This window comes from Neorhizobium descurainiae (genome assembly GCF_051400715.1).
In the GTDB taxonomy this organism is placed as follows: domain Bacteria; phylum Pseudomonadota; class Alphaproteobacteria; order Rhizobiales; family Rhizobiaceae; genus Neorhizobium.
Genome location: NZ_JBLFFK010000009.1, coordinates 1 through 56,971, shown reverse-complemented (window position 1 = coordinate 56,971; position 56,971 = coordinate 1). Strand labels below are relative to the sequence as shown.

The window sequence follows — 56,971 nt, the reverse complement described above, 5'->3', positions numbered from 1 at the left end:
ATTCGTCCGCCATGTATTGCAACGTGGCGACGAGCAGCTTCTCCTTGCTTTCGAAATGGAAGTTGACGATGCCGCGCGACAACCCCGCGCCATCGGCCACATCCGCCATGGTCGTTTCGGCATAGCCGCGTTTGGCAAGCGAATCGATCGTTGCCTCGATGAGCTGCTGCCGGCGGATTTCCTTGGAGGCCTTGCGGCTGCGCCTTTCCGCTTCACCGGCCCGGGTTTCATTGACCGGCGTGTCCTCCGGGACGACTTTCATGTTCCCCACCCCTTCATCGTTCCTAAGGTCGAGAAGCATGCGATTCACTCCCGCGGACCCGGTTTGTAGCCGCGAAGATGAGTGGGATTATGCTCTCCGCTGTCAAGGACCTTCTGCATGGCGGCCCAGGTGCGGATGTTCTTCTTCACATAGGCCTCGCCGACGGCCGCGGTCGCCGCTTGGTAAAGCGGGCCTTTCAGCCTTTCGAGCTCGCCGCGCGCCACCTCGCGATACCAGCCGTTGCGGTTGGCGGCGCAAGCGTTTTCGAACCCCGCCGCGCGCATGGCGGAGAGATAGCGGGCGGACGAGGCCATGCCGAAGCTCAGGCCCTCGGCATCGAGATAATCGAGCATCTCTGCGGAAGGGGGATCGTCATGGCCGATCAGCCAGTCGGAGGCGGCTAAGACGCCGCCCGGCCTCAGCACCCGGAAGATTTCGGAGAATATCCGTTCCTTGTCCGGCACATGCACGAGCGCGTCCTTGGAGAAGACGAAATCGAAGCTCTCGTCCGCGAAGGGCAAAGGACTGCCGGGCGGCGCCTGCACGAAGCCGACCCGATCGCCAAACCCGCCGGCTTCCGCCGCCTGCCGGGCCTTTTCGATCACGGGTTTTTCCATGTCGAAACCGGTCAAGCGAGCTGGTGAATAGGTCCTGGCGATATGGAGCGTAATGCCGCCCGCGCCGCAGCCGATATCGAGCCCCGTCTTGCCCTCGAGGTCGAGGTCCGCGAGCACGCGGTCGACCTCTTCGGGTCCGCCTGGAGAAAGATAACCCTCTCCCCAGATCACCTCCAGGAAGCGGATCGCCTTCTCGTCATATTCCGGTTCGCGGACCTCGGCTTCCACTATTCCGTCCTATCCATCCGACATGGAAATGTTAGCGCGAAATCAGCGGATTGCAATATACTTGCTGAATGTTCATTCAAAATATCTGGACAGATTTCCGCTTTCCATGCGAATTTCATGCGAGCATGCATGGGGGGCCGCATGAAAAGATATGATGTGGTGATGATCGGGGGAGGGCATAACGGCCTCGTTGCCGCCTGTTATCTACAGCGGGCCGGTCTCGACGTCGTCGTGCTCGAAAAGAACGACTGGGTCGGCGGCGCAGCCACCAGCCGCGAGATGACGCCCGGCTTTACCTATTCCAACTGTTCCTATGTCTGCTCGCTTTTCCGGCCGGAGATCATGCGCGATCTCGAACTGCCGAAACACGGCCTGCAGGTGATCTCCTACGAAGGCGGGGCGGTCTTCACCCGGGACGGCGATTATCTTGCCTCCTATCGCGACCACGACAGCCACCGCCGGGAATTCGCCCGCTGGTCGAAGCGCGACGCGGAAGCCTATGACCGCTACGCCCGCGACGTGACGAAGCAGTGCCGCTTCATCCAGCCGCTTTTGATGCGCACCGCACCCGATCCGTTCTCCTTCCGGCCACGAGACATTTCCGAGCTCCTTTATCTCGCAAAGAAGTTCGGAGAATTCACGCCTTCGGAAATGGCACAGACCCTGCGCTTCTGGACCATGTCTATTTCCGATTTCCTTAACGAATATTTCGAGACGGACGTCATCAAGGCCTCTCTGGCTCTGTCCGGCATTATCGGCACGGCGCTCGGGCCGATGTCGCCCGGCACGGCCTATGTGCTGCTGCACCACTACATGGGGGAGGTGGATGGTTCGGTCGGTGCCTGGGGTTATGCACGTGGCGGCATGGGCGCCATTTCCAAAGCGCTCGCCTCTTCTTTCCAGGCTTGGGGCGGCACGATCCGCATCGGTGCGGATGTCGAAAAGGTGCTGACCCGGAATGGCGAAGCGACAGGCGTCGTGCTTTGCGGCGGCGAAGAAGTGGCTGGTAAACTCGTCGTCTCCAACGCCGACGTCAAACGCACGTTCCTAAAGCTCGTCGATCAACACGACCTCCCGGCTGCGTTTCTCCACCGGGTGAAACATTTCAAGATGCGCGGCTCGTCCGGCAAGCTCAACATCGCGCTCGACAGCCTGCCGGACTTCCCCGCGTTGCCGGCAGGCTCCTCCTGCATCCGCGGCGACCTGCATTTCACGGATTCGGTCGAGCGCATGGAGCGTGCCTACGACGACTGGAAGGCCGGGCGCTGGTCCGCCGATCCGTTCGTGGACATGATGATCCCCACTCAGCTCGACCCCACGATGGCTCCGCCTGGCAAGCACTTCATGAGCTGCTTCGTGCAATATTGCCCGCCGAAAGTCGAAGGCCTTGACTGGACCGATGCCGACCGGGACGCCTTTGCCAAAACCGTGGTCAGCCAGATCGCCGGCTATTCACCCGGTTTCCGCGAGCGGATCGTGCATATGGAAGTGCGCACGCCGCGCGAGATCGAGGAGGAAGTCGGCCTCACCGAAGGCAATATCTTCCAGGGAGAGCTCACCTTCGACCAGCTGCTCTTCAACCGGCCGATACCTGGATACGCGCAACATCGCAGCCCTGTGAGGGGCCTTTATCTCTGCGGCTCCTCCACCCATCCAGGCGGCGGCGTGATGGGCGCGCCGGGCCGCAATGCGGCGGCCGAAATCCTGCGCGACCTGAGACTTGGCACGAAACATATGAGCCCGGCCCATGACGTCATTTGACGCAATCGTCGTCGGCGGCGGCCATAACGGGCTGACCGCAGCCACGCTTCTCGGGAGAAGCGGCCGCAAGGTGCTGCTGCTGGAAGCGGCGGACAATGTCGGCGGAGCTTTGCGTGGCTATGAATTTCATCCCGGTTTCCGCTCGGGCGGCCTCGCGCATATCATCAACCGGCTCGATCCCGACGTCGCGAAGCTGATCGGACTGGAAGCCGAGCCTGCCGAGATGTTGCCGACCGTGACGCTTTCCGAGATCGGCACACCGGCCGTGCTGCGCGGCGCCTATGGCGAGCGGATCGACGGCGTGACGGCGGCAGAAGCCGTCCGCTTCTGCGAACTTCGCGAAAAGCTGCTCTTCCAGGCAGGCATATTGAAGCGATTCCTGAAACGGAGGCCGCCCAGGATCGGTACCGTCACGACGGACGACATCGCGTCCTTTGCCTCGGCCGGCTGGAGCGTGATCCGCAAGGGCCGCGAAGAAGGGCGCGATTTCCTGCGCATGCTTTTGATGAACATCGCGGATGTCGCCGACGAATACCTTACCGACGACCGATTGAAAGGGCTCGTCGCTTTCGACGCGACGCTTGGCATCCATCTCGGTCCCCGTTCGCCCACCTCGCTGCTCGGGCTCCATTACCGATTGACCGGCGAGGCAGGTGGCGCCGCCGGCGCGCAATTCATGCCTCGGGGGGGCATGGGCGCGCTGGCGGCTGCTTTCGAAAAGGCAGCCGTGAAGGCAGGCGTCACGATCCGTACCGGCGCGTCCGTCGCTCGTATCCTCACGGATCGCAGCGAAGCAAAGGGTATTGCGCTGGCCGACGGCGAGGAGATTTTCGCGCCGGTCGTCGTCTCCGCCATCCATCCGCAAACGACCTTCCTTGCCCTCCTCGATGTGGCCGAACTGGGCACCGGCTTCGTGCGCGCGGTGCGGAACATCCGCTCGAAGGGCAATGTCGCGCGGCTCGACCTGGCACTTGACCGGGTGCCGCAATTCACCGGCCTCTCTCTGGAGGACCTTCGGGGAAGGTTGGTGATCGCCCGCTCCATCGACCACGTGGAAAACGCCTTCAACCCGGCGAAATACGGCGAATTTTCCGAGGATCCGGTAATGGAGATCATGCTTCCCAGCCGCACTGATCCGTCGCTTGCACCTGCCGGCGCCGCTACGCTTTCAGCACTTGTGCAGTTCGCCCCCTATCAGCTCAAGGCAGGGTGGGAGGCCGGCAAGCCTCGTTTGGTGAAGGTCGTGCTCGATCTGCTGGAACTCTATGCGCCGGGCATCGGCAGTTCCCTCGTCGGTTCGAGCCTGATGACGCCCACCGATATAGAAGCCCGCTATCACATGCCCGGCGGGCATTGGCATCATGGCGAGCTGCAGGCCGATCAGCTGTTCGTCAACCGGCCGGTCAATGCGGCTTCCGGATATTCGACGCCGCTGAAGGGGTTTTATCTCGCGAGTGCCGGTTCCCATCCCGGCGGCGGCATTTCCTGCCTGCCGGGATTTCTGGCCGCGCAAAGCATCCTTGCGGGAGAACGCAGATGACGCCGGAGCTTGCAATCCGCCTTGCCGGCCAGAAGCACATTGCCACGCCGCGGCTCGAAACGCCTTTCCATCCGCGGCTTAAGGAGCTCTCGGAAACCAACGACTGGTACACCTGGGCTGGCTACAAGGCGCCGCATTCGATCTTCGACACAGAGCTCGAGTATTTCTGCATCCGTTCGCAGGCCGCCCTGTTCGACATCTCGCCCATGGTGAAATACCGCATCACCGGCCCGGATGCGGAACGCTATCTCAACCGGCTGACGCTGCGGGACGTGCGCAAGCTCGCCGCCGGGCGCGTGCAGTACACGGCCTGGTGCGACGACCACGGCCATGTGCTGGACGACGGTACGCTTTTCCGACTGGGTACCGAGGATTTCCGCCTGTGCTGCCAAGAGCGGCATCTGCCGTGGCTGCTCGACAGCGCCGTTGGTTTTTCGGTGAAGGTGGAAGAGGAGACCGAGGCCGTTGCTGGCCTTGCACTACAGGGACCGACGAGTTTCTCGGTATTGCAGGCAGCCGGTTTTGCCGGCGTGGAGGCGCTCAAACCCTTCCAACTCGCACGCTTTCCGCATGAAGACGCAGAGGGGACTATCTCGCGCACCGGCTTCACCGGCGATCTCGGCTACGAGCTGTTCGTGCCGACTGGCAAGGCCTTGTCGCTCTGGGACCGGTTGTGGGCAGCAGGCCAGATCCATGGTTTGAAGGCGGTCGGCTACGACGCGCTCAACCGCGCTCGGATCGAAGCGGGCTTCATCGTCGCGAATGCCGATTTTGTCACCGCCGAAGGCGCGCTTCGGGCAAACCGCAAGCGGATGCCCGACGAGATCGGCCTCGGCTGGCTGGTGGATACGGAAAAGCCTTTTTTCAACGGACGCGATGCGATCCTCGGGGCACGGGAAAAGAGGACGTTGAAACACATCCTCGTCGGGCTGGAGATCGAGGGCAATATCCCCGCCGAGCACGCGATCGTCTATCACCGGGGCAAGCGCGAAGTGGGGCTGGTGACGGCGGCGATCTGGTCGCCGCTCGCCAAGCGCAACATCGCCATCGCCAGTTTTGAACGGCCGTTCGGCGAACGCATCGCCGACGATTTCTGGGTGGAGATCTACGCGATACGCGAGCTGCAATATCAGAAGCTGATGAAGCGGGCGAAGATCGTGCCCCGGCCTTTCGTCAGGCTCGATCGCCGGGCGGTCACGCCGCCGGGGCGGTTTTGAGGCATGTCATGGATCCCGAAACCCGCCGCCAATGGCAACTGATCAACTTGGCCCCGGGTGTCGAGTGGTCCGGACGGGCGCGATATGCCGCGGCCATGTATTTCTACCACTGCGGCGAGATGGACGCCGAGACGCTGGAAATCTATCGGCTCTGTTCGCGGCTTGACGACGAGGATCCGATCGATGCGCTGAAACAATATCGCATCGGCGCTGCCTGGGTGGCGCGGATCGAAGCCGGGCGCAAACCTGCCTGAGCAGGCAGCCTACCTCAGGAGTCCCTGACCGCCATCGACATAGATCGGGGTACCCGTCACATGCCGGGAGCGATCGGAGGCGAGGAACAGGATAACCTCCGCCACATCTTCGCTTTCGCCCGCCCTGCCGCCGGTGATAGGGATGTCGCCTTTCGGGAATTTCACCGGAACGGCCGTATCCCTCTCTCCCCGCAGGGTGGTATTGTCATTGATGCTCGTGTCGATCGCCCCGGGGCAGACCGCATTCACCCGGATCTTGTGCCTGCCGAGCTCCAGCGCGAGCTGCTGGACGATCGCCACCTGCGCCGCCTTGCTCGCCACATAGGCCGTCGCGCCTGGGGTATTGAAGGTACGGTTGCCGTTGATCGAGGAAACCACGATCACAGAGCCGCCCTGCTTCTTCAGATGCGGCACTGCGGCATGGAAGGTGAGATAGGTACCGCGCAGGTTGACCGCGATCGTCTTGTCGAACTCTTCCGGCTTCAGGTCGTCGATCGGCGCCCAGACGCCGTTGATGCCGGCATTTGCAACAACGATATCGAGTCGCCCGAATTTCTCGGCGAGCCGGCCGACGGCCTCGCGCATCTGTGCCTCGTCGGAGACATCCGTTTCCAACACCAAGGCCTCGCCACCGGCCTCCCTTATCTCCATCGCGGTCTTGTCGATCTCGTCTTTCGTATGGCCGAGCACGCCCACTTTGGCGCCTTCGCCCGCGAGCCTCAACGCCGCCGCCTTGCCGATGCCCGAACCTGCGCCGGTTACCAGAGCAACCCGAGATTTGAGTTCCATAAGCCCATCCTGTCGTCTGACGCAGCTCTCTGCTGCGCGGAACCGAACGGAGGAGCAGGCTACAGGGTTCCGGCTCAGCCGGGATATTCCTGATCGAGGATGCGCAGGCCTTCGGCGAATTTCGAAAAGTCACCACCCATCTGACGCATCTGAGCAAGATTGTCGGTCAGATCGGCGCGCTTCACCGGCCGGGCGAGGGGGTTCCTGATCGAGCGGCGGACGAAATCGAAATAGTCTTCGCCGTCGCGCTTGCTCATCGCATCGACAGCCTCGACGGCCGCTTCCGGAAAACCTTCCTCCCGCAGCCGGTCGAGGGTCCAGCCGGGGCCCTTCTCGACCACGTCATGCAGCCAGGCGACCAGCTTCTCGTCCTCGCCGGATACGTTCTCCGCCACGCGCCGCACATGGTCGATGAACGGTCCACCGGTCTTCGACGACTGTCCCTCATGCGCCAGCGTGGCGATGGCGATCGCTTTTTCGAGCAAATCCATGGCATGAATCTCCTAGAATATCGAAGGCACCTTATACCGGCGGCACTGAACGGCAATGCTTCACGTCCGATCCTCCTCAAACTGCGGCACGGGCAGCGGGCGCAGCCAGTTTTCCCGTCGCTTCACCCAGATCTCATAGATGGGCTCAAGATCGGTCGGAGCCATGTCGAGCGAGCCGACGCGGATTTCCATCTCGTCGCCCTCGCTCTCGTTGAAGACACGTGATCCGCATTCCGGGCAGAACCCGCGGCCGTGGAAATATTTGACCTCACCGCTGCTTTCGAACGCGTGGCGTGGCCATATGCCGAATGTGGTGAAGCTCGAGCCGCTCTCCTTGCGGCAGTCGGCGCAATGGCAGAGCCCTATCCTCAACGGCGCGTCCTTCACGCTGTATTTGACCTTGCCGCAGAGGCAGCTTCCGGACCGGATGATCATGATCTCTCCTCCTTGCCCGCCCGCGACAGGCAGTTAGGGCGGAGGAAGCGGCTGCCAAGACCTACTGTACCCGCTCCACCGGTGGGTCGTCCGCGAGAAGCACGAAGGCGTCGGGATCGTAAGCCAGACGGATGTCTGCGCCGATCGGCAAGTCATCGGCTCCGTGCGTATTGGTCTCGATCATCGAGAGCGGCTTTTCCAACCCCTCGACACCGACTAGCAGATGGGTCGTCTCGCCGAAATAGGCCCGGTTCACCACCTTGCCGGTCAGCTCGTGCGGCGCACGCTCGTCGTCCCAGAGCAGCCGCAGCCGTTCCGGCCTGATACCAACCGTCGCCCGCGCACCGATCTCGATCCGCTCCTCCGGCATGGTCAACGTCAATGTGCCGAACTTTTCCGTCTCGACGGCCAATCCGGCACCTGTCTGCGCGATCGTCCGGCCGCTGAGGAAATTCATGCCCCCGAGGAAATCGGCGACGAGCCTGGTGCGCGGATGCTGGTAGATCTCCTTCGGGGTCGCGACCTGCGCGATCCGTCCGCCGAACATCACCGCGATCCGGTCGGAGAGCGCCAGCGCCTCGTACTGGTCGTGGGTGACGAGCACGAAGGTGATGCCGACCGCCTTCTGCAGCGAGCGCAGCTCCACCTGCATTTCCTCGCGCAGCTTCTTGTCGAGGGCGGACAAGGGTTCGTCCAGCAGCAGCACTTTCGGACGCAGGACAAGAGCCCGGGCGAGCGCCACGCGCTGCCGCTGGCCGCCGGAGAGCTCATGGCCGCGCCTTTTGCCGAGATGACCGAGCCGCACCTGCTCGAGCGCGGCGCCGACCCGCCGGCGCTCCTCCTCCGCTCCAAGCCTAAGCCGCTTCAGCCCATAGGCGACATTCTCCTCGACATTCAGATGCGGGAAGATCGCATAGCTCTGGAAAACCATGTTGGTCGGGCGGAGGTTGGGTGGCACGCCGATGGCAGAATGCCCATCGATGCGGATATCGCCGGAACTGGGATTGTCAAAGCCGGCGATGGAGCGCAGCAGCGTGGTCTTGCCACAGCCGGAGGGGCCAAGAAGCGCGAAGAATTCACCGGGACCGATATTGAGCGAGACATCCGACAGCGCCTTGTAGATGCCGTAGAATTTGTTGACCCGGTCGATTTCGATCATCGGCGTGTCAGGCATGCGCATAGCCTCCGGTGGCATAACGGCGTTCGGCGCGGCGGCGCACGGTTTCGGCAATGGTCAGCAACAGGATCGAGATGACCAGCATGATCGTGCCGAGCGCCAGGACGCCGGGCAGTTTCGCGGCGAAGCGGAGCTGACCCCAGATATAGACCGGCAGCGTCGGCTCGGTGCCGGAGAGAAAGAAGGCGAGGATGAATTCGTCGAGAGAGATGGTGAAGGAAACGAGCAGGCTCGACAGGATCGCCGGCGCCACGACCGGCAGCGTGACGCGCCGGAACGTGCCGAAGGCGGTCTCGCCGAGGTCGAGCGAGGCCTCCTCGAGACTGCGGTCGAAGCCCTCGAAACCGGCGGTCAGTACCGACATGCAATAGGGCAGGCAGAAGACCGTCTGGCCGAGAATGACGGTCGCCAGCGACAAGTCCATGCCGGCCGCCAGCACGACCATCAGCAGCGACACGGCGACGATGATTTCCGGCAGGAAGAGCGGCGCCATGATGAGCCCGTTCGCTGCCCGCCGGCCGCGGAAGCGATAGCGGGTGATGGCACGCGCCGCGCAGATGCCGAGCAATGTGGAAAGCACCGAGACGCAGACCCCGACGATGAGGCTGTTCATCGCCGCCCTTAGCATTTCGCCATTGCCCCAGAGCGACACGTACCATTTGGTCGTGAAGCCCGCGAGCGGGAAGGTGGTCGCCGCCGCATTGTTGAACGAGAAGACCGGCAGCAGCAGGATCGGCAGGTAGAGGAACAGGAAGTAGAGAGCCACGTAGCCGGGCAACAGGCGGGATTTTCCAGAGCCGCCGGTGTTCATCGGATTTTCCTCACGACGAGTTTCAGCGCCAGCACGGTCAGTCCTGCCATGGCCGAGACCACGACCATGGTGGTTACGGATAGCGCCGCGCCGAGCGGCCAGTTGGCGCCCTTGCCGAACTGCGCCTGGATGGCGGTCGCGATCATCACGCCGTCCTTGCCGCCGACGAGTTTCGGCGTGACGTAATCGCCGACGGTGGGGATCATGACGATCAGCAGCGCCGAGATGACGCCGGGCAGCGACAGCGGCAACACCACCCGCACGAAGCTCATCAGCCTGGTGTCGCCGAGATCGCGCGCCGCCTCGATCAGCGAACGATCGATCTTTTCGAGCGAGACGAAAATGGGCAGGATGGCGAAGGCCGCCCAGCTATGCACCAGCGTGATCACCACCGCATTGGAATTGTAAAGCAGCGAAGCGATCGGTTGGTCGGTGATGCCGGCCGACATGAGGCCGGTGTTCAAGACGCCCTGATAACCGAGGATCACCTTCCAGGACATGACGCGCAAGAGATAGCTCGTCCAGCAGGGCACGGTGATCAAGAAGAGCCAGAGGTTCTTGTGCCGCCCGCCGTGGAAGGAAATGAACCAGGCGATCGGGTAGGAGATCGCCACGGTCACCAGGCTGACGACAAGCGAGATGACCAGCGAACGGCCGAGCAGGTCCTGGTACATCGGCTCGAAAAGTGCTGTGCGGTAGTTTTCGAGCGTCAGGGCACGATCGATCGTGAGATAGTCCTGCGACCAGAAGCTATAGGCGAAGACGATAAGGATGGGCAGGGCCAGCAGGGAGACAGCGTAGAGCAGCGTCGGTGAGATCAGCGCCAGTCCGCTCGCCTCCTCGCTGGCCCACCATCGTGGTCGCGGGGGCTCTGGCGGGGCCAGCTCGGCCGGCGCGTGGCTTGCTGCGATCGCCATCAGCAGGCCTCCGCGCAAAACGCGCTACGGCGACAATCATATTGAAGCAGCCGTCTCATCCCAGTTTTCCTCGGGGCGTTTGGCCCTTTGTCGTTCCCTCAAGGAGATGAGCGCAAAAACGGATTGAACGCAAGGAGTATTTCTGCCATATTGATTGAACGGACATTCAAAATAATTGAATTATAGAATTTATATCATGTGCTTAATGAATTCATCGAAATTTTTGTGAGGAGCAGGAAATGGCGGCGAAACGTGATCCGGCGAAAATCGCGGCTCTGGAAGAGGACGCGTTGACCGCAACCGCCAGAGCTCATCTGGTGCAGCCCTGGCCGGTCGCGGGATCGATCGGTGCGGAAGTGCGTGGCGGTATTGCCGCCGGTGACGGCATCTATGTCACAGATCAGGAGGGGAGGCGGCTGATCGACGGCCCGGCCGGTATGTGGTGCACCAATGTCGGCCATCGCTCCGAACCCATCGCCCGCGTGCTTTACGAACAGGCGATGGCGCTCTCCTACAATTCGCCCTGGTATACGACGAGCGAACCTTCGGTAAGGCTGGCGGAACGGCTGGCGGCCCATGCTCCGGGCGACCTCAAGCACGTCTTCTATACGACCGGCGGCTCTTCCGCAGTCGAGACGGCGTTGCGCTTCATGCAGTTTTCCAACAATGTCCGCGGCCGGCCGGAGAAGAAGCTGATCGTGTCACGCCAGGGCGGTTATCACGGCTCTACCTATCTTTCCGCCTCGCTCAATGGCCGCCCCCGCGACCACGACTGGATGGACAATGCCTCGGATCAGGTCGTGAGGCTGTCCTGTCCCAACCCCTTCCGCCGGCCGACCGGCATGAACGTGCCGCAGTTCTGCGATTTCCTGGTGGACGAGTTCAAGAAAGCGATCGAAAGGCATGGAGCAGATCGTATCGGCGCCTTCATCGCCGAGCCGGTCATGGCATCGGGCGGTGTGATTGTCCCCCCGGACGGTTACCTCAAACGCATGCGAAAACTCTGCGCCGAAAATGACATCCTGTTCATCGCCGACGAGGTGGTGACCGCCTTCGGCAGGCTGGGTCATGTTTTCGCTTCCAAGGACGTGTTCGACATCGAGCCGGACATGATCACCTTCGCCAAGGGCGTGACCTCGGGTTACTTTCCGCTCGGCGGCGTGATGATCTCCTCGCGGCTCCTCGAACAGCTCCGTGCTTCGAACCACTCGGAAGCGATGTTCGCGCATGGGCTCACCTATTCGAGCCATCCGATCGGCTGCGCGGTAGCGCTGAAGAATCTCGACCTGCTGGAAGATGGGCTGCTCGCCCATACCCGGGAGATCGCCCCCTATTTCCAGGCGCAGTTGAAGACGCTGGAGGACCTGCCGCTGGTCGGCGAGGTGCGCGGGCTCGGGCTGATGGCCTGCGTCGAATGCGTCGCGGACCGCGAAAGCAACAATCCGCTGGCACTCGACATTGAAGTGGGCAAGCGCATCGACGCCCACTGCCAACGCCTTGGCCTGCTGGTTCGCCCGCTCATCCACATGTGCGTCATGTCTCCGCCGCTGACGATTACGCGCAGTCAGATCGACGACCTCGTCTCGATCCTCAGGCAGGGGATCAGGCTGACGATGGACGAGCTGGTGCGGGAGAGGCTGTGGCGGGGGTAAGGAGCAATCTCGCAAGCGACGATAATTCGGTTCACGCAAGGGCGAAGACAACCCGATGCCGCTGCGGCAGAACTGCTCACCTGATGTTCAACGCCGCCTTGATGGCCGGATCACTTTCGGTCTGCTGGACTACCACGCCGTGCCAGCCGAGCCCGTCGTAATCCTCGTAGCCCAGGGTTTTCGCGAAGGCGACGATGCAGCCATTGTTGTCGTAATAGCTGCCGCAAGCCTCGCTTCCCTGCTTTGCGAGCATGAAATGGGTAAAGAGCCGCGCCGGGTCGGTGGAGGCGATGACCCGGCTGTTGCCGTCGAGCAGCATCACGGTCGTCCTGTCGGCCACCTGCGGCGGCAGGTTGGCTTCCTTTTCGACGATCGCGTGGCCTTGGTTCTGCCAATCGAAATAGACGCCGAGCGTCCCCAGTAGCCTGCCGTCGAGCTTGCCGCCCTCGCGGATGCCGGTTGCATAGACGAGCGCATGATGGTTGTCGTGCGGCGGGCTCGGCTTCACCTCGTCGACAATGTATTCGTCGCCGGACTGGCAGCGGCCGGCGGCGGTGAACCACGGATCGCCGGCAAGCGACGTGCCGATCAGCTTGCGCTGGAAGCGCGGATTGGCCGACGCGATCACCTTGCCGGAAAGATCGGTCATGACGAGGTCGAGATAGACCGTGTAGAAGCGGTTGATGACGCCAAGCCGCTCGGCAGCGAAGGCGGCCCTTTCCGCGCTCGGCTCTTCAAGAGCCTGCCAAAGGGCAGTGTCGGTCGCCCACCAGCGGACGTCGGCGGTGCGTTCGAAAAGATTGCGGACGATGAGCTGCACCAGGGTCTGGGCGAGATCGGTCAGCCGCACGCCTTCCATTTCGGTCATCAGCGAATCCGCCATGGCACGGCTGAGACCGATGCGGCCCAGCACATTGCTTTCGAACTTTCCGGCGATATCGCCGGCAATCTGGGCCAGACGCTGCACCTCATTGGCGACAACGGCGAATCCCTTGCCCATCTCGCCGGCCCGGGCCGCCTCAATCAGCGCATTGATGGCCAGAAGCCTGATCTGCTTCACGACCAGCGTGTTGTCCAAGCTGAAACGTTCGAGATCCTTCCCGATCGCTTCCGTCAGAATGCGCATGGATCGGGGAGTGGCGGCCTGCTGCTGTTTTTCTGCCTCGACGGGAATCATGTTTAAATTGTCCTGAAGGAATCGGCCACATCAGAAATTGGTCGCCAATAAAACAGGATAAGCTAAGCATTATTTGGTTTTCAGCCGGTTAACGTCTCAGCACTTCGGCGGGAAACCTTGAATTTCATCAAGGCCTAATTTTCTCATGACTTGGCCTACCTCGGCACCGCACGAGAGATTACTTGTGCCCCGTCATATGTGCATTCGTCGCCGCCATATCCTTCTCCTCCGGGGGCTCATCGAGCGTCATGACCGGCAACGCGGCCCTGAGATGATCATGATGGGTGCGCACACCATATTCGAGGTCGGAGAGATAGAAGCCATTGAAGGCTTTCGATGTCATGGATTCATTCGACCAGATGGTGAGCTGCACGTCTTCCGCCTGCGTGTCCCGGTCGATGCGGAAGGAGAGATAGCGGGCAAGCCGCTGTGCGCGGCTTTCTTGCGCATAGCGGTAGATGGCGCCGCGAAGCATGGTCCGGTCCCGTGAGATCGGAAATTCCTGGTAGAATTGCATGGTCTCCGGCGTGACGGCGATCACTGCGTTGGGGAAAAGGCCGTAATAGATCCAGGCCTTTTTCAGGTACTGCGGCAGATGCACCGGATCGGGCGCGAGTTTCATGTAGTTCCTCACGCTCCAGCGCCGCCCGGCGTAAGGGTTATAGGTCGCGAATGACCGGCACACACCCTTGACGAAAGGTTCGTCGAAATAGGTCGAGCCGTAGAGATCCTGCAGTGCCGGATGCGCCATGGCGACATGGTAGCCCTCGTTGTCGACGTCGCGAACGGATTTCCAGTTGACCGGCGTTTCCTGGGTCCAGATGCCCTTGCTCGGCACCAGATCGGGCGTGCGGTAGTGGGAAAGCTCCTTTTCGAAAGGCCGCATCAGCTCGGCGACGGAAGGTTGCGGCCCTTTCCGGAAGCGGAGGAAAACGAAGCCCATCCAGATTTCCAGCTCCAGCGGCTCCAATGCGAATTCGTGCTTGTCGAGCGGCGGAAAGCTCTGGGGACGGGCAGGACCCCGAAGGGTGCCGTCGAGATTGTAGACCCAGCCATGGAAGGGACAGACCAGCGCGCCCTTGCAATGGCCCATTTCGTTTGTCACCAGCCGCGAGCCGCGATGGCGGCAGATATTCTGGAAGGCGCGGAGCCGGCCACTCTTGTCGCGGAGGATAAGCGCCCGCTCGCCGACCACATCCATGGTGAGATAGTCGCCTGGTTCCGCCACGTCGGAGATATGACAGGCGATCTGCCAGTGATTGCGGAAGACGTGGTCTTTTTCGAGCTCCAGAAGCGCATCCGAATGGTAGCACCAGCCCGGCAGCCCGCGCCGGTCCCAGTCGTTCGGAATCGAGGTGTCCCGGACATGTTCGTTCATGACACAGCTCTTTATTTGCTGAACGTTCATTCAATATAATCACAAAATCGAAATTTTGGAAAGGCTCTAGCTTCACCTTCCGGTGTTCAAAGGAACCAGAAAGGTGGGGCGGACGTTCGGAATGAGACGTCATACCGGGTGATCCCATGCGCTTTTTTCTCGTTCCGGCTGTGCTCTTCGTCGCCACCTTCTTGCCATCGCCTGCACCGGCGGCCGAAGGCGATTTCCTGAAGACGCTCGCGGGAGACTGGAGCGGCAAGGGTACCGTGCTGACCCGCATCGGCGTAAGACCGATCAACGTCACCTGCAATCTTGCCGTGACCGCTGGAGCATCCAGCCTTTCTCTGCAGGGAAACTGCCGCGGCCTGCTGGTGGTCCGGCGCAGTATTTCCGCCGATCTCAATGTGTCAGGCCGCCGCTACAGCGGCACCTATGTCGGGCCTGCGGGACAGCCTTCAACGCTTTCGGGCACCCGTCAGGGCAATACGATCAACCTCGGTGTCCGCTGGGCGCGGGTGACGAACGGTGATCGCGCCGCCACGATGACGATAGAGAGGATCGGCGGCGACCGGCTCCGGCTCCAAACGGTTGACAAGGACCCGGCGGGCGGAAGGTCGGTGGTGACAAGCCGGATCGACCTCAGCCGGTAATCGTGGGGCTATCGGCTGTTCGGCCGCAGCTCGATAAATCCTATCCCACTTGCCCCAATTTGCCGGGGTTCATGATGCCCTTGGGGTCGAGGGCTGCCTTGATGGCGTTCATCATGTCGACAGCATCGCCGTGTTCGCGGCGGAGATATTTCAGTTTGGAAATGCCGATGCCGTGTTCGCCGCTGAACGTGCCGCCCATGTCCATGGCCCGCTGGTAGAGCCGTTCGGCAAGCCTTTCGGCCTCGGCGAGTTCTCCCGGGATTTCCGGCTTGATCAGGTAGCCGACGTGGAAATTACCGTCGCCCACATGGCCGATGATCTTGCCCATGACGAAAGAAGCGTCGATGTCCTCGCGCGCGGCAAGCACCGCATCCGCCAGTCGCGAGATCGGCACGCAGACGTCCGTGGTGAAGGCCTTGCAGCCGGGGCGAAGCGTCTGGTTGGAATAGATCGTCTCGTGGCGGGCCTTCCACAGGCGCTCGCGATCCTCCGTGCGGGTCGACCATTGGAAGTCGGAACCGCCGAGATCGGCGGCAAGTTCAGCCACGGTGTTCGACTGTTCCTCCACCCAGCGCGGGCTGCCATGGAATTCGAGGAAGAGGGTAGGGGCCACCTTCAGTGTCAGTCCCGCATGGCGGTTGGCGGCTTCCACCGCTACCTCGTCGAGAAATTCGATACGGGCGACGGGAATGCCGCTCTGGATCGTCGCGACGACGGCTTCGACAGCACCGCGCATGGTCTCGAAGGCGCAGACGGCGGATGCGATCGTTTCCGGGATCGGATGCAGCTTGACGGTGACCTCGGTGATGACGCCGAGCGTGCCTTCCGCGCCGACGAAGAGTTTCGTTAGGTCGTAGCCGGTCGAGGATTTTTTCGTCCGCCGTCCGGTGGTGATGATCTTGCCCTGGGGGGTGACGACGCGCAGTGCCAGCACGTTCTCGCGCATCGTGCCGTAACGCACGGCCGTCGTGCCGGAAGCGCGCGTCGAGGCCATGCCGCCGAGCGAGGCGTCGGCGCCGGGATCGATCGGGAAGAACAGGCCGGTATCGCGGATATGGGCGTTCAACTGCTTGCGGGTGACACCCGCCTGCGCCTGCGCGTCGAAATCCTCATGGTTGACGGCGACGATCTGGTTCATGCGGGTGAGGTCGAGCGAGATGCCGCCCTTGAGCGGGATCGTGTGGCCCTCCATCGAGGAGCCGGCCGCAAACGGCGTCACTGCCACGCCCGCCTCGAAACAGGCGGAGACGACACGCGCCACCTCGTCCTCGTTTTCGGCGTAGACAACGGCATCCGGCAGCCGCGTCGGCTGGCGCGACATGTCGTGGCCATGATGCTCACGCACCGCATCGGTCGTGGAGAGACGGTCGCCGAAATGAAGCTTCAGGGCATCAAGGGTCGATTGGAGGGTCGGCTGGGTCAATGTTTTTCACCCGTCAGCATGCGGTGGTAACGCGAGCGGGCGATTTCCTGGGTGGTGATGAATTCCAGGAGAACAGGCACGCCCTTCTGCGTCTGTTCGATGCCGCGCTTGATCGCCGGGATGATCTCGTCCGGATCGGTGACACGCTCGCCATAACCGCCGAGCGCGCGGGCGAAGGCGGCATAGTCGCCGGAAATATCGGTCGAGCGGTATTTTTCCGTCGAAACCTTCATGATCGGCAGTTCCATCGCCATGGAGAAGTTGTTGAGAAGGATGGACATGATGGGCAAGCGCTCGCGCACCGCCGTTTCGAAATCCATTCCCGTGAAGCCGATCGCCGCATCGCCCCAGACGTTGATGCAGAGTTTGTTGGGATGCATCAGCTTGGCACCCATGGCGAGACCGAGGCCGTAACCGAGCTGGGTGGACTTGCCCCAGCCGATATAGGTGAGCGGCTTTACCGACTTCCAGAAGGGCGAGAGCTGGTCGCGCGGGCTGCCGGCATCATGGGTGATGATCGTGTTCTCGATATCGACCGTGTGCTGCAGGTCCCAGAGGACACGATAGGGCGAGAGCGGCTTGCTGTCGGAGGTGAGCTTCGGCATCCATTCGGAAAGCCATTCCTCCTGAACCTTGGCGATCTCGGCGGTCACATCCTTGCTGTCGCGCTGAGGGACTTTGCGGACTTTGAGTTCGGCCAATACCGCATCGAGCGTCAGCGCGGCGTCGCCGATCAGCGCCACCTTCGCCTCGATATCCTTGTTGATGTGATCCGGATCGAGGGTGGTGTGGATGACCGTCTTGTCGAGCGGCATCTGCACGCCGAAGGCGGTTTCGGTAAACGAGCAGCCGATGCCGAAGATGAGGTCCGACGTATCGAGGAAATGTCTGAGCGTCCTGGAGATCGCAGCACCACCCGCGCCGACCGAAAGCGGATGGGTTTCGGGAAAGGCGCTCTTGCCTTCGAGGCTGGTCGAGACCGGGATCGCCAGAAGCTCTGCCAGTTCCTTGAGTTGCGGCCAGGCTTCGGCGTAATGCACGCCCTGGCCCGCGTAGAGGATCGGGCGCTTGGCTGCGAGCAGCAGGTCGATGGCTTCCTTCACCGCAGCCGGGTCCGGCCCGTAGCGGGTGGCGAGAACCGGCCGGTAATCCAGAGGCTCCGGCACTTCATGCTGCCACATGTCGTTGGGGATCTCGATCAGCACCGGACCGCCCCGGCCGTTTCTGAGTTTGGAGAAGGCGCGGCGGAAGATATTCGGAATTTCTTCCGCTAATGTAATCGGCTCGGCCGACTTGGTGATGTCGCGCATCGAGCGCGTGGCATTGTAGTTCGGATCGACATGCGCCACGCGGCGCTCGTACCCCATCGGGAGCACGAGGATAGGCACCGACTCCGAATAGGCCTGGGCGATGCCGCCATAGGCGTTCTCCGTGCCGGGGCCGAGCTGCATGGCGAATACGCCGATCGTCTTGCCGGAACTCAGGCGCGACATGGCATCGGCCATGTGCAGGCCGTGGCGCTCCTGGCGGACGATGATCGGGCGGATATCGGCCATGGCCACATGTTCGAGAACGTGGTTCACCGGATAACCGCAGACGATCTCGATCCCCTCGCGCTTCAAGATTTCGGCAATGGCGTCTGCGACTTTCATGGGTCTCCCCTCCCGGGAACGGATTTAGGTGCGAAGTTGGAAATTCTCTGCGGTCCAGGCGCCGGGATGGCGCACGGGCGCGTGGCGGGCCTCGTCGGAGCTCAGGAGCCCGTTCTGGCCGAGCGCGATACGGTATTCTTCGATAAACGCCTGGGCCATGTGGGTGGCGCCGCGGTCGCCGAGCGCGGCAAGCCCCAGCATGAAGGCGCGGCCGGCAAAGCAGGAATGCGCCCCGCAGGCAAGCGCTCTCAGCATGTCGACGCCGGAAACGACCCCGCTGTCGAACAGCACCGTGCCGCGCGTACCGACGGTGCGGGCGACCTCGGGCAGCACGTCGATCGTCGCGGGTGCCGCGTCGAACTGGCGGCCGCCATGATTGGAGACGACGACGCCGTTCAGCCCAAGCGACAGCGCCTTTTCCGCGTCTGCCGGGTGCATGACGCCCTTGACCATCATCGGCCCGGTCCAGCGGTCGCGCAGGCGGGCGATCTCACCCCAGGGGAACCCGCCGCCGATATGTTTCTGCACGAAGCCCGACGTCGAGCCGTGGTCCGTGCCGCCGGCGAACTTGCCCATATTGGCGAAGGCGGGCATGCCGTTGCGTCTTATGGCATCGAGCCACAAGGGCGCCATCGCGGCCCGCATCATCGTCTTCGGTGTCAGCCGAAAGGGCATGACAAGGCCGTTTCTCAGATCCCGTGGGCGCTTGGCACGCACCGGCACGTCGAGCGTCGCAACCAGCACTTTGGCGCCGGCCACACGGGCGCGCTCAGCCATTTCCAGACTGTATTGATGGTCGTTCGGCGCCATTGGATAGAGCTGGAACCAGGTCACGTCGGGCGCCCATTCCACCACCTGCTCGATCGTCGCGCAGGCAAGCGTTCCGACCATATAGGGGATGTTATGCGCCTGGGCGGCCTTGGCGAACCTTTCCGTCGCCCCGGGCCACATCATGCCATCGAGGCCGATCGGCGAAATACCGATCGGAGCGGCGTAGCGGTGGCCGAAGAGCTCGACGGAGGTGTCAACTTTCGTGACGTCGAGGCCGTAACGCGGCACGACCTCGACCGCCTTCAACGCGGACCGGTTGCGGTTCAACCCCGTCTCGTCGCCGGCGCCCCCTTGCAGGAACTCGTAGGCGAAACGCGGAATGCGCCACTTCGCCCGCTTTTCGAGATCGCTGACCATCGGATAACGCCGGCGGAGCTCCGCCAGCGTCTTTGCGTCGTCTCCGGTTCCTCCCACCATTGCCGACGCCTTCTCAGTAGGAGACCATGACTTCGAGCATGGCCTGCTGGCCGCTCTTGGTCGCGGCGAGCGCGCGCTCAAGCGCCGCCGGCAGGTCCGCGCCGGTCTCGACCCGCTCGGCATGGGCGCCGTGGGCGCGGGCGACGGCGGCGTAATCCGGAGCCGGGTCGAGCGCGGTGATCGGCATGATATTGGCGGTCGCGGCACTGCCGTCGGGATACATGTAGAGCGTCGAGCGGCGGACCGCGTTCCAGATGCCGTTGTTGAAGACGATCGTCAGCAGCGGCAGTTTGAGCGCGGTCGCGGTCTGATGGCAGGCGACCGGGTTGGCGAACATGTAGGAGCCGTCGCCGATCGTCGCGATCACCTGCCGGCTGCGGTCACCGAGCTGGGCGCCGAGCGCTGCCGTCATGCCGAAGCCGAGGCCGCCGGAAAGCGGCGTCGAGAAGAAGGACTTCGGATGCTTGAACTCCATCACCGACGGATCGATGCCGAGCTCGTTCACGATGGTCGTCTTCTCGTCCATGATGTCGGAGATGCAGCGGCTGACATAGGCGGGCGTCATCGGCGAGCCGTTGCCGATCCCGGCGCGCTTGGCGGCCGCCTCCGCCTGCGCGGCTTTCACCTTGGCCCATTTCTCGCGGCGTTCAGAGAAGGTTTCGCCGGCCGGCACGCGCTCCGCCATCGCTGCGGCGAGTGCCTCGATCGTCTTGTTGGTGCCGCCGGCAAGCGCGATGTCGATCGGGAAGCTGCGGATCGGCACGCGGCTATGCTGCGGATCGGGGCCGATGGCGATGACCTTGGCGCCTTCGGCGGGGGCGGTATGATCGGAAATCCACGGAACAGCGGCGTTGATGACGACGACCACGTCGGCGTCCTTCAGCACCTGCGTCGAGTCGCGGCCGATCATCATCGGGTGGTCGGAGGGCAGCGCCAGGCGGGTCGCCCACATTTCGACGGTGGGCAGGGCGAAGCGGGCGATGAAGCTTGCAAGCGGCTCGAAATCGGTTCCGAGTTCCGGGCTCTGGCAGATGACGAGAGGGTTCTTCGCCCTGGCGAGGAGGTCGGCGGCTTCCGCCACCAGCGCCGGATCGGCCGGGCCGTAGGTGGTGGGCGTTGACGTCGAGCGCTGGACGGGTTCGATCTCGGCGCCTTCGGCCAGTGCCTCACGCGGCAGGCTCAGATAGACCGGACCGCGCGGCTCGCTCATGGCGATGCTCATGGCGCGGTCGATGACAAGCCCCGCCTGTTCCGGATAGCGCAGCTCATAATCCCACTTGACCACTTCGCGCACCATGCCGGCCTGGTCGAACATTTCCTGGCCCCAGTGGATCGGCGAGGAGCGCGAGCCGAAACGACCATGTTCGGTGATCGGCGTACGGCCGGAAAACATCATGATCGGCACGTTTTCCGACCGGGCGTTGATAAGGCCCATGACGGAGTTGGCAAGGCCGACATTGACATGGACGATGACACCGGCCGGCTTGCTGGTCATCAGGTAGTAACCGTGTGCCATGCCGACGGCGACGCCCTCATGCGGGATGATCAGGGCTTCCGGCATCTTCAGTCCGGTCTCGGACTGGCGGGCAAAGGCCTCGATGATCGACGGGAAGTCGGTGCCGCCATTGGCGAAGAGCACGTCGATGCCGGCGGCCTTCATGTGGGTCAGCACGGCTTCGGCAGCGAATGTGCCGGTCGGTTTAACGTGTTTCATAATCCTCGTCCTCTTGGAAACTTTTTAAAACCCGGCGTGATCAGGTGATGCTGACCAGGCGGATCAGCTCACGCTGACCGTTTTGGTAACCATGTAGGCTTCGACGCCCTCGATCCCGACTTCCGAGCCGTGGCCGCTCGACTTCACCCCTCCGAACGGCGTTTCCGGCATGGAGATATTGAAGGAATTGATACCGACCATGCCGGCTTCGAGTTGATCCGAAAGCCTGGCGATGGTCTTGTGCGAATTGGAAAAACCATAGGCCGCGAGGCCATAGGGCAGCTTGTTCGCCTTGGTGATCGCGTCGTCGAAATCCGAGAAGCGGTTCAGGACGGCCACCGGGCCGAAGGGCTCCTCGCTCATGATGCGGGCATCGTCCGGCACGTCGGCGAGCACGGTCGGCGCGTAGAAGAAGCCCTCGTTGTTGACGCGATGGCCGCCGGCCAGCAGCTTGGCGCCCTTGGAGGTGGCGTCCTGCACCAGCGCCTCGATCGCATCGCGGCGGCGGGCATGCACCATCGGACCCATGCTGCTCGACGGGTCAAGGCCGTCGCCGACCTTCAGTTTCGAGGCCTTTTCGGCAAACCCGGCGCAGAAGGCCTCGTAGGACGTGTCCTGGATATAGAAGCGGGTGGGGGAAACGCAGACCTGACCGCAATTGCGGTATTTGCGCTGCACCGACATTTCCAGCGCGGCCGCCTGGTCGGCATCGTCGAAGACGAGCACCGGCGCATGACCGCCGAGTTCCATCGTGGTACGTTTCAGGCCCTCGGACGCAAGCCGGATGAGATGCTGGCCGACCGGCACCGAGCCGGTAAACGAGATCTTGCGGATGATCGGGGAGGCGAGCAGATGGCGGGAGATGAAATCCGGCACGCCATAGACCACGGCGATGACGCCCGCCGGCACGCCGGCGTCGATCAGGCACTGAGCAACGGCGGCGGCCGCAGCCGGAGCTTCCTCGCCGGGCTTGTAGATCATCGTGCAGCCGGCGGCGAGCGCCGAGCCCATCTTGCGGGCGGCGTTGCCGACCGGGAAGTTCCAGGCAGAAAAGCCGGCGGTCGGACCGACCGGTTCCTTGACGACCTGGAAGCGGGTCTCGCCCAAGCGACCGGGAATGACGCGGCCATAGGTGCGGCGGCCTTCCTCGGCGAACCACTCCATTTCTTCCGAGGCGAAATGGGTCTCCAACCGTGCTTCGGCGATCGGCTTGCCCATTTCAAGCGTCGCGAGACGGGCGATCTCCTCCTGCCGCTCATGCATCAACTGGGCGGCGCGTTTTAAAATGCGGCCGCGCTCGCGCGGGCTCGTGGCACGCCACAGCGGAAAGGCACGCTGCGCGGCCTCCAGCGCCCGGTCGAGATCCTCGGTTGTGGCATGCGGCACGACGCCGATCGCCTTTTCGGTGGCTGGGCTGACCAAGGGCTGCGTTTCGCGGTCGCCGTTTTCCAGCCAGACGCCGTCAATCAACAGGCGTGCAGAAGTATATGCCTGGGAAGAGGAGCCGGGATTGGTCGCGATGTTCATGTTCGTTTCCTCCGAATGCAGTAAGACGATGCGCTTTGGCATTCGTCAATTCCGGGCCTTGATTGCGAGGATCCCTCTCTCCCTCCTCAGGGGATAAAGCAGGGAGCCTGATATTGTCAATCGCGACATCTCGCAGCGCCCAGACCATCCTGTTTTTCAAATGGCAACCGTGCCTCCGTCGATCGGGATCACCGCGCCGGTCATGAAGCTCGATGCCTTGGAAGAGAGCAGCAGGGCGAGGCCCATGATCTCGTCCGTTTCGGCGATACGGCCGAGCGGCACGGTGTCGGCGAAGGCCTTTTCCACCTCCGGTTCGCGGATGCGGCCGCCGGCGATATTGGTGCGGAAAGGGCCGGGCGCGATGCCGTTGACGAGAACATTATAGGGCGCCAGCTCCCAGGCCGCCTGCTTGACGAGGTTGACGACGGCGCCCTTGCTGGAAGCGTAAGCGTAACCGGTCATCGGATCGGCGCGCAGACCCGCGATCGACGCGATCGCGACGATGCGGCCCTGTCTCTGCTTCTTCATATGATTGGCGGCCGACTGGATCGCGACGAAGGTGGCGGTGAGGTTGACGTCCACCACCTTGTTCCACAGCTCGTCGCTGACATTCTCGATGGCGCCGGCTTCAGTGCGCGAATTCGGACCCCCGCTGATACCGGCATTGGCGACGAGGATATCGAGATGGCCATGCTTTTCGGCAATGTCGTCGATCGTGTTGCGGAGTGCGGCGGAATCGCACACGTCGACCTGATGGCTCTCGGCGGACAAGCCCTGGCCGTTCAGCCATTGATAGGCGGTGGCAAGCGTTTCCGGATTAAGGTCAAGCAGCGCCACATGCGCGCCATTGGCCGCGAGTGTCTTGGTGATCGCCAGTCCCAGCCCGCTGCCGGCACCCGTGACCACCGCCACCTGACCCTTCAGATCGAACAGTTTCTCCGCTTGCATTGCTTTCCTCCCCGCAGCCCGGATGTGCATGGTGCGCCCGCCCGAGCGGCGCCTACTTTGTATGCAATTTCCGAAGATGCAAGTTAGAAATTTGCTATTATCAATCAAAATTTGACAGAATCATATTGACCCTCGGACGAAGGTTATACAGATTGCCGCCATTACGGGCAGAGGAGCGCCCCGTCATATGCGGCGTGAAGCAGCCGGGGAGGGCAGAAACACCGATGAGCTTTACCGAAAGCACCGAGACCATAACCGGTTGCAATGTCCGGTTCATGCGCGGCGGCAAAGGCGCGCCGCTGCTCTTCCTGCATGGATCGAGCGGCGCGGCGCGCTGGGCACCATTCATGGAAAAGCTTGCCGAAAGCTACGAGGTGATTGTGCCGGAGCACCCGGGCTTCGGCGCGTCGGATTCTCCGGAATGGCTGGACGGCATGTCCGATCTGGCCTTCTTCTATCTCGATGTCATCGACCATCTCGGCCTCGATCATGTCAATCTCGTCGGCGGTTCGATCGGCGGCTGGCTGTCGGCCGAGATCGCCATCCGCAATCAGACGAAACTCAATTCGCTGACCGTCGTGGCGCCGGCCGGTATTCGCGTGAAGGGTTTGCGCAAGGGCGACATCTTCATGTGGAATGCCGAACAGACGGCCCGCAACCTCTTTCACGACCAGTCTCACGCCGAGCAGATGCTGGCGACGCCGCCTTCGAAGGAAGGGCTGGAAGTCATCCTCAAGAACAGGCTCACCACGGCCAAGCTCGCCTGGGAGCCGCGCTTTTATAATCCCGACCTGCACAAATGGCTGCACCGAATCTCGGTGCCGACGCTGATCGTCTGGGGCGACGACGACAAGGTCGTGCCGGCCGGATACGGTAGCGCCTGGCGTGATCTCATTTCCAATTCGCGGCTGGAAATCATCGAGAATTGCGGCCACTTGCCGCAGATGGAAAAGACGGACCGCTTCATCGAGCTGGTCGACGGCTTCATTCGGGAGGCGACGCGATGAAATTCTACTTCATGCACCTGATGCCCTATGCGGATCTCGATCTTTCCTATGACGAGAAGCACAATTCCGCCTGGGTGACGCTGCCGAACACTTTCTTCGATCCGAAGAAGGGCCATCAGCTCTATAACCGCTATCTGGACGAGCTGGAATATGCCGACCAGCTCGGCTTCGACGGCATCTGCGTCAACGAGCACCATTCGAACGCCTACGGCCTGATGCCGATCCCCGGCGTCATGGCCGGTGCGCTCGCCCGCCGCACCAAGAACGTCAAGATCGCCGTGCTCGGCCGCGCCCTGCCGCTCCTCAACAACCCGCTGACTGTCGCGGAAGAATTCGCGATGATCGACAACATCACCGGCGGCCGCCTGATCGCCGGCATGGTGCGAGGGATCGGCGCGGAATATCATTCCTGGGGCGTCAACCCGGCCTTTTCGCACGAGCGCTTCCAGGAGGCGCATGACCTCATCCTGCAGGCCTGGACACAACCCGGCCCCAGCGTCTTTGAGGGCAAGCACTACAATTTCGAATACGTGAACGTCTGGCCGCGGGTCTATCAGGACAATCCGCATCCGCCGATCTGGATTCCGAGCCAGGGTTCGAGCGAAACGATCGAATGGGCCGCCCATCCGGACCGGAAGTACACCTACCTTCAAACCTTCGCCTCGGTCTCGACCGTCGCCCGCTACATGAAGATGTACAAGGACGTCGCGGCCCGTTACGGCTACGAGGCGACCGAAGACCAACTCGGCTGGTCGCTGCCGCTCTATGTCGCGGAAACCGATGAGATCGCCCGCAAGGAGGCCAAGGAGCATATCGAGGCCTTCCTCCAGAAATTCCTCCGGATGCCGATGGAGATGCTGCTGCCGCCGGGCTACACCTCGGTGAAATCCATGGTCGGCGCGCTCTCCGCCAAGGCCGGCCATTCGATGAAGCAGACCATCGACAGCGTCATCGAGGAGGGCAAGTTCATCTGCGGCAGCCCGGCGACGGTGCGTGAAAAGCTCGAAGAATACCGGGCACAGATCGGCTTCGGCCATCTCCTGACGCTCCTGCAATTCGGCACGCTGCCGGCGGAGCTGACGCGCAAGAACATGGAAATCTATTCCAAGGAAGTCATGCCCTATCTGAGGAATGCGACGTCCAAGAAGGCAGCGTGAAACGGGCGGTCACGCTGGCTCTTCACCTCGATGTGCTGGAGCGGAGGCCATTTCCGCTCCCTGAAACCATCCTTCGTCCGACACGTTATCCGCGTGAAGCCACTTCAACCCGGAGACATCAGTTGGACATCATCCGCATTCTGCTCGCCTTCCTCCTGCCGCCGCTCGGCGTCTTCCTGCAGGTAGGTCTCGGCCTGCATTTCTGGCTGAACATCCTGCTCACCCTTTGCGGCTGGTTGCCGGGGGTCGTGCATGCGCTCTGGGTGATTTTGAGGAAATAGTCAGGCTTTCACTTTCACCCGTCGGCGGGTATCGCTCGGACTTTCGCGATAGTGTGTCCGATAACTGCGCGAGAAGGCGGAAGCGGAGTTGAAACCGGTTGCCGCCGCGATATCCGCGAATGTCGCCCGCGTCTCGATTACCTTGCGACGCGCCGCGTTGAGCCGTAGCGCCAGATAATGCTCGCGCGGCGCCACCCCCATGACGTCGTTGAAGAGGTCCTGCAGGTGCCGAGCGCTGACACCCGCCCGCTTCGCCAGTCGAGCGAGGGGAAGCGGCGCTTCCACTGTCTCCTCCATCAACTTTACCGCCGCCTGCACGCGCGTGTCGACGATCCGCATGTTGCCGATCGCCGGCACCTGCAAGAGATCGCCGCGCGTGCGCTCCTGCTCGTAGATGAAAAGCCGCGAGACTTCGAGCGCCAGCGAATAGCCATGCGCCCGACGGATGAGTTCCAGCATCAGGTCGAGGGTGGGCAGCGAGCCTCCAGTGGTGATACGCTTGCCGTCGATGACGAAACGTTCTCGGATCATGCTCACCTGCGGATAGGCCGCGGCAAAATCCTCGAAATCCTCCCAATGGGTGGTGGCGGAAAAGCCGTCGAGCAGACTGGTTTCGGCCAGGATGAAAGAACCCGCCTCGATGCCGGCGATCAGAGAGCGGTGCCGCGCCGTCTGAGAGAGCTGGAATTTCAACTCGCGGGTGGCGCTTTTCTTCCAATTGTAGCTGGAGAGCACGAAAAGCGGATCGGTTTCCCGTGCCGGCCGGAAGCTACCGGAGACCGGGATCGGAACACCCGCCTTGGTCTCGATCGACTGCCCGTCGGGTGAATACAGCGCCCAGCGGTAGAGTTCCCGTCCTGCAATGCGGTTTGCCGCGCGCAGTGGTTCGATCACCGAGGCAACCAGGATCAGGTTGGTTTCCGGCAGCACGAGGATGTCGAAATGCTGCTCATCCGCAAATGCCTCCGCCATGTCGATCCTCCATCTCCGACAATGTATGGAATGCCGCTGAAAATGAAAAGCATTCTCGGCTCTTCAGGTTCGTAATGGGCAAAACGAACAAGGAGGGGAAGATGCCGCTCGAGATGAATCGCGAGGTTTTCATCACCTGCGCCGTCACCGGCGCGGGTGAGACGACTGGCAAATCCAAGCATGTGCCGATCACGCCCAAAGAGATCGCCGAGTCGGCGATCGATGCTGCCAAGGCGGGCGCTGCAGTCGTCCATTGTCATGTACGCAATCCGGAAACCGGGGCGGCTGCCCGCAACAGGGAACTCTACAAGGAAGTCACCGACCGCATCCGCTCGGCGGATGTCGATGTGGTGCTGAACCTCACCGCCGGCATGGGCGGTGACCTTGTATTCGGCAATGTCGAGGCGCCGTTCCCGGTCAACCCCAACGGCACGGACATGGCGGGCGCCACCGAACGCGTCGCGCACGTCGCCGAATGCCTGCCGGAAATCTGCACGCTCGATTGCGGCACGATGAACTTTTCGCTCGGCGACTACGTGATGACCAACACGCCCTCCATGCTGCGCGAAATGGCACGGCAGATGACGGCCCTCGGCGTCCGCCCCGAAATTGAGGCCTTTGACACCGGTCATCTCTGGTTTGCCAAGCAGCTTGTGGAGGAGGGGCTGATTGAGGATCCCGTGCTGATCCAGCTCTGCATGGGCATTCCATGGGGCGCTCCGGACGACCTCAACACGTATCTGGCGATGGTCAACAACGTTCCGAAGAACTGGACCTTCTCGGCGTTTTCGATCGGCCGCAATGCGCTTGCCTATCCGGCTGCGGCGGTGCTCGCCGGCGGCAATGTCCGGGTCGGGCTGGAAGACAATCTCTACGTCGGCAAGGGTCAGCTCGCCACCAATGCGCAGCTGGTGGAGAAGGCGGTCGGCGTGATCGAGGGCATGGGTGCGAAGATCATCGGCCCGGCGGAAGTGCGCGAAAAGCTGAAGCTGACGAAGCGGTGATCCCATGACCAGCATCAAAAAGGCAGCCTGCATCGGCGGCGGCGTCATCGGCGGGGCTTGGGCGGCCCGGTTCGTGCTCGCCGGCATCCATGTCAATATGTACGATCCGCATCCCGAAGCCGAGCGCATCGTCGGGGAGGTTCTCGCCAATGCCGAGCGCGCCTACGGCATGCTCACCATGGCGCCATTACCGCCCAAGGGGAAAGTTACCTTCTGCACGAGCTTGAAGGAAGCCGTACAAGGCGCTGATTGGATTCAAGAAAGCGTGCCTGAGCGCCTGGAGCTGAAGCGCGACATCATTACCCAGATCGATGCGGCTGCGAGTCCCAAGGCGCTGATCGGCTCCTCCACCTCCGGGCTGATGCCGACCGATCTGCAGCGCGACATGAAGCATCCGGAACGCATGTTCGTCGCGCATCCCTATAACCCTGTCTATCTCCTGCCGCTCGCCGAGCTGGTCGGCGGACAAAAGACATCGCCCGAAACGCTGAAGGCGGCGCAGGAAAAGCTCGCGCCAATCGGTATGAAGGGTGTCATCATCAAGAGGGAGATCGAGGCCTTTGTCGGCGACCGCCTGCTGGAGGCCGTCTGGCGCGAGGGGCTTTGGCTGATCCATGACGATATCTGCGACACCGAAACGCTGGACGACGTGATCCGTTATTCCTTCGGCATGCGCTGGGCGCAGATGGGCATGTTCGAGACCTATCGCATCGCTGGCGGCGAGGCGGGCATGCGCCACTTCCTGGCGCAGTTCGGTCCGTGCCTTTCCTGGCCCTGGACGAAGCTCACCGATGTCGTGGACCTCGACGACGCGCTGGTCGATAAGATCGCCGCGCAGTCGGACGCGCAATCCGGCGTCCGCGGCATCCGCGAGCTGGAGCGCATCCGCGACGAAAACCTCGTGGCCATCATGCAGGCCCTGAAGGCGGGCGATGCGGGCCGCGGTTGGGGTGCTGGAAAAATCCTCGCGGAGTTCGAAAGACATCTCTGGGAGCAAGGTGGGGGTATCCGGCCCGCACCAAACTATTCCGCACCGCTTCGGCTGATCGACACCAAGGTTAGCGCCGCGTGGGTGGACTATAACGGCCATATGACCGAGCATCGCTACCTGCAGGTCTTCGGCGATACGTCCGACGCGCTGCTGCGCCTGATCGGCGTCGATTTCGCCTATGTCGAAGCCGGTCACAGCTATTACACGGTCGAGACGCATATCCGCCATCTCGGCGAGGCGAAGCTCGGACAAAAACTCTACTCGACCCTGCAGGTGCTCTCTTCCGACGAGAAGCGCATCAAATTCTTCTCGACGATCTACAATGCCGAGACGAACGAGGCGCTCGCGACCGCCGAACAGCTCATGCTGCATGTGGATTCGAAAGCCGGAAAGTCGGTCTCCGCACCGGCCGGAGTGCTGGCGAGCCTCGCTCCACTCGCGGAGGCGCATGCCAAGCTGCCGGTTCCTGAAGGCGTCGGCCGCTCGGTGGGGCAGAGGCGTTGAACTGAAACGAGGCGCGGGAGGGGAAGCCATGAATTTCGGACTGACAGACGAGCAGGAGATGATCGTCAAAACCGTCCGCGATTTCGTCGAGACGGAAATCTATCCGCATGAGAACGAGGTGGAACGCACCGGCATCGTGCCGACCGAGCTCGGCCAGGAAATCGCCCGCAAATGTAAGGAAATCGGCTTCTTCGGCTGCAATTTCCCCGAAGAAGTGGGCGGTGCAGGGCTCGACCACACGTCCTTCACGCTGGTGGAGCGCGAGCTCGGCCGCGGTTCGATGGCGCTCACCGTCTTCTTCGGCCGTCCCTCCGGCATTCTGATGGCCTGCAATGACGAGCAGCGTGAGAAATATCTCTTTCCGGCGGTGAAGGGCGAAAAATTCGACGCGCTGGCCATGACGGAGCCGGATGCTGGGTCGGACGTACGCGGCATGAAATGTTTCGCCCGAAAGGACGGAGACGATTGGGTCGTCAACGGTACCAAGCATTTCATTTCGCACGCCGATATTGCCGATTTCGTCATCGTCTTCATCGCTACCGGCGAGGAGGAGACGTCGCGGGGACCGAAGAAGCTGATTACCTGCTTCCTGGTCGATCGCGGCACGCCGGGATTTGAGATTCGCGAGGGCTATAATTCCGTCTCGCATCGCGGCTATAAAAACTGCATCCTGACCTTCGACGAATGCCGTCTTCCGTCGAGCCAGATATTGGGTGAGTTGCACAAGGGCTTCGACATCGCCAACGACTGGCTCTATGCAACGCGGCTCACTGTCGCGGCCACCTCGGTGGGCCGGGCGCGACGCGCCTTCGATTACGCCCTGAACTACGCCGCCGAACGAAAGCAGTTCGGCAAGCCGATCGGGGCGAACCAGGGGGTCTCTTTCAAGCTTGCCGACATGATCACCGAGATCGATGCCGCCGATCTCCTGACGCTGTCGGCCGCCTGGCGGCTCGACCAGGGCCTGCCGTCCAACCGCGAGATTGCCTCCGCCAAGGTCTTCGCGACGGAAATGCTGGCGCGCGTCACCGACGAGGCGATCCAGATTTTCGGCGGCATGGGGCTGATGGACGACCTGCCGCTCGCCCGCTTCTGGCGCGACGCCCGCGTCGAGCGCATCTGGGACGGCACATCGGAAATCCAGCGCCACATCATCAGCCGCGAGCTTCTACGGCCGCTGGGAGCCTAAGATGGTGAAATCCCTCGACCGCCTCACCCGTCCGAAGACCATTGCCGTATTCGGCGGCAAGGAGGCGCGGCGCGTCATCGAACAATGTGACAAGATGGGCTTTTCGGGCGAGATCTGGCCCGTCCATCCAAAGAACGACGAGATCCTCGGCCGCAAGTGCTACCGCTCGGTGGCGGATCTGCCGGCCGCGCCGGATGCCGCCTTCGTCGGCGTCAACCGGCAGTTGACGATCGAGATCATCCGCGAACTCTCGGCGCGCGAGGCGGGTGGCGCGGTGTGTTACGCCTCCGGCTTCCGCGAGGCCGCGCGCGAGTTGGCGGATGGAGACGAGCTGCAGCGCGCACTTGTCGAGGCGGCCGGCGACATGCCGATCCTGGGACCGAACTGCTATGGCTTCATCAATATGCTGGACGGCGCGCTGCTCTGGCCCGACCAGCACGGCATGTCCAGGATCGAGCGCGGCGTTGCCGTACTGACGCAATCCTCCAACATCGCCTGCAATATTTCCATGCAGAGCCGCGGCCTGCCGCTCGCCTATCTGATGACGGCGGGCAATCAGGCCCAGACGGGCTTGGCCGAGCTCGCCTGCACGGTCATCCAGGACCCGCGCGTCACCGCTGTCGGTCTGCATGTCGAAGGTTTCGACAACCTCGAAACGCTGGAACGGCTGGCCGGCCTGTCGCGAGAGCTGAAGAAGGCGGTCGCCATGCTGAAGGTCGGTAGGTCGGAGGCCGCGCGGCTCGCCACCGTCTCGCACACGGCGTCGCTTGCCGGCAACGACCGGGTCTCCTCGACCCTCTTGGAACGGCTGGGCATCGGCCGGGTCGAAACGCTGCCGGAGCTTCTGGAGACGCTGAAACTGTTGCATCTCTATGGACCGCTTGATTCCGCCGACATTTCCTCGATGAGCTGTTCCGGCGGCGAGGCCTCGTTGATGGCCGATGCCGGTGTGAGGCGGAAGATTTCCTACCGGCCATTGCTCGACGAACAGCTGAAGCCGCTGCGCGAGACGCTCGGCCAGATGGTAACGCTCGCTAACCCGTTGGATTACCACACTTTCGTCTGGGGCAATGGTGAGAAGCAGACGGCCGCCTTTACTGCTATGATGCAGGGCGGTTATGCGCTGAACCTCGTCGTGCTCGATTTTCCGCGGCTCGACCGCTGCGACGCGACCGACTGGCTGACAACCGTCAACTCGGTTGTGGCGGCGCATGCCGCGACGGGCGCCAATGCCGGCATCGTTGCCAGCATGGCGGAAAACCTGCCTGAAGCCGTGGCCGAACAGCTGATGCGTGATGGCGTGGTGCCCTTCTACGGCATCGAGGAGGCGCTGGCCGCGGCCGAAACCGCCGCCTTCATCGGGAAAGCCTGGAAGAAGCCTGCGCCTACACCAATGCTCAAACGCGCGGTTAAGGCAGGGGACGTCGTCACGCTCGACGAGAACGAGGCGAAACGGGAACTTTCCGCCTTCGGTCTGCCAGTCCCCGAAGGGCTGGTGGCGATGTCTCCCGAGGCAGCCGGCGCGGCCGCCGAAAGGCTCGGCTTTCCCGTGGCGCTGAAGGGGCGCGGAGTCGCTCATAAGACGGAGGCCGGCGCGGTAAAGCTCGACCTCCGGAACGTCGAGGAGGTCGTCGTCGCTGCCCATGCCATGGCGGGTGTCGCCAACGGCTACCTGGTCGAGAAGATGGCCGGCAAGCCGGTCGCGGAAATCATCATCGGCGCAATGCGCGATCCGGTTGCGGGGCTGGTGCTGACTCTCGGTGCCGGCGGCGTTCTGGTCGAACTCGTGGATGACTCCGCGCTGATCACCCTGCCGGCCTCGCCGGAAACGATCTCCGAGGCATTATCAAGGCTGAAGGTGAAGAAGCTGCTCGACGGCTACCGCGGCGCGCCGAAGGGCGATATCCCTGCGCTGGAGCGGGCAGTCGCCTCGGTCGCGGCCTGGCTCGTCGCCAATGCGGTTGATATCGAAGAACTCGACATCAACCCGGTGATGGTTCTCCCGGAAGGCGAGGGCGTCGTCGCCGTGGATGCGTTGATAAGACGGAGGATCCCATGACCGACGAACCGATCAAAACCCGCCGCGAGGGCGGCATCCTCGAGGTTACCATCGACCGGCCGAAGGCGAATGCCATCGACCTCAAGACCTCCCGGATCATGGGTGCGATCTTTCGCGATTTCCGCGACGACGAGGCTTTGCGCGTGGCGATCATCACCGCCGCCGGCGAGAAATTCTTCTGCCCCGGCTGGGACCTGAAGGCCGCCGCGGCGGGTGACGCGGTGGATGGCGACTATGGCATCGGCGGGTTCGGCGGCATGCAGGAATTGCGCGATTTGAACAAGCCGATCATCGCGGCGGTCAACGGCATCTGCTGCGGCGGCGGGCTGGAGATCGCGCTGTCGACCGACCTCATACTCGCTGCCGAACATGCAACCTTCGCGCTGCCGGAAATCCGTTCCGGCACGGTCGCAGACGCCGCCTCGATCAAGCTGCCGAAGCGCATGCCCTATCACATCGCCATGGACATGCTGCTCACCGGCCGCTGGCTCGACGTTCAGGAGGCGCACCGCTGGGGATTCGTCAACGAAATCCTGCCCGCGGAGAAGCTGATGGCGCGTGCGTGGGAACTGGCGCGGCTCTTGGAAAGCGGACCGCCGCTCGTCTATGCGGCGATCAAGGAAGTGGTGCGGGAGGCCGAAGGCGAGAAATTCCAAACGACCATGAACAAGATCACCCGCCGGCAGTTGCGCACCGTCGATATTCTTTATGGGAGCGAGGACCAATTGGAAGGAGCCCGCGCCTTTGCCGAGAAGCGCGACCCGATCTGGAAAGGGAAGTAGCGCTCAGAGCTTGTGCCCTGGGTATTGCGGCAGGTCGTCGGTGATCTCCCACCACGGGGCCTTGGAGCCTACGAAGATGTGATGCGTCGGCCGGATTGTCGGCGCATCGCTGAGCGTACCCATGGCGACATGGACCCAAGCTGCTTCGCGCACCAGCGAATAAAGAAGCGAACCGCAGGTGCCGCAATGGGCGTCGTGATTGTCCGGACTGCCGTAGATCAGCAGGTTATCCACGCCTTTCATCAGCATGAATTTTTCACGCGGGATACCGGCAAAAGGTTTGAAGGCCGAACCCGTCGTACGGCGGCAATTCGAACAATGGCAATTTGCGGCATAGACGAAGGCGTCTTCGACCGCATATGCCACCGCGCCGCAAAAGCAACTGCCCGACAATCTTTTCATGCCCGCCTCACGCCCGGCTGATTTCGTCCAGATACCAGTCGATATAGCGTAACTCGTTCTGTTCCATGGGCGCGATCGGGCCGGGTACGAAGAAGCGGGAGGCCACGCCGCGGGCGGTATGTTCGATGATCGCCTTGTCCTCGTCGGTCGTCACCTTCCAGAGCCAGGTGAGTTTATCCAGATCGTAGTCGCGGCCTTCCTCGGCATCGGCGTCGACAAGCCAGACCAGTTCCATCTCGCAGGTATCGACCGTCTTCGGAATGAAGCGGTAGATCATGCCGTGATCGGCATAACAGACGAGGAAGCTCGTGCCGCCGAGATGGATCGACGTCACGCCGCCGTCGAAATCGGAAAACCGCCCCATCAACGGAGCGAGAGGTTGGCCGTCCTTGCTGCCTGTCTTTACGCCGTCATAAAGCGCGTAGCGGAAGGCATGGATCGCCTCGCGGCCCTCGCGGGAGGTCTGCCAGTGGTTGCCGGAACCGACGTCGATACCGAGAGCACAGGTGCGCGCCTCCATTTTCGCATTCAGCTCCTCGATCATGTTGAGCGGCTGCTCCAATGCGTGGGTCTCGGAATATTCCGGATGCGCGGGACCGCAATGATAGCACTCGACATAGTTCTCCACCGCGAGCTTCCAGTTGGCGTCGAGGGGGTAGCTCTGTCGATGCGCGACCTTGGCGGAGGCCCAGCCGTATTGCCCGCAGGTGGCGTGCAGCAGGTTTTCGACGTCCGAGAATTCCAGCGGATCCTCAGCCAAGGAAATGAAGACGAGGCCCTCGACCACCCGGACATGCAGCTTCTTCAGCCCATGGTCCTCGCGGCGGAAATCTTTCGGCATCAGCCGCGCGGCCTTCAGCCGGCCGTCACTGCCATAGGTCCAGGCGTGGTAGGGACAGACGAAAGCTTTCGCATTGCCTCTCTGTTGCGTGCAGACCTCCGCGCCGCGGTGGCGGCAGACGTTCAGCATCGCATGTACCGTGCCGTCGCCGGCGCGGGTGAGGATCACCTGCTCCGCACCCAATCTGAACAGCTCGAAATCGTTCACGTTCGGGATGATGCTTTCATGCGCCAGGCAATGCCAGTGGCGAAAGAAGATGCGGCTCATGTCCCGTTCGAAGATTTCGGGGGCGTGGTAGAAAGGTCGCGCGAGGCCGTGGCCTTGCCGGTGGCCGGCAATAAGGTGATCGATGCGGTCGCCATTGATGCGCTCTTTCTCGAGTTCCGGTGTGAACATGGCATGTCTCCTTTGGCCGGAAAGCCGGTGTAATGATATGCTAAAGATATTCCTCCGGCCTGCCGGCCATCTCCTTGTGGGGAGGGAGCCTTTTCCTACATCTGCACCCGCTCGGCCCTCGGGTCGTATATCGGTGTCAGCGACGCCTCCGCCTTCACCCGCTCGCCGGCAATCTCAATCGCGTAGCTCGACGCTAGAACATCTGCAGCGCTTTCGCCTCTGCAGGGAACATAGCCGAGGCCGATCGCGCCGCCGAGGAAATGGCCGTAATTGCCGGAGGTGATGGTGCCAACAATTTTTCCATCGCGCACGATTGCTTCGTTATGGAAAAGCAGCGGTTCGGGGCTGGTGAGCTTGAACTGCACGAGCCGGCGGTTCAGCCCGGCATCCCGTTTCCTCAGCACGGCTTCGCGGCCGATGAAATCGCCCTTGTCGATCTTCACCGCAAAACCGAGCCCGGCTTCCAGCACGTGGTCCTCGTCGGTGATATCGTGGCCGAAATGCCGGAAGGCCTTCTCGATGCGGCAGCTATCGAGCGTATGGAGGCCACAGAGTTTCAAGCCGACTTCCGCGCCGGCCTGTTCCAGAACCTCGAAGACATGTGCTGCCTGGTCGGTCGAGACATAGAGTTCCCAGCCGAGTTCTCCCACATAGGTGACGCGATGGGCACGGGCGAGCCCCATGCCGATCTCGATCTCACGGGCCGTGCCGAAGGGGTGGGCATGATTGGAAAAGTCGTTGGGGCTGATCTTCTGCAACAGTTCGCGCGATTTCGGTCCCATCAGGCAGAGCACGCTTTCCGCTGCCGTCACATCGGTGACGACCGTGAATTCCTCGCGCAGGTTCTTGCGCAGCCAGGCGAGGTCCCGCTGCAGGGTCGCACCCGGGACGACGAGCAGGAAGGCGGTTTCCGATAGCCGGGTGACAGTGAGGTCACTTTCGATGCCGCCCCTTCCGTTCAGCATTTGAGTATAGACGATGCGGCTGGCGGGCACGTCCATCTGATTGGCACAGAGCCTTTGAAGGAAGGCCAACGCATCGCGGCCTTCGACACGGATCTTGCCGAATGAGGTCATGTCGAACAGGCCGACACCGGTCCTGACGGCCAGATGCTCCTCCCGCTGGTTCTCGAACCAGTTCTGGCGGCTCCAGCTATAGCGATATTCGCGCTCCTGATCGTGCCGCGCGAACCAGTTGGCACGCTCCCATCCGGCCACTTCGCCGAAGACAGCACCGCGGGCCTTGAGATGCTCATGGATCGGCGAGCGGCGCACGCCGCGAGCCGTCGCCATCTGCCGGTAGGGGAAATGGTCGGCATAGAGCAGGCCGAGCGTCTCGCTGACGCGCTCCTTGAGATAGAGCCGGTTCTTCTGGAAGGGCTGGGCGCGGCGGATATCCACTTCCCAGAGATCGAAGGGCGGCTCGCCGTCGTTCATCCATTGCGCGAGCGCCATGCCGGCGCCGCCGGAGGAAACGATGCCGATCGAATTGTAGCCGGCGGCGACCCAATAGCCTTTCAGCTCCGGCGCCTCGCCGAGATAGTAACGATCGTCGGGGGTGAAGCTTTCCGGGCCGTTGAAGAAGGTGTGGATGCCGGCCGTTTCCAGCATCGGCATGCGGTTGATCGCCTTTTCGAGGATTGGCTGGAAATGGTCGAAATCCTCCGGCAACTGATCAAAGCAGAAATCCTCGCGGATCGTCTCGCCCGCCGGCGGCCAGGGCTTTGCAACGGGCTCGAAGGCGCCGACCAGCATCTTGCCGGCATCCTCCTTGTAATAGGCGCATTCGTCCGGCACGCGCAAAACCGGAAGCTGAGCAAGACCGGAGATAGCCTCGGTGACGATGTAGAAATGCTCGCAGGCATGCAGCGGCAGTGTGACGCCGGATTGACGCGCAAGTTCACGACCCCACATGCCGGCGCAGTTGACGACATTCTCGGTCTCGATGACGTGGCGCTCCCCGGCCTGTTCGCAGGTCACCCCGGTTATCCGGCCGCTCTTCGTCAACACCTCGACGACTTTGACGCCTTCGATGATGGTGGCGTCGTTCTGCCGCGCGCCCTTGGCGAGCGCCATGGCGATATTGGCCGGGTCGCACTGGCCATCCAGAGGCAAGTGGACAGCGGCTTTTATGTCGCCGATGTTGAGATGCGGATAAAGCGCCTTGGCCTCTTCCGGCGAGATTTCCCGCACATCGATATCGAAGGCGCGGGCGAGCGAGGCCTGCCGATAGATTTCCTCCTTGCGCTCCTCGGTCAGAGCGACGGTCATCGAACCGTTCTGGCGCATGCCGGTGGCGATGCCCGTCTCAGCTTCCAGTTTGACATAAAGGTCGGCGGAATATTTCGCGAGCCGCGTCATGTTCTGTGAGGCGCGCAGTTGGCCAATCAGTCCGGCGGCGTGCCAGGTGGTGCCGCAGGTCAACTGCTTGCGTTCGAGCAGCACCACATCGGTCCAGCCGAGCTTCGCCAGATGATAGGCGACTGAACACCCGGAGACGCCGCCGCCGATGATGACCGCCCGGGCCTTGGAAGGGATGGGCTTGATCATGCGCGCAGCCTCTCGTTGGCCGGATCCCAGAGCGGCCGGTCAGGCTGGACCGCGGCCTTGAAGCGATCGCCGAAAATCTCGACTTCCAGTTCCGTGCCGGGTTCGGCAAGATCGGCGCGCAGCATGCCGAGCGCGATGGATTTGCCAATCCGATAACCCCAATTGCCGGAGGTCGTCTCGCCGACCACTTCGCCCTTGTGCCAGAGCGTCGACATGTAGGGCGCGTCGCAATCGCCGGCCTCGACGACGAGCGTCACGAAGCGTTTCGACACACCGCGCTGTTTTTCGGAGGCGAGTGCCGCCTTGCCCTTGAAATCCGGTTTCGACCAATCGACGAAGCGTTCGAGCCCGCCCTGCAGCACGGTGTAATCGGTGGAAAGGTCGCCCTTCCAGGCGCGATAACCCTTCTCGATGCGCAGACAGTCCAGCGCTTCCATGCCAAAGGGTTTCAGCCCGTGCTTTTGCCCTGCTTTCCAGACAGCATCGAAAACCGGCGCAGTGTCCTCCACCTTGGTATGGATCTCCCAGCCGAGTTCGCCCGCGAAGGAGACACGCACGAGCTGGCACCACCGGTCGGCGATCTGACAGGATTGGTGCGTCAGCCACCCTTTCGAAAGGTCGGCACCGGTGACTTCGGCGAGGATGTCGCGGCTCTTCGGACCGGTCAGGATTTGGCAGGAAAACTGGTCGGTAACATCATTGATTGAGAAGGCGGCATCGCTCGGCAGGTGCTTTTTCAGCCACTCGAGATCATGCCATTGGGCGGTCGCGGCGGTGATCAGGAAGAAGAAGTCCTCGTCCAGCATCATCACCGACATCTCCGTGACGATGCGGCCCTCGTCGTCGGAGAAATAGGCGAGGCCAATGCGACCCGGCTTCGGCACCTTGCCCGTGATCAGCGAGGTGAGCCAGGCGGCTGCTCCCGGCCCCTTGACCCGATAACGGGAGAAGCCCGGCAGATCGAGTATGCCTGCGGCATCCCGCACCGTAAGACATTCTTCCTCGATACGCGGCCTCCACGGCCCCTCGCGGTTCCAGGTCTGCGTCGCTTCCTCCGAGAGATCGTCGCCCGGCTTGGCGTACCACATGGCACGCTCCCAGCCGTTATAAGGCTTGAACTGGGCGCCCAGAGCGGCGATCCGGTCATGGATCGGCGAGAGTCTTCTGTTCCGTCCCGCCGGCCAGTAGTGTTTCGGAAAGTGCATGGCATATTCGTGGCCGTAGACTTCCATGCCCTTGGCGACGCAGTAATCCGGGTCGGAGGCAAAGGCCGTGTAGCGGCGCGGATCGCAGCTCCACATGTCCCATTCGGTCTCACCCTCGGTCACCCATTCGGCGAGCACTTTTCCGGCGCCGCCTGCCTGGCAGATGCCGAAGGTGAAGACACAGGCCTCGAAGGCGTTCGGCACGCCGGGCATCGGCCCGATCAGCGGATTGCCGTCCGGCGCATAGGGGATCGGGCCGTTGATAATGCGCGAGAGGCCGGCCGTTCCGAGGATCGGCACCCGCGCTACGGCATCGTTCAGATACCATTCAAGCCGGTCGAGATCGTCGGGGAAGAGCTGGAAGGAGAAGTCATTCGGCATCGGATCGCCGGATGTTGCCCAGTGAGCGCGACAGTTGCGCTCATAGGGGCCGAGGTTCATGCCGTATTTCTCCTGCCTAAGGTAATAGGAGCTGTCGACGTCGCGCAGCAGCGGTAGCTTGTGGCCGGCCTCCTTCGACCAGGCGGCAAGCTCGGGGATCTCCTCGAACAGGATATATTGATGGCTCATCACCATCATCGGCACGGCGCGGCCGAAAAGCTTTCCCACCTCGCGGGCGTAATAGCCTGCGGCGTTGACGACATATTCGCAGGCGATCTCGCCTTTCGGCGTGGTCAGGATCCACTCGTCCTTTTCGCGGCGCGCCGCCGTGACGGGACAGAAGCGGACTACTCTGGCGCCCATGTCGCGGGCGCCTTTCGCCAAGGCCTGTGTGAGTTGCGCCGGGTCGATGTCGCCGTCGTAAGGATCGTAGAGCGCGCCGGTCAGCTCGTGTGTCTCGAGGAACGGGTAGCGCTCCCGCATCTCGTCCGGAGTCAGGATGTCGAGGTCCATGCCCTGGTAGCGCCCCATGCCCACGACGCGCTTGAATTCACGAAGCCGCTCGTTCGTATGACCGAGGCGGATCGAACCGGTAACGTGGTAGTTCATCGGATAATCGACCAAGGCCCCTAGCTCGCGATAGAGCGAGGCGGAATAGCGCTGCATGTTCATGATCGACCAGGAAGACGAGAAGGTCGGAACGTTGCCGGCCGCATGCCAGGTGGAACCGGCGGTGAGCTCGTTCTTTTCGAGGAGAATGCAATCCGTCCAGCCGGCCTTGGCGAGATGGTAGAGCGACGATGCTCCCACCGCGCCTCCGCCGATGATCACCACGCGCGCCCGTTCCGGCAGTTCCGACATCGTGTTTCCCCTGATTTCGCAGTGAGATTTGCAGCGGAGTTGATCGGCATCAAGCGGGAAGATTTGGCTTTATTGATCGAAGATTTCGATTAGATTGCCGCGATGCAAATCGATCTGATCGAGACATTTCTGGACCTGATGGAGACGCGCAGTTTCAACCGCACCGCGGAGCGGCTGAACGTCACGCAGTCGACCGTTTCGCACCGGGTGAGCGCGCTGGAGGCGGAGTTCAACCGCAAGCTCTTCATACGCGGCAAGGGCGGCACGATGCCGACGGCCGCAGGGCTGCGGCTGCTCGATCATGCAAAGGCGCTGCAGCAGCAATGGCACGAGGCGGCCCGCGCCGTTGAAGCGGCCGGCGCCTATGAGCGGGCGATGCGGATCGGCATTCAGCACGACGTGGCGGAGGCGATCGCCGGGCCATTTGTAAAAGCCGTGCGGAGTGAACTTCCGGGCACGTCGATCTACCTGGAGGCCGATTATTCGGTTCAGATGAACCGCGATCTCGGCGCCGGCGATCTCGACCTCGCCGTGCTTTATACGCCGCACCACCTGCCGGACCTTCACTATGAACGCATAGGAGAGATTTCCTATGCGCTTGTCAGCACGAGCGCAAATACGGTCTCGGAAATCCGGCCGGAGGATTACATTTACGCCAATTATTCGCCCGCTTTCGACCGCGCTCACCGGCTCGCGCTGCCGCAGTTTTCCGCAGCATCCGTGGCGGCCGGCCGCAATCTGATCCTTTCCGAGCTCCTCTCGACGCTGGGCGGGGCGGCCTATGTCACCCGCGCGACGGCGGACGAACTGTCGCGGAAAGGGGTCGCGCAACCGGTGGCGGATGCGCCGGAAATCGCCCAGACCGTCCATGCCGCCACAAATGTCCGCTCCCGTCACGCGCACCAGCACCGCAAGCTGATCGCGGTTCTCTCCGCGCTGATTGCCGCTGGACCGTTGTGAACAGGACTTCCGATGACAGAAGCCGTGGTCGCGCAACGACTTCGGTTGTTTCTACCGTTCATTCAGGAAATAAAGAGGGACAGGATTCACGAAATCGGAGAGCTGCGTTAGATTTTCAATTGTGAATTGATTCGCGGCGACACGGGCTAACGATATCGCGAGGCTGCTTTGAGCGAACAAAGTCATGCCGGTGAAGAGAGTTATTCGATCGAACATTGGGCGATGAACCGCGCCCATCAGATCGTCATCCACCAGGGAATGAGCCTGGTGGAAGCGGCTCAGTGCCTGGACTACAAGAGAACCAACGCCAATACCTATGCGCTGCGAAAAGCGATCATGGATTGCCTCGTCGAAGCTTTGACGCAGGGGCCGCGGACTTCCTCGCCCCCCGGGGAATAGAATCCTATCACCGAAAGTTGAAGGTAGGCACGCGGAGGGGAGTCGCCCCCGAACCAACCTGTGTTACAGTTTCGTTACGACGAACGCAGTGATTGGATTGCCCATGCTTACAACACTCGCGATGGTGATGAGCCTTTCTGCCGCCGGTGCTCCAATCGTGGCGCAGGCGGGGGGAGGCGATGTCGATGTGGAACTGGTTCTCGCCGTCGATACGTCCCGCTCCATGGACTACGAGGAAGTCCGCATTCAGCGCGAGGGTTATGTCGAGGCGCTCAAGCACAAGGAGTTCATCGATGCTGTGCAGACCGGCCTTATCGGCCGCATCGCGATCAGCTATTTCGAGTGGGCAGGCGACGTGGTACCCGATTCCGTCATGGACTGGCAGGTGATCGAGACCGAGCAGGACGCTATCGACTTCGCCAACAGGCTCGAAGCCCGGCCGATCAACACCCAGCGCCGCACCTCGATTTCCGCAGCGATCGCGCAGGGAGCGACGATGATCGTTGCCAATTCCTATCGGGGCACACGGGAGGTGATCGATGTCTCCGGCGACGGGCCGAACAATTCCGGCAATCCGGTGGTACCGGCCCGTGACAAGGCGATGGAAGCAGGCATCATCATCAACGGGCTGGCGATCATGCTCCGGCCCTCCGGCGCGCCGGGTGGACTTGACAAATATTATGCCGATTGCGTGGTCGGCGGTCCCGGCTCCTTCGTGCTGCCGGTTCACAAGATCGAGGATTTTGCCGTTGCCGTGCGGCGCAAGCTGGTCATGGAGATCAGCGGCCTTGCACCACCCGCGACCGTTCAGAAGATTGCCGGCAATCAGCCGACCAGCGATTGTCTGGTCGGCGAAAAGCAATGGCAGGATCTGTTCGACCGCTGACGGCCGTTCCCCTCGACGTCTGGATATATGACAGAAAGGGGATACGGCTTTTCGGACGATCTTTTCGAAGAGCTTGCGAATAACGCGCCGGTGATGATCTGACGATCCGGTCTCGATAAATTGGGCGATTTCTTCAACAAACCCTTCACAGCGGCCGAGTTCGAAAAGGCGCTCCACGGGAGCCGCTTTTCGGCCGGCCCGGATCCTTCTCATCTCCGCTTGACGATGGGGCGGGAACATTTCCGCCGCATCGCGAGTTCCTGTCCGCCTTTTCGAACGGATGGGAGGAGCGATCTTGAGCGGCGTGACGGTGGCGCAGCAGCGCGGCGGCGATCATGGCGAAACCCGCCGTTTCCTGATCGGCATTGGCCGCGGCGCCGCCGGCGCCATGCTGTTCGGCATGCCGATGCTGATGACTATGGAGCTTTGGCAGCTCGGTTTCTATATCGAGCGATATCGTCTGTTCCTGCTTCTCATTGCCAATATTCCGCTTCTCGTGGTGCTTGCCGACCGCATCGGCTTTGAAAGAACCTCGACCTGGAGCGAGGCGTTTCGCGACGCCATGATCGCCTATGGCCTCGGCATCGTCATGAGTGCCACGGTTCTCATTCTGCTCGGCGATATCAAGCCTGACATGCCGCTTTCCGAGATGCTCGGCAAGATCGCCATCCAGTCGGTTCCCGCAAGCATCGGCGCGCTGCTCGGACGCTCCCAGCTCGGAGGGCAGGCAGGCGGCGATGCCGGCGCCGACAATGATCGGGGAGGGGAGCAGGAAGACAAGGGCGGCGATGGCGACGCCGTGCCCAATGAGATTTCCACCAGCTACAGCCGCGAGCTTTTCCTGATGGCGGTGGGCGCGCTTTTCCTCAACCTCAATGTCGCGCCGACGGAGGAGATCATCCTGATTTCCTACAAGATGACACCCTGGCATGCGATCGCCGCCATGGTCGTGTCGATCGCCATCATGCACGGCTTCGTCTACGCGGTCGCCTTCAAGGGTACGCACGAGATGCCCGAGGAAACCCCCTGGTGGCACGCTTTCTTCCGCTTCACCCTGCCGGGCTACATGGTGGCGATGCTGATCAGCGTTTACGTGCTCTGGACCTTCGGACGACTGGACGACACTGCCGTGACCCAGATGCTGATGTCGGTGATCGTGCTCTCCTTTCCCGGCGCGATCGGTGCCGCCGCTGCCCGCCTCATCCTGTGACGAGTGAATTCCAATGACGACCACGGCCAGCAGACGCCATACGGAAACAGAAGAGCCCCATTGGATCGAATGGGCGACGGGCATGATCTCTGCACTTCTGGTGATCGCGATGATCGCCTGGGTCGGCTGGGAAGCGTTGACCGAAGAGGACACGCCGCCGGAATTTTCCACTGCGGTCACCGGGCGCGGGCCGGTCGAGGGAGGGTACCGGGTCGAGTTCGAGATCGCCAACAAGGCGACCAAGACGGCTGCGGCAGTCGTGGTGCGCGGCGAGATCCTCGATGGCGGCAATACGATCGAGGATGCAGACGTAACCTTCGATTACGTGCCGGCGCAATCGAAATCCTCCGGCGCCATCCTCTTCTTGCAGGATCCCGGTTCACGGGAGGTCCGCATCCGCGCTGTCGGCTATACGGACCCGTGACATCCGGCCCGGCTCGCCGTCACGGCGGCATGATCCGCTCGAACAGATGCTCGTAATGTTGCACCAATCCCCGATCATCGACCACGAGATCCGCTTCGAAGCCGAGCGATAGGCCAAGGTCGACATAACGGAATCGATCCGGCCCCTGCCGGTCATAACGCTGCCTCGACCGTGCCACCGTCAGGGCAGGACCGTCGATGAAGGCGGTATCGAGGGCCAAGCTTGTCCGTGCATCTTCCATCAGCATCTTGCGGATGGGAAAGGTGTTGCAGAAGGGGGTGACCGAGAGGTCTGGCTCCTCGGCGCCTTCGAGGTCGGCCCGGGGCAATCCATCCACCCGCCAGCCCGTGCCGGCTCGCTCCAGGTGCAGCATGCCATGATCCTGTGCGCTCCAGCACTCGACCGTGACCGACTGCGCGCTCCAGCGAGGATCGAGACGCCAGCGGTGCTCCAGACGGAAACCGCCGCTTTCGAGACAGATTACCGTGGACGTCGCGGTGACGACATCCGCTTCGACCGAAAGCTCAAGACGCTCAAGGCCTTCGAGATCGGTCCGACGCCAGAAAAGGATGGACGTGCTCATGCCCAAGTCTCCTCCCATGGTCTAACGACTGCTGCGGAGTTTGACGCGTATGCGGACTCCGCACGCAACTGGCATCTTCGCGCCATGTGCTCAAAGAGGCAACCCATGCGGTCTCGGCGTTCCGCGCTGAACGCCGAACTGCGCGTTTGCTTCCGACCGATACGCCTGCTTCTCTTCAATACGGCAGGCCGACGTAGTTTTCCGCCAGTGCGGTGGAGGCGGCTTTCGAGCCGACGAGATAGTCGAGTTCGGCTTCCTGGATCTTCTGGCCGAATTCGCCGGTATCGGGGAAACGATGCATCATTGTCGTCATCGACCAGGAGAAGCGCACGGCGCGCCAGACGCGCTTCAGCGCCCGCGCCGAGTAAGCGTCGATTCCGGCGGCGGATTTTTCCTCGTAGAATTCCTGCAGGCCATCGAAGAGGTAATAGACGTCGCTCGCCGCCAGGTTCAGCCCCTTGGCGCCGGTGGGCGGCACGATATGGGCGGCGTCGCCGACAAGGAACAGCTTGCCGAAACGCATCGGCTCGGCGACGAAGGACCTGAGCGGCGCGATCGATTTCTCGAAGGACGGGCCGGTCACCATGCGCTCGGCATGTTGTACCGGCAGCCGGCGGCGCAGCTCGTCATAGAACCGGTCGTCCGGCCAGTCCTCGATCTTCTCGTCGAGGGCGCACTGGATATAGTAACGGCTGCGGGTTTGCGACCGCATCGAGCAGAGTGCGAAGCCGCGCGGGTGGTTGGCATAGATCAGTTCGTGGCTCACCGGCGGCACTTCGGCGAGGATGCCGAGCCAGCCGAACGGATAGACGCGCTCGAAAGTTTTCAGCGCGCTTTGCGGCGCTGATTTGCGGCTGACACCATGATAGCCGTCGCAGCCGGCGATGAAGTCGCAAGCGATCCGATGGGTGACGCCGTCCTTTTCATAGGTGACGTAGGGTTTGCCACCTTCGAAATCGTGCGGCGTGACATTGGCCGCCTCGTAGATCGACACGCCGCCTGTGGTCTCGCGCTTGTCCATCAGATCATGGGTGAGCTCCGTCTGCCCGTAGACCGTGACGCGCTTTCCCGTCAACCCGAAGAGGTCGATGCGGTGATCGCGGCCGTCGAAGGCGAGAGAGAAACCGTCATGTGGAAGGCCTTCCCTGTGCATCCGCGCGCCCGCGCCGGCGCGGTCCAGCATGCCGACCATGCCTTCTTCCAGCACGCCTGCACGCACGCGACCGAGGATATAATCCTTGCTCACCCGATCGAGAATGACGTTGTCGATGCCGGCATTGGTGAGCAATTGGCCAAGCAGCAGGCCGGAAGGGCCCGAACCGATGATGGCGACTTTCGTGCGCATGAAATCCTCCCGAATCGTCCCTCATGGTAAGCGCGTGATCAGGGTGCCGAACAATGGACATTTTGCGCAATCTATAGGACAAAACAAACATCATGTTGCTGGAGCCTACAATGCTTTCGCCGGTCCCCACTTACGATCTTTATGGCGAGAGCCGTACGAAACGGCCGGATTTCTGGCTCCATTGCGAAACGATCGCTTCGCGCAGCAGCACGCATCATTGGGAGATCGGACTCCATCGGCACGAGAGTTTTCAGCAGTTCCTGTACATTCGCGACGGATCGGGCGACGCGATCCTCGGGCCTGCGAAGGTCGCTCTCCTCCCTCCTTGCGTGGTGGCCGTGCCGCCCGGTGTCAGCCACGGCTTTCGTTTCTCCCGCGACATCGACGGGCTGGTAATCACGCTGGTGGCCGAACGATTGCGGCTGACCGCCGGCCTCGCAAAGCGGCCGGGCGACTGGCTCTCGAGTCCCCGGCTGATCGCGTTGCCGGCGAGCGACGATGCCCGCTATCTCGACGAGACCTTCTCACGCCTCTTTGCCGAATTCGAGACACGGCGGGTCGGCCGCAACGATCTCATCGAGGCCTATCTGATTGCGGCGATCCTCATTCTCGGCCGCGTCGTCGGAGCCGACGGCAAGGGAGCAGCGGAAGATATCAATCTTGCGCGCGTCGAGGCGCTGAAGGATCTGATCGGCCGGCACTTCCGCAAGCAGCTTCCTGCGGAAATCTATGCCAAGCTCCTGAACCTCTCGCCGACGCATCTCAACCGCATCGTGCGCGACGTCACCGGTATGAGCATCCACGATCTCGTCATGGCCCGTGTCATCGATGAAGCCCGCCGCGCGCTCGTCTTCACCACGGCGAGCGTTCAATCCATAGCCGACGGACTCGGCTTTTCCGATGCCGCCTATTTCTCCCGCTGCTTCCGCAAGCGGACCGGCCAGACGCCGCGCGAATACCGCGAGGCCGAACGCGAGAGCCTGCGGCGGGCGGAGGTCGCCGATTAAAGCGCGCCTCACGTTTGGAACATTTCGGTGACAATTCGTGTGCCGCGGTGCGGGATCATTCTTCCGCCACATGCGTTAGCCAACGCTGCTTGCCCGCTTGAGGTGAGTCCCAATAACGGGCGGCGAAGATAAAGGAGTACAGGGATGAAAAACTATGTTGCCGTGGCGCTTGCCGCCATTCCGGTTTTGACGAGTGCCGGAGCGGCCCTTTCGGCCGACGTGATTTCCCGCCGGGACCGCGTTCCCGTCTATGAGGAGCCGGATCAGCGGGGCGGTGTCCGCATCGGCTATCTCGACTGCACAATCGGCGGCGGCGTTGGTTACGTGCTAGGCTCCGCCAAGGAAGCCGATTGCGTCTTCACGTCGGCGATCGGCAGCGAGCCGCTCGACCATTATACCGGAGTGGTCCGCAAGATGGGCGTCGATCTCGGCTTCACCACCCGCAGCCGGTTGATCTGGGCCGTCTTCGCCCCGACCGCCGGCTATCACCATGGCTCGCTCGGCGGCCTTTACCAGGGTGCGACGGCGGAAGCCACCGTCGGCGCCGGCATCGGCGCCAACATCCTTGTTGGCGGCACGTCCGGCTCCATCCATCTGCAGACGGTGAGCGTCACGGGTCAGCTCGGTCTCAACGTTGCAGCCACCGGAACGTCGGTCACGCTCACTCCGGCAAGCTGACATTACCGCGGAGCTCTGTCCTCTCTCCGGAGTGGGGAGAGGACAGATCGAGGTTACCCGATCGTCTTCGTGCGGAAGCCGGAGCCGCGGTAACCGGATTGATATCAATCATGATCTGTCGCTGCTCCGCCGTTGACGAAGCAGCAAGCTTGATCAAAGCACGGTGACGTTTTCGGCTTTCGACTTCCCAGTCTTGCGATCTTGCCCCAGCTCGTAGCTCACCTTTTGCCCGTCCCTTAGCGAACTGGCCCGCTGCAAAGCGGACATGTGCACAAACACATCAGCTCCCCCGTTATCGGGCGTGATAAAGCCAAACCCCTTGTCTTCATTGAAAAATTTAACGGTGCCAGTAGGCATGAGAACTCCTCGCTGCTTGTGCGGCCGCTTGCCGCCCGCCGAACCTATAGCTCGATCGCTCAGCTATCAACGGTCCGCGGCATTTTCTTTGCCCGGAAGGTAGGTTCTCCGCCGACATCTTAAGGAGGCGTTGACCAAACACATTAGTGTTTTTTAATATTCGGGCATGCTATCGGATGGATGCAGCGCAATGCGGACATGACGTCTTCTGCAGCCTTGGGCACCTCAACGAAGCTGGAATAATCCGTCATGCTCGCACGCCGACCGAAGGAGAGCCGTGAAGGCAACTCCGTTTTCATTGCCACCTCGCTGCTCCTTCTCATCGCCATGGTCCTGGGCGGGATGGGTGCACATGTGGTTGACCGCATGCGCAGTACCGCGAACGCGCTCGATGACAACAGAGCCATTCTGGCGGCGGAAACGGCCGTCTCCTCGTTCAAGGAGCAACTTGCTGCAACCGTGCGGGACAATGCCGTTTGGGATGAGGCCTACAAGGCAATCACGCAAGGGGATCGCGAGGGTTGGGCTTATGAGAATTGGGGCAAGACCAGCGAGGATTATGCGCTTTATGATGGAGTAGCGCTGACGGCACCCTCAGGGGCTAGGAGCATCGCCTATCTCAAAGCCGACATAATCGATCCGAACGAATATCTTGGTGCAAAATTTCCGGTGCAAACGAAGGCTGCAGCGCGGCCCGGCATCGATCCCATTGTCAACATCTTCAGAAGCGGCAACGATATCATCGCGGTGGCGTCGGAAGCGGTCCAGCCGTACGGAACACAGGTTCAGGATTCTGAATACTATGTCCTCAGCTTCTTCAAGATCCTGACTTCTGAAGTCGTGGCCAAAATGGCCAAGGAACATCAGCTGCCAAAGCTTCACATAACCCGCAATGCGGCGAGCGATCTTCTGACTTTGCCGCTCATGGATGTCGATGGAGTCGAAGTCGCGCGTTTGGCTTGGCCAAGTGCCGCTCCTGGAAATACGATTTTCGATGAGGTGCGCCCTTTTATTGCAGCGGCGATCGCGATCCTTGGCCTCTATTTGGCCGGTGTCCTGTTAGCAGGTTGGTCGGAAACTCGCCGCTTGAAGAGCTTGGCGGGTCGCGCACGACATGAAGCCACCCACGACAGCCTCAGCGGGCTCTTGAACAGGCTCGGTCTCATCGAAGCGCTGGACCGGCTCATGCAGGCTGACAAGAGCCAGATACTGGTTTTGCATCTTATCGATCTCGACGGCTTCAAGGCGGTCAACGATGCTTGGGGGCATGCGATCGGGGACCAGCTGATCAAGCTGGTGGCGCACGCCCTCCGTGATATTCACGCCGACGTGGCGGGTGTCGCACGGCTGGGCGGCGATGAATTCGCTCTGGTTCAGCTCGGCTCCGCAAATCTCACCGAGCTTGACAATCAACTTCTTGAACGCCTCAAAAAGCCGTTTCTCATCGAAGGCCGCACGATCGAAATCGGCGCAAGCATCGGTGTTGCGTCCCGTGACGACGCAGAGAATGCGCATGAACTTCTTCGTCGGGCGGATATGGCCCTTTATGAAGCGAAGGAAACGGGCAGGGGATGTGCGGTCACCTATCATCCGGATCTTGACTGTCGGCGCGAAAAGATCGCGGCTTTGGAAAGCGACCTTCGGCGCGCCCTCCAGAATGATGAAATCCAGCCTGTCTTCCAGCCTTTGGCTTCGGCGGCCTCGGGCGAGATAACAGGCGTGGAGGCGCTGGCCAGATGGAGACGCGCTGAAAGAACAATCGGCCCGGATGCGTTCATACCTTTGGCGGAGAAATGCGGATTGATCGATATCCTCGGCCTCCAGATGCTTCGGAAGTCCATCGTGGCAGCCCGCGCATGGTCTCCACTCACCTTGTCCGTCAATGTTTCTCCGATCCAGCTATGCAACCCGCATTTTGCCGCCGATGTGCTCACTGTTTTAAACGAGGAGAGCTTTGATCCTTCCCGACTGACGTTGGAAATCACCGAAGCGGTGCTGATGTCGAACCCTGAGCAGGCACGACGCTCCATCACCGCCTTGAAATCGGCAGGCATCCGGTTTGCCCTCGATGATTTTGGCGCCGGTTATGCCAGTATCGGCACGCTGCGCGAGTTCGGCTTCGACCGGATGAAGATCGATCGCTCCCTGATTCAAGCCATGGATAACGGCAGTACCGGCCGGAACGTCCTGACAGCCACGATCTCGTTGGCTAGAGCCCTGGGGATTCCAGTCACGGCTGAAGGCATTGAATCCATCGATCAGGCGGACGCCGTCCGAGTTGCCGGTTGCGATCAGCTGCAAGGCTACTTGGTGGGCAAACCCATGGGGCGAGACGAGCTTGCATCCTGGCTGGCTTCGTCGCTTGCCGCCTGAGATCTTCCTGTGGCGTCAGCAGGGCTGGCCGGCACCGCCGATCTTGGGGGGAACTTGTCGCCTTCCTAAAGCTGACCACATTGGTTCGCTGCGTCTCGCCGCCGCGAAGGTGTGCTGCCGGTGTTGCGGCTGCGCGTGTCCTTGGTGCGGAGAAAAGGTTCGATGAGAACATCCGCCACTTCATGAGGAATGCCCGGGCCTTCATCGCCGAGCGACAGGACTGTATGCTGGATGGACGTTGACACAGCGATGTGAGTGCTCTCTGCGTGTTGATGGCATTCTCGATTCAGCTGGCAGTCATCCGGCTTAATCCCCACCGGCCTGCAGGAGCACAATACCTCGGCCTCAGAGGTGACGAGTAAATCGATCCGATCGAAGAAAGCATGTCCGGACGACCTATGTGATGCCATCGAGGCATTGGGCGTCCAGCTCAACCCTTACATTCTGTCCTGTAGCTTTGGGTTATCGCTAGCTGTCAATGACGTGGTGAAAGCAAGTCCGGTTTCGCCGTTTCTGTCGCCTCACCGCGACCTCCCTGCCGGAACAGTTCGAGTTTGTCGGCAAGATCGGAACTCGACACCGGTTTCCCAATCGTTGCAAGCGCCGTCTGCGGATATTCCGCAGCGATCCGTTCCTGGCCAGTGACGAAGATGCTGGGAATGCCGTGCTGGCGAAGCCATCTCGCCGCAGCTGGGTCGGTTCGCCCATCGGCGAGGTCGATATCTACCAGCACCCCGTCCACCTCGAGAGTGTCTATATTTCTGACGAGGTCGGCGAAGCTGTTGGCCGAACCCGTGAATACATGTCCCAGATCTTCGACCATCGCCTCGACGTGAAAGACGATCAGCGGATTGTCTTCGAGATAGAATATACGCAGTGGCGGCGCTGACGGGTCCATGCGCCCAAACCTCCTAGGCTTCTCGGTGTTCCCACGACACGCGCGAAAGCGGACCGCCGAAAATGCATTGCAATCCCTGCCGGTCAAACAGAATGCTCGGCGGCGTGCCGAACAGGCCAGATAATGCCGACCGGATATATCGCGTTCCATATCCGCTCCTCGAGGGCTCGCAAGCAGGCGGTCCTCCACTCTCGACCCATTGAAGTGTCAGGAGGTCGTCATCCGACGAAATGGTCCAGTTCAGCTTTATCCGGCCGCCCGGTTGGGAGAGAGCACCATATTTGAGCGCATTGGTCGCGAGTTCATGAAGACAAAGGCCAAGGGTGGTCGCGGCTTCCGGGCGCAGAAGGATCGTCGGCCCTTCGAAGGCAAGGCGATTTTGATTTTCGGTCTGGTAAGGACTGAAGGTGAGATCGACGACGTGGCGGAGCTCCACGCCCTCGCCATCCGCCTGAAAGACCGCCGAGTGCACATTGGCAAGTGCTCTGAGACGACCCGCGAAATCGTCGGCAAAATCATTCAGCGCCACAGCGCGGCGACGGGTCATTTCAAAGATTGAGGAGATGCTTGCGAGGATATTCTTCACACGATGATTGAGCTCGCGCCGCAGTTCGACCTCACGCTCGATATGGTCGCGCACGTCCCGTTGGCGCAGACGCGCCAGCAAGCTGGACTGAATGCCGCTGAGCAGCTCTAGCGCCGTTACGGGCCGCTGGTAATAGATCTGACGGGAACGGGGCCAGGCAGTGGAGAGTTCGGCGCGGATGCGCGTCTGTGGGGCCGAACGGTCGAGCAGAACGACGAGCGGCATCTCGGACCAAGCAGGTTGGTCGATCAGATGACGGCGGACGATCTCCAATACCTCCGGCTTGAGGGCCTCGTGGGTTGCGACAATTATGCCTGGCGATTGCTCCAGCAGGACCAGCATCTCTTCCACGCCCGCCGCGCGACGGATCGGCACGCCGTGCTGGGTAAGCAGCGCTTCCAGATAATCGGCGTCGCGCCGATAAGGGGCCATCGCCAACACCCAGTCGAGACGGCTGTCGTTGCCAGGCACGGGTGCTACGCCTCCGGAAGCGGATTATAGGCGATCACCGAGACGCCGGAGCTTTGGATGAATAGTTCCCGCACGTCCAGATCGTGCGGACCATGCCGCTTCTTCACGACGGTAATGCTGCGCCGCAGCCTGCCGTCGTGCTCCATGATGCGCAGCAAGAGCACGGTGTCTCCCAGGAAACTCACGTCAACGTCGATGCCTACGTCCTGACCGAGGAGGCCGTGCTGCGCGACAATGAGAATCGTAAGAACGCCAGCGCGGGCGAGATATTTAAGGAGCGATTGGATATCGCGAACCGCCTTCTCCCGGTGCGGCAGCGAGTTCAGATAACCGGTGAAACTATCGATCACGACGACCTTCACCTTTTCACTGCTCACCACCTGCTGGACGATTTGGCCGAACTCCCCCGGCGAGATCTCGTTTGGATTAAAGTCGCGGATAATCAGCTGGCCATCCTCATAGAACTGACGCAGGTCCATGCCGAGGCCCTCAGAGCGCCGGAAGAAGGTCTCGACCCGCTCCTCAAATAGGAACAGGGCAACGCTCTCGCCGCGCTTGAGCGCCGCAGTTGCGTAAAGCGACGCCATGGTCGATTTGCCGGTCCCGGCTTGACCGATGACGAGTGTAGTCGTCCCGGACTCCTGTCCACCGCCGAACATCTCGTCGAGCGTGTCGACCCCGGACTTAATAAGCTGTGGCTTAATTGCTCTTGCCACCGCGCCCGGTATGATCCGTGGGAACACGACCACGCCGTCGCCCTCGCGCAGGGTCATATCATGATAACCGTCGGCAACTGGCACGCCGCGCATTTTGCTGACTTCGATGCGACGGCGGACGGGACCATATTCCTCGATCGACTTATCCAGGCGTATGACGCCGTGGGCGATGCCATCGACTTCCTCGCCCGTGCGATCTGTCTCGCGCGTTTGGGTATCGAGCAGCAGTGCCACGATATTGCGCTTGGCAAGGAACGCCTTGAAGGCGATCAGTTCGCGGCGGAACCGAGGCGAATCGCCAGTGATCAGCCGGATTTCCAGCAGTGAATCATAGACTAGACGGCTTGGCTTATGCTCCTCGATTGCGCGTTCTATCGTCTTCCTCGTTTCGTCGAGGCGGAGCTCTGCAGTCTGGAAGATGGTCTGGTCAGCGGCGCTATTGACGGAGTCGGAAGCCGAGAGTTCCTCGACCCGGATGCCGTCGAGCGCCCAGCCGTGCGATAGCGCGATCGCCTCCAGCTCCGCTCTTGTCTGGGACAGGCTAACATATATGCAGCGCTCGTCTTGGGCTACGCCCGCGCGCAAGAATTGCAGCGCCGCTGTCGTTTTGCCCGATCCCGGTGCACCTTGAAGGATATAGAGATTGGAGGCTGGTAAGCCGCCCCGAAGGATTTCGTCGAGTCCGGTAATGCCGGAGCTCACCACGGTCTGCTTCTTACGTTCAGCCACGCTCACCTCTCGATCTTATCCAATTTGAAGACGCACAGCGAACAATAGTGCCGTTCGAATTGATTTCGAGTTCTTGAACGCGCTCGACGGGTTACAGTTCCTTGGTCAGAGATGTCGCGCCCGACCTGCCGTCGGGAGGGCCGACCGGCGAATCTCCAGCTTGTGTCGCGCGATCAGAGCCTCGGAATGCTGACTGCCCCGAAACCTCTGATCCGTCAGGTTGGGATCGTCTTCAAACGAGCCGGCTCGCTTCATAACGTAAGAACCTGCCGGGTCCTTCGTCCAATGTCAGCTCCGCCCAGATGGCGGCGCCCAGAGTAGCGCTCAGGATACCTAGACTGCCCTCCTTCCTCCCGCCGTATTTGGAGGAAAAGCCAAACCTAGTCGGATAGCCGGCTACGGGACCCGCTTCCACGCCATGATCGAACAGCTGCGGGCTCGGTGCCTCTGTGGCTTATCGCTCACCGGCCCTCTGCTTCGCTCCCTTTCATGGCTGGTCGCCTATCGGTTCTATAAGCCACCAATGTTGCGGTCGGTGGTGCCGCGCGAGAGAAACGGCACGTCTTCGATTTCTGCGAGCATGTTCTTCTTCTTGAGGAACCGTTCGAAATTGTCGACCACGGCGCTCAACGGGAACCGACCGGCTACGGCATCGCGGCATGCCCTCCACATTGTCTCATGCGAAACATCCCGCTTTCCTCCAGCCATTCCTCAAGGAAATCGAAGTGTCATTGCGTCGGAACCCTGCCCGTTTTCGTTGGCGGCGTCCGCCATGGCCACAGCATAGCTGTCCCGGAGGGAGGATAGGCCCAGCCGTTCCAGCGTAGCGACCGTGAAGGACCGGGCGTTGTCAGGCCGGCGCGGCCGCGGCTTTGCATTCGGCAGACCTGCTTGTGAACGACATAGTCGAGACCCTGCCGCGCGGCATAGCGTATGGCCGACTGCAGAGTCGGGAAGTCGAGTTCGATCTGGATTAAAAGGGTCATTGCTGCCCGTGTAACCCATCAGGGGTTCGATGAACGGTGCGCTGCGCCGCACCTTTCCGGAGGTGCTGACTGCCCGGCTGCGCTTGAAGATATGTGCCACAGCGTTCTCGGGGAACAGGGGCGGGCCGGCACGAGGGTGGGCTGGCTATTGTATTGTCCGGCATGCCCCACGGCGGGCTGCCGAGTTGCTTCTGTTGACATAATGCCCCAGTCTCAACTGCGGCTCCAAGATTCTCCATCACTCATCCTCTTCCTCAAGTGATGGAGCGCCGGCGCCACCAAGGTGCGGTGCCGGCGCTCCGTCATTCTCAGCTCTTGATCGCGATGCGCTTGACTTGCGACTGCGCCTTTTCGCTCTTCGGCAGTACGACGGTCAGGACGCCGTTCTTGAACCGGGCGTCGACATTGTCGTCCTCGACTTCATAATCGAGCGGAATGCGCCGTTCGAAGCGGCCGTAGAAGCGTTCGGAGAACTGCTTTTCCTGATCTTCCGTTTCCGAGCGCTTTTCACCCTTCAGGGTCAGCACGCCGTCGTCGAGCAGCACTTCGATATCCTTTTCCTCCATGCCGGGGACTTCTGCCGTCACCTTGATTTCCTTGTCAGTCTCGGAGATCTCAACGGTCGGCCAGCCGGCGTTGAGGGACGGAAAGGAGCCGAAGGCCGGAAGGCGATTGTCGAAGGAACGGAAGACGTCGTCGAACAGCCGATTCACCTCGCGGTGTAGCGACAGGAACGGATCGCGATTGTCGTCGCGATAAACGGTCGGGGTCTGATTGCGGCCCCCGGGAATCAGATCACGGACATTCATGACATTCTCCTCTCTCTGTTTTGTTGGCAAAGCTCCGCCGCAGGTGCCGAGCGCTGCTCGGCACCTGGACCATGTTCGGCTGTAGGAAAGCCTCAGGCGGCCGCCTTGTCAGCTGCCATTTGCTTAGTTTCGACCTCCGGCAAAGCCTGATCGCTGGCGATTTCGATCCGGCGCGGCTTCATCGCTTCGGGGACTTCCCGCTTCAGATCGATGGTCAGAAGGCCGTTGGCGAGGCTTGCTCCCAAGATCTTGATATGGTCGGCAAGCTCGAACCGACGCTGGAAGGAACGGCCGGCAATACCGCGCAGGTACTGTCCATCTTCGCCGTTCGCCCTCTGGCCCGACACGACGAGCATGTTCTGCTCCTGCGTGATCGTCATCTCGTCCCGCGAGAAGCCGGCAACCGCCATGGCGATGCGATAGCCGTCCTCGTCGGTTTTGACGATGTCATAGGCGGCCAGTTGTCGATCGACTCGCCGCGGCTTGCGGCGTCAAGTGCGTTCAACATTCGGTCGAAACCGATGCTCAACCGGAACGGGGGAGAGAAATCGAAAGTGGTGGTTCTCATAGCCACATCCTCCTTTGAAGCAATATGGGTACAAGATGGCGTCAAGCTCAGACGTCCTCGACGCCTGATTGACGCGCCGGACCCACATTTGAGCATCCGGCGATAAATGATTTAGTTCAACAGTATGGCCGTTCAAGAGGTAACGTGCGGGCGCAGGCCCAGTCCCGATTGATTTGATGACATGAGTGCTGCGGATGAGGGATCAGGTGACACCTACCCGGAACAATCATCCGGCTCATCCGGTTGTAGAGCCATGGCAGAGGAAACCGGTTCTAAATTGACACGACTGATCCGGCGGCATGCAAATGATCCGACGGCGCAAAGGCAGTTGAGCAGACTGCCGGCTTTTGCTGTCCCTGAGGATTCGGCGGGGCTGTTCGCGAGCTTGCTCCTAGAGGCTTCGCCAGGCTGAAAATGGTGCAGCCGGCGGTCCTCGCGTCTCGAATGCGCCCCCCTGCTAGGCAGGGGAATCGCATATGGAATTTCTTGAGTTGCATGCAGGTCTAAAAGGGATTCTTTGAGACGGCAGTTTTTTGA

Annotated in this window: 50 protein-coding genes and 1 pseudogene (1 of these 51 cut by a window edge); 22 read left to right on the top strand and 29 right to left on the bottom strand. The window is 61.7% G+C overall.

The window, feature by feature from the left end; all coding sequences use genetic code 11:
• Positions 1-262: the 5' portion of a TetR family transcriptional regulator C-terminal domain-containing protein gene (locus ACMGE0_RS17000; RefSeq protein ID WP_436817055.1), read on the bottom strand. The gene continues 419 nt to the left of window position 1, outside the view; only the first 262 of its 681 coding nucleotides appear in the window; its start codon is at positions 260-262; its stop codon lies off the left edge, out of view.
• 44 nt (positions 263-306) lie between these two features.
• Positions 307-1,107, bottom strand: a complete 801-nt coding sequence (locus ACMGE0_RS16995) for a class I SAM-dependent methyltransferase (RefSeq protein WP_436817054.1) — start codon at positions 1,105-1,107, stop codon at positions 307-309.
• Positions 1,108-1,248: 141 nt separating this feature from the next.
• Here ACMGE0_RS16995 and ACMGE0_RS16990 point away from each other — a divergent pair, with 141 nt between their 5' ends.
• From ACMGE0_RS16990 to ACMGE0_RS16975, 4 genes are read left to right on the top strand one after another with little or no spacing between them, the layout of a single operon-like run.
• Positions 1,249-2,868: a phytoene desaturase family protein gene (locus ACMGE0_RS16990; RefSeq protein ID WP_436817053.1), complete on the top strand. Its 1,620-nt coding sequence runs from the start codon at positions 1,249-1,251 to the stop codon at positions 2,866-2,868.
• Positions 2,855-4,408, top strand: a complete 1,554-nt coding sequence (locus tag ACMGE0_RS16985; RefSeq protein ID WP_436817052.1) for a phytoene desaturase family protein — start codon at positions 2,855-2,857, stop codon at positions 4,406-4,408. Before ACMGE0_RS16990 ends, ACMGE0_RS16985 begins: the two co-directional genes overlap by 14 nt.
• Positions 4,405-5,625 carry an aminomethyl transferase family protein gene (locus tag ACMGE0_RS16980; protein ID WP_436817051.1) on the top strand — a complete coding sequence of 407 codons (1,221 nt, stop codon included), beginning with the start codon at positions 4,405-4,407 and terminating at the stop codon, positions 5,623-5,625. Before ACMGE0_RS16985 ends, ACMGE0_RS16980 begins: the two co-directional genes overlap by 4 nt.
• An 8-nt stretch (positions 5,626-5,633) precedes the next feature.
• Positions 5,634-5,879 (top strand): hypothetical protein, encoded by a 246-nt coding sequence (locus ACMGE0_RS16975; RefSeq protein ID WP_436817050.1) that lies wholly within the window; start codon positions 5,634-5,636, stop codon positions 5,877-5,879.
• Positions 5,880-5,888: 9 nt separating this feature from the next.
• On the opposite strand, the gene ACMGE0_RS16970 is transcribed toward ACMGE0_RS16975, so the two are convergent.
• The 6 genes from ACMGE0_RS16970 to ACMGE0_RS16945 form a co-directional block, all read right to left on the bottom strand.
• A complete protein-coding gene (locus ACMGE0_RS16970; RefSeq protein ID WP_436817049.1) occupies positions 5,889-6,668 on the bottom strand; it encodes an SDR family oxidoreductase in 780 nt (259 codons plus the stop codon).
• A 74-nt stretch (positions 6,669-6,742) separates the two neighbouring features.
• Positions 6,743-7,159, bottom strand: coding sequence for an HD domain-containing protein (locus tag ACMGE0_RS16965; RefSeq protein WP_436817048.1), 417 nt, complete (start codon positions 7,157-7,159; stop codon positions 6,743-6,745).
• Between the two features lie 60 nt (positions 7,160-7,219).
• Entirely contained in the window at positions 7,220-7,594 is a 375-nt protein-coding gene (locus tag ACMGE0_RS16960; protein ID WP_436817047.1) for a GFA family protein, read from the bottom strand.
• Between the two features lie 61 nt (positions 7,595-7,655).
• The gene (locus ACMGE0_RS16955) at positions 7,656-8,753 is read right to left on the bottom strand and encodes an ABC transporter ATP-binding protein (protein WP_436817207.1); all 1,098 of its coding nucleotides are present in this window, start codon (positions 8,751-8,753) and stop codon (positions 7,656-7,658) included.
• 7 nt (positions 8,754-8,760) lie between these two features.
• On the bottom strand, positions 8,761-9,582 hold the full coding sequence (locus ACMGE0_RS16950; protein ID WP_436817046.1) for an ABC transporter permease: 822 nt from the start codon (positions 9,580-9,582) through the stop codon (positions 8,761-8,763).
• Positions 9,579-10,499: an ABC transporter permease gene (locus ACMGE0_RS16945; RefSeq protein ID WP_436817045.1), complete on the bottom strand. Its 921-nt coding sequence runs from the start codon at positions 10,497-10,499 to the stop codon at positions 9,579-9,581. Before ACMGE0_RS16945 ends, ACMGE0_RS16950 begins: the two co-directional genes overlap by 4 nt.
• A 239-nt stretch (positions 10,500-10,738) precedes the next feature.
• On the opposite strand from ACMGE0_RS16945, the gene ACMGE0_RS16940 reads away from it, so the two are divergent.
• Positions 10,739-12,151, top strand: a complete 1,413-nt coding sequence (locus tag ACMGE0_RS16940) for an aminotransferase (RefSeq protein ID WP_436817044.1) — start codon at positions 10,739-10,741, stop codon at positions 12,149-12,151.
• A 76-nt stretch (positions 12,152-12,227) separates the two neighbouring features.
• Here the strand turns inward: ACMGE0_RS16940 and ACMGE0_RS16935 are convergent, their stop codons facing one another.
• Together ACMGE0_RS16935 and ACMGE0_RS16930 are read right to left on the bottom strand one after the other, a co-directional pair.
• Positions 12,228-13,328 (bottom strand): methyl-accepting chemotaxis protein, encoded by a 1,101-nt coding sequence (locus ACMGE0_RS16935; protein ID WP_436817043.1) that lies wholly within the window; start codon positions 13,326-13,328, stop codon positions 12,228-12,230.
• Between the two features lie 178 nt (positions 13,329-13,506).
• Complete coding sequence (locus ACMGE0_RS16930) at positions 13,507-14,706, bottom strand: aromatic ring-hydroxylating oxygenase subunit alpha (RefSeq protein ID WP_436817042.1); 1,200 nt, start codon at positions 14,704-14,706, stop codon at positions 13,507-13,509.
• Positions 14,707-14,852: 146 nt separating this feature from the next.
• On the opposite strand from ACMGE0_RS16930, the gene ACMGE0_RS16925 reads away from it, so the two are divergent.
• The gene (locus ACMGE0_RS16925; RefSeq protein WP_436817041.1) at positions 14,853-15,356 is read left to right on the top strand and encodes a hypothetical protein; all 504 of its coding nucleotides are present in this window, start codon (positions 14,853-14,855) and stop codon (positions 15,354-15,356) included.
• A 40-nt stretch (positions 15,357-15,396) separates the two neighbouring features.
• On the opposite strand, the gene ACMGE0_RS16920 is transcribed toward ACMGE0_RS16925, so the two are convergent.
• From ACMGE0_RS16920 to ACMGE0_RS16895, 6 genes are all read right to left on the bottom strand, one after another.
• Complete coding sequence (locus ACMGE0_RS16920) at positions 15,397-16,779, bottom strand: FAD-binding oxidoreductase (protein ID WP_436817040.1); 1,383 nt, start codon at positions 16,777-16,779, stop codon at positions 15,397-15,399.
• Complete coding sequence (locus tag ACMGE0_RS16915) at positions 16,776-18,431, bottom strand: thiamine pyrophosphate-requiring protein (RefSeq protein WP_436817039.1); 1,656 nt, start codon at positions 18,429-18,431, stop codon at positions 16,776-16,778. The genes ACMGE0_RS16920 and ACMGE0_RS16915 overlap by 4 nt, the downstream gene beginning before the upstream one ends.
• Before the next feature lie 24 nt (positions 18,432-18,455).
• Positions 18,456-19,679 carry an alpha-hydroxy acid oxidase gene (locus ACMGE0_RS16910; protein ID WP_436817038.1) on the bottom strand — a complete coding sequence of 408 codons (1,224 nt, stop codon included), beginning with the start codon at positions 19,677-19,679 and terminating at the stop codon, positions 18,456-18,458.
• Between the two features lie 13 nt (positions 19,680-19,692).
• Positions 19,693-21,393 carry a thiamine pyrophosphate-requiring protein gene (locus ACMGE0_RS16905; RefSeq protein ID WP_436817037.1) on the bottom strand — a complete coding sequence of 567 codons (1,701 nt, stop codon included), beginning with the start codon at positions 21,391-21,393 and terminating at the stop codon, positions 19,693-19,695.
• Between the two features lie 63 nt (positions 21,394-21,456).
• Positions 21,457-22,920 carry an NAD-dependent succinate-semialdehyde dehydrogenase gene (locus ACMGE0_RS16900; RefSeq protein ID WP_436817036.1) on the bottom strand — a complete coding sequence of 488 codons (1,464 nt, stop codon included), beginning with the start codon at positions 22,918-22,920 and terminating at the stop codon, positions 21,457-21,459.
• A 156-nt stretch (positions 22,921-23,076) separates the two neighbouring features.
• Entirely contained in the window at positions 23,077-23,868 is a 792-nt protein-coding gene (locus ACMGE0_RS16895; RefSeq protein WP_436817035.1) for an SDR family NAD(P)-dependent oxidoreductase, read from the bottom strand.
• A 224-nt stretch (positions 23,869-24,092) separates the two neighbouring features.
• Between ACMGE0_RS16895 and ACMGE0_RS16890 the strand changes: the two genes are divergently transcribed.
• From ACMGE0_RS16890 to ACMGE0_RS16880, 3 genes are all read left to right on the top strand, one after another.
• Complete coding sequence (locus tag ACMGE0_RS16890; RefSeq protein ID WP_436817034.1) at positions 24,093-24,875, top strand: alpha/beta fold hydrolase; 783 nt, start codon at positions 24,093-24,095, stop codon at positions 24,873-24,875.
• On the top strand, positions 24,872-26,032 hold the full coding sequence (locus ACMGE0_RS16885) for an LLM class flavin-dependent oxidoreductase (protein ID WP_436817033.1): 1,161 nt from the start codon (positions 24,872-24,874) through the stop codon (positions 26,030-26,032). Before ACMGE0_RS16890 ends, ACMGE0_RS16885 begins: the two co-directional genes overlap by 4 nt.
• A 122-nt stretch (positions 26,033-26,154) precedes the next feature.
• Complete coding sequence (locus ACMGE0_RS16880) at positions 26,155-26,313, top strand: YqaE/Pmp3 family membrane protein (RefSeq protein ID WP_436817032.1); 159 nt, start codon at positions 26,155-26,157, stop codon at positions 26,311-26,313.
• Here the strand turns inward: ACMGE0_RS16880 and ACMGE0_RS16875 are convergent, their stop codons facing one another.
• Positions 26,314-27,285 carry a GlxA family transcriptional regulator gene (locus ACMGE0_RS16875; RefSeq protein ID WP_436817031.1) on the bottom strand — a complete coding sequence of 324 codons (972 nt, stop codon included), beginning with the start codon at positions 27,283-27,285 and terminating at the stop codon, positions 26,314-26,316. It abuts the gene before it with no gap.
• A gap of 101 nt (positions 27,286-27,386) precedes the next feature.
• On the opposite strand from ACMGE0_RS16875, the gene bcoG reads away from it, so the two are divergent.
• Genes bcoG through ACMGE0_RS16850 form a run of 5 tightly spaced genes read left to right on the top strand, consistent with a single transcriptional unit; the run spans position 27,387 to position 33,814 of the window.
• Complete coding sequence (bcoG, locus tag ACMGE0_RS16870) at positions 27,387-28,289, top strand: 3-dehydrocarnitine:acetyl-CoA trimethylamine transferase BcoG (protein ID WP_436817030.1); 903 nt, start codon at positions 27,387-27,389, stop codon at positions 28,287-28,289.
• A gap of 4 nt (positions 28,290-28,293) precedes the next feature.
• Entirely contained in the window at positions 28,294-29,784 is a 1,491-nt protein-coding gene (locus tag ACMGE0_RS16865; protein ID WP_436817029.1) for a carnitine 3-dehydrogenase, read from the top strand.
• Positions 29,785-29,812: 28 nt separating this feature from the next.
• The gene (locus ACMGE0_RS16860; protein ID WP_436817028.1) at positions 29,813-30,973 is read left to right on the top strand and encodes an acyl-CoA dehydrogenase family protein; all 1,161 of its coding nucleotides are present in this window, start codon (positions 29,813-29,815) and stop codon (positions 30,971-30,973) included.
• A gap of 1 nt (position 30,974) precedes the next feature.
• Positions 30,975-33,032, top strand: a complete 2,058-nt coding sequence (locus ACMGE0_RS16855) for an acetate--CoA ligase family protein (protein ID WP_436817027.1) — start codon at positions 30,975-30,977, stop codon at positions 33,030-33,032.
• A complete protein-coding gene (locus ACMGE0_RS16850) occupies positions 33,029-33,814 on the top strand; it encodes a carnitinyl-CoA dehydratase (protein WP_436817026.1) in 786 nt (261 codons plus the stop codon). Before ACMGE0_RS16855 ends, ACMGE0_RS16850 begins: the two co-directional genes overlap by 4 nt.
• 3 nt (positions 33,815-33,817) lie before the next feature.
• On the opposite strand, the gene ACMGE0_RS16845 is transcribed toward ACMGE0_RS16850, so the two are convergent.
• From ACMGE0_RS16845 to ACMGE0_RS16830, 4 genes are all read right to left on the bottom strand, one after another.
• Positions 33,818-34,216 carry a GFA family protein gene (locus ACMGE0_RS16845; protein WP_436817025.1) on the bottom strand — a complete coding sequence of 133 codons (399 nt, stop codon included), beginning with the start codon at positions 34,214-34,216 and terminating at the stop codon, positions 33,818-33,820.
• Between the two features lie 7 nt (positions 34,217-34,223).
• On the bottom strand, positions 34,224-35,453 hold the full coding sequence (locus ACMGE0_RS16840; protein ID WP_436817024.1) for an aromatic ring-hydroxylating oxygenase subunit alpha: 1,230 nt from the start codon (positions 35,451-35,453) through the stop codon (positions 34,224-34,226).
• A gap of 95 nt (positions 35,454-35,548) precedes the next feature.
• Complete coding sequence (locus ACMGE0_RS16835) at positions 35,549-38,002, bottom strand: GcvT family protein (protein WP_436817023.1); 2,454 nt, start codon at positions 38,000-38,002, stop codon at positions 35,549-35,551.
• A complete protein-coding gene (locus tag ACMGE0_RS16830; protein WP_436817022.1) occupies positions 37,999-40,449 on the bottom strand; it encodes a GcvT family protein in 2,451 nt (816 codons plus the stop codon). The genes ACMGE0_RS16835 and ACMGE0_RS16830 overlap by 4 nt, the downstream gene beginning before the upstream one ends.
• A gap of 102 nt (positions 40,450-40,551) precedes the next feature.
• Between ACMGE0_RS16830 and ACMGE0_RS16825 the strand changes: the two genes are divergently transcribed.
• The 5 genes from ACMGE0_RS16825 to ACMGE0_RS16805 all read left to right on the top strand — a co-directional run bounded on the left by ACMGE0_RS16825 (position 40,552) and on the right by ACMGE0_RS16805 (position 44,328).
• Positions 40,552-41,409, top strand: coding sequence for a LysR family transcriptional regulator (locus ACMGE0_RS16825; protein WP_436817021.1), 858 nt, complete (start codon positions 40,552-40,554; stop codon positions 41,407-41,409).
• 168 nt (positions 41,410-41,577) lie between these two features.
• Positions 41,578-41,808: a hypothetical protein gene (locus ACMGE0_RS16820; protein ID WP_436817020.1), complete on the top strand. Its 231-nt coding sequence runs from the start codon at positions 41,578-41,580 to the stop codon at positions 41,806-41,808.
• A 103-nt stretch (positions 41,809-41,911) separates the two neighbouring features.
• Positions 41,912-42,694: a DUF1194 domain-containing protein gene (locus ACMGE0_RS16815; RefSeq protein ID WP_436817019.1), complete on the top strand. Its 783-nt coding sequence runs from the start codon at positions 41,912-41,914 to the stop codon at positions 42,692-42,694.
• A 280-nt stretch (positions 42,695-42,974) separates the two neighbouring features.
• The gene (locus ACMGE0_RS16810) at positions 42,975-43,904 is read left to right on the top strand and encodes a TIGR02587 family membrane protein (RefSeq protein WP_436817018.1); all 930 of its coding nucleotides are present in this window, start codon (positions 42,975-42,977) and stop codon (positions 43,902-43,904) included.
• Between the two features lie 13 nt (positions 43,905-43,917).
• Complete coding sequence (locus ACMGE0_RS16805; RefSeq protein WP_436817017.1) at positions 43,918-44,328, top strand: TIGR02588 family protein; 411 nt, start codon at positions 43,918-43,920, stop codon at positions 44,326-44,328.
• Positions 44,329-44,347: 19 nt separating this feature from the next.
• On the opposite strand, the gene ACMGE0_RS16800 is transcribed toward ACMGE0_RS16805, so the two are convergent.
• On the bottom strand, positions 44,348-44,911 hold the full coding sequence (locus ACMGE0_RS16800) for a putative glycolipid-binding domain-containing protein (RefSeq protein WP_436817016.1): 564 nt from the start codon (positions 44,909-44,911) through the stop codon (positions 44,348-44,350).
• A 175-nt stretch (positions 44,912-45,086) separates the two neighbouring features.
• Entirely contained in the window at positions 45,087-46,256 is a 1,170-nt protein-coding gene (pobA, locus tag ACMGE0_RS16795; RefSeq protein WP_436817015.1) for a 4-hydroxybenzoate 3-monooxygenase, read from the bottom strand.
• Between the two features lie 110 nt (positions 46,257-46,366).
• Here pobA and ACMGE0_RS16790 point away from each other — a divergent pair, with 110 nt between their 5' ends.
• Complete coding sequence (locus tag ACMGE0_RS16790; RefSeq protein ID WP_436817014.1) at positions 46,367-47,263, top strand: helix-turn-helix domain-containing protein; 897 nt, start codon at positions 46,367-46,369, stop codon at positions 47,261-47,263.
• A 144-nt stretch (positions 47,264-47,407) separates the two neighbouring features.
• Positions 47,408-47,941, top strand: coding sequence for a DUF992 domain-containing protein (locus ACMGE0_RS16785; RefSeq protein ID WP_436817013.1), 534 nt, complete (start codon positions 47,408-47,410; stop codon positions 47,939-47,941).
• Between the two features lie 153 nt (positions 47,942-48,094).
• On the opposite strand, the gene ACMGE0_RS16780 is transcribed toward ACMGE0_RS16785, so the two are convergent.
• Entirely contained in the window at positions 48,095-48,298 is a 204-nt protein-coding gene (locus ACMGE0_RS16780) for a cold-shock protein (protein ID WP_436817012.1), read from the bottom strand.
• Positions 48,299-48,547: 249 nt separating this feature from the next.
• Between ACMGE0_RS16780 and ACMGE0_RS16775 the strand changes: the two genes are divergently transcribed.
• Positions 48,548-50,671 (top strand): bifunctional diguanylate cyclase/phosphodiesterase, encoded by a 2,124-nt coding sequence (locus ACMGE0_RS16775; protein ID WP_436817011.1) that lies wholly within the window; start codon positions 48,548-48,550, stop codon positions 50,669-50,671.
• A gap of 475 nt (positions 50,672-51,146) precedes the next feature.
• Here the strand turns inward: ACMGE0_RS16775 and ACMGE0_RS16770 are convergent, their stop codons facing one another.
• The 5 genes and pseudogenes from ACMGE0_RS16770 to ACMGE0_RS16750 form a co-directional block, all read right to left on the bottom strand.
• On the bottom strand, positions 51,147-51,569 hold the full coding sequence (locus tag ACMGE0_RS16770; RefSeq protein WP_436817010.1) for a response regulator: 423 nt from the start codon (positions 51,567-51,569) through the stop codon (positions 51,147-51,149).
• 13 nt (positions 51,570-51,582) lie between these two features.
• Positions 51,583-52,587 (bottom strand): sensor histidine kinase, encoded by a 1,005-nt coding sequence (locus ACMGE0_RS16765; protein ID WP_436817206.1) that lies wholly within the window; start codon positions 52,585-52,587, stop codon positions 51,583-51,585.
• A 44-nt stretch (positions 52,588-52,631) separates the two neighbouring features.
• Positions 52,632-54,071 carry a DUF7125 family protein gene (locus ACMGE0_RS16760; protein ID WP_436817009.1) on the bottom strand — a complete coding sequence of 480 codons (1,440 nt, stop codon included), beginning with the start codon at positions 54,069-54,071 and terminating at the stop codon, positions 52,632-52,634.
• 1,294 nt (positions 54,072-55,365) lie between these two features.
• The gene (locus ACMGE0_RS16755; protein WP_436817008.1) at positions 55,366-55,866 is read right to left on the bottom strand and encodes an Hsp20/alpha crystallin family protein; all 501 of its coding nucleotides are present in this window, start codon (positions 55,864-55,866) and stop codon (positions 55,366-55,368) included.
• 92 nt (positions 55,867-55,958) lie between these two features.
• Positions 55,959-56,434: pseudogene (locus ACMGE0_RS16750) on the bottom strand (Hsp20 family protein).
• Positions 56,435-56,971 lie beyond the last annotated feature (537 nt).

Bases quoted from the DNA above. Each gene is read 5' to 3' on its own strand.
- ACMGE0_RS16990 (WP_436817053.1), top strand. From the start codon at position 1,249: ATGAAAAGATATGATGTGGTGATGATCGGGGGAGGGCATAACGGCCTC.
- ACMGE0_RS16985 (WP_436817052.1), top strand. From the start codon at position 2,855: ATGACGTCATTTGACGCAATCGTCGTCGGCGGCGGCCATAACGGGCTG.
- ACMGE0_RS16980 (WP_436817051.1), top strand. From the start codon at position 4,405: ATGACGCCGGAGCTTGCAATCCGCCTTGCCGGCCAGAAGCACATTGCC.
- ACMGE0_RS16975 (WP_436817050.1), top strand. From the start codon at position 5,634: ATGGATCCCGAAACCCGCCGCCAATGGCAACTGATCAACTTGGCCCCG.
- ACMGE0_RS16970 (WP_436817049.1), bottom strand. From the start codon at position 6,668: ATGGAACTCAAATCTCGGGTTGCTCTGGTAACCGGCGCAGGTTCGGGC.
- ACMGE0_RS16965 (WP_436817048.1), bottom strand. From the start codon at position 7,159: ATGGATTTGCTCGAAAAAGCGATCGCCATCGCCACGCTGGCGCATGAG.
- ACMGE0_RS16960 (WP_436817047.1), bottom strand. From the start codon at position 7,594: ATGATCATCCGGTCCGGAAGCTGCCTCTGCGGCAAGGTCAAATACAGC.
- ACMGE0_RS16955 (WP_436817207.1), bottom strand. From the start codon at position 8,753: ATGATCGAAATCGACCGGGTCAACAAATTCTACGGCATCTACAAGGCG.
- ACMGE0_RS16950 (WP_436817046.1), bottom strand. From the start codon at position 9,582: ATGAACACCGGCGGCTCTGGAAAATCCCGCCTGTTGCCCGGCTACGTG.
- ACMGE0_RS16945 (WP_436817045.1), bottom strand. From the start codon at position 10,499: ATGGCGATCGCAGCAAGCCACGCGCCGGCCGAGCTGGCCCCGCCAGAG.
- ACMGE0_RS16940 (WP_436817044.1), top strand. From the start codon at position 10,739: ATGGCGGCGAAACGTGATCCGGCGAAAATCGCGGCTCTGGAAGAGGAC.
- ACMGE0_RS16935 (WP_436817043.1), bottom strand. From the start codon at position 13,328: ATGATTCCCGTCGAGGCAGAAAAACAGCAGCAGGCCGCCACTCCCCGA.
- ACMGE0_RS16930 (WP_436817042.1), bottom strand. From the start codon at position 14,706: ATGAACGAACATGTCCGGGACACCTCGATTCCGAACGACTGGGACCGG.
- ACMGE0_RS16925 (WP_436817041.1), top strand. From the start codon at position 14,853: ATGCGCTTTTTTCTCGTTCCGGCTGTGCTCTTCGTCGCCACCTTCTTG.
- ACMGE0_RS16915 (WP_436817039.1), bottom strand. From the start codon at position 18,431: ATGAAAGTCGCAGACGCCATTGCCGAAATCTTGAAGCGCGAGGGGATC.
- ACMGE0_RS16910 (WP_436817038.1), bottom strand. From the start codon at position 19,679: ATGGTGGGAGGAACCGGAGACGACGCAAAGACGCTGGCGGAGCTCCGC.
- ACMGE0_RS16905 (WP_436817037.1), bottom strand. From the start codon at position 21,393: ATGAAACACGTTAAACCGACCGGCACATTCGCTGCCGAAGCCGTGCTG.
- ACMGE0_RS16900 (WP_436817036.1), bottom strand. From the start codon at position 22,920: ATGAACATCGCGACCAATCCCGGCTCCTCTTCCCAGGCATATACTTCT.
- ACMGE0_RS16895 (WP_436817035.1), bottom strand. From the start codon at position 23,868: ATGCAAGCGGAGAAACTGTTCGATCTGAAGGGTCAGGTGGCGGTGGTC.
- ACMGE0_RS16890 (WP_436817034.1), top strand. From the start codon at position 24,093: ATGAGCTTTACCGAAAGCACCGAGACCATAACCGGTTGCAATGTCCGG.
- ACMGE0_RS16885 (WP_436817033.1), top strand. From the start codon at position 24,872: ATGAAATTCTACTTCATGCACCTGATGCCCTATGCGGATCTCGATCTT.
- ACMGE0_RS16875 (WP_436817031.1), bottom strand. From the start codon at position 27,285: ATGGCGGAGGCATTTGCGGATGAGCAGCATTTCGACATCCTCGTGCTG.
- bcoG (WP_436817030.1), top strand. From the start codon at position 27,387: ATGCCGCTCGAGATGAATCGCGAGGTTTTCATCACCTGCGCCGTCACC.
- ACMGE0_RS16865 (WP_436817029.1), top strand. From the start codon at position 28,294: ATGACCAGCATCAAAAAGGCAGCCTGCATCGGCGGCGGCGTCATCGGC.
- ACMGE0_RS16860 (WP_436817028.1), top strand. From the start codon at position 29,813: ATGAATTTCGGACTGACAGACGAGCAGGAGATGATCGTCAAAACCGTC.
- ACMGE0_RS16855 (WP_436817027.1), top strand. From the start codon at position 30,975: ATGGTGAAATCCCTCGACCGCCTCACCCGTCCGAAGACCATTGCCGTA.
- ACMGE0_RS16850 (WP_436817026.1), top strand. From the start codon at position 33,029: ATGACCGACGAACCGATCAAAACCCGCCGCGAGGGCGGCATCCTCGAG.
- ACMGE0_RS16845 (WP_436817025.1), bottom strand. From the start codon at position 34,216: ATGAAAAGATTGTCGGGCAGTTGCTTTTGCGGCGCGGTGGCATATGCG.
- ACMGE0_RS16840 (WP_436817024.1), bottom strand. From the start codon at position 35,453: ATGTTCACACCGGAACTCGAGAAAGAGCGCATCAATGGCGACCGCATC.
- ACMGE0_RS16835 (WP_436817023.1), bottom strand. From the start codon at position 38,002: ATGATCAAGCCCATCCCTTCCAAGGCCCGGGCGGTCATCATCGGCGGC.
- ACMGE0_RS16830 (WP_436817022.1), bottom strand. From the start codon at position 40,449: ATGTCGGAACTGCCGGAACGGGCGCGCGTGGTGATCATCGGCGGAGGC.
- ACMGE0_RS16825 (WP_436817021.1), top strand. From the start codon at position 40,552: ATGCAAATCGATCTGATCGAGACATTTCTGGACCTGATGGAGACGCGC.
- ACMGE0_RS16815 (WP_436817019.1), top strand. From the start codon at position 41,912: ATGCTTACAACACTCGCGATGGTGATGAGCCTTTCTGCCGCCGGTGCT.
- ACMGE0_RS16810 (WP_436817018.1), top strand. From the start codon at position 42,975: ATGGGAGGAGCGATCTTGAGCGGCGTGACGGTGGCGCAGCAGCGCGGC.
- ACMGE0_RS16805 (WP_436817017.1), top strand. From the start codon at position 43,918: ATGACGACCACGGCCAGCAGACGCCATACGGAAACAGAAGAGCCCCAT.
- ACMGE0_RS16800 (WP_436817016.1), bottom strand. From the start codon at position 44,911: ATGAGCACGTCCATCCTTTTCTGGCGTCGGACCGATCTCGAAGGCCTT.
- pobA (WP_436817015.1), bottom strand. From the start codon at position 46,256: ATGCGCACGAAAGTCGCCATCATCGGTTCGGGCCCTTCCGGCCTGCTG.
- ACMGE0_RS16790 (WP_436817014.1), top strand. From the start codon at position 46,367: ATGCTTTCGCCGGTCCCCACTTACGATCTTTATGGCGAGAGCCGTACG.
- ACMGE0_RS16785 (WP_436817013.1), top strand. From the start codon at position 47,408: ATGAAAAACTATGTTGCCGTGGCGCTTGCCGCCATTCCGGTTTTGACG.
- ACMGE0_RS16780 (WP_436817012.1), bottom strand. From the start codon at position 48,298: ATGCCTACTGGCACCGTTAAATTTTTCAATGAAGACAAGGGGTTTGGC.
- ACMGE0_RS16775 (WP_436817011.1), top strand. From the start codon at position 48,548: ATGCTCGCACGCCGACCGAAGGAGAGCCGTGAAGGCAACTCCGTTTTC.
- ACMGE0_RS16770 (WP_436817010.1), bottom strand. From the start codon at position 51,569: ATGGACCCGTCAGCGCCGCCACTGCGTATATTCTATCTCGAAGACAAT.
- ACMGE0_RS16765 (WP_436817206.1), bottom strand. From the start codon at position 52,587: ATGGCCCCTTATCGGCGCGACGCCGATTATCTGGAAGCGCTGCTTACC.
- ACMGE0_RS16755 (WP_436817008.1), bottom strand. From the start codon at position 55,866: ATGAATGTCCGTGATCTGATTCCCGGGGGCCGCAATCAGACCCCGACC.